Genomic DNA, 43,307 nt, shown 5'->3' with positions numbered 1-43,307 from the left:
TCAGCTCGTGTCGTGAGATGTTGGGTTAAGTCCCGCAACGAGCGCAACCCTTGTCATTAGTTGCTACATTCAGTTGGGCACTCTAATGAGACTGCCGGTGACAAACCGGAGGAAGGTGGGGATGACGTCAAGTCCTCATGGCCCTTATAGGTGGGGCTACACACGTCATACAATGGCCGGTACAAAGGGTAGCCAACCCGCGAGGGGGAGCCAATCCCATAAAGCCGGTCGTAGTCCGGATCGCAGTCTGCAACTCGACTGCGTGAAGTCGGAATCGCTAGTAATCGTGGATCAGCATGTCACGGTGAATACGTTCCCGGGTCTTGTACACACCGCCCGTCACACCATGGGAGCGGGTCTCGCCAGAAGTAGGTAGCCTAACCGCAAGGAGGGCGCTTACCACGGCGGGGTTCGTGACTGGGGTGAAGTCGTAACAAGGTAGCCGTATCGGAAGGTGCGGCTGGATCACCTCCTTTCTGGAAAAGAGCAATCAAGCTCAAACGCTCACACTTATCGGTTGTTGGAAGGAAGTCGCCGAAGATCTGGTTAGCCAGGGCTTCAGTGACCGGCTTGGGTCTGTAGCTCAGTTGGTTAGAGCACCGTCTTGATAAGGCGGGGGTCGTTGGTTCGAGACCAACCAGACCCACCAAGTGCTCGTCGTTCCGCAGCGAAACCCGGGGGATTAGCTCAGCTGGGAGAGCACCTGCTTTGCAAGCAGGGGGTCGTCGGTTCGATCCCGTCATCCTCCACCATCCAAAACTTGAGGTCATACTCAACTTCAAAATACTTTGTGCATTCAGAGTGTTTTGAAGTTGTTCGGTATCTATCGTTCAATAGATTGCTGCAAGGCAATCACGGCTGTTCTTTAAAAATTCATAGAGTCGAATCAGCGTTGCTGATGGAAAGCGTACATTCGTAAAGGTTTCGTGCGCACCGTGCCATCAGCAACATTTTTTGATTGCGTCAACGAATATTCAATTTAGTCGAAAGATATGAATTGAAACGGCATAACGCGTCAGGTGAAAGACCTGACAGACATTTGCTTGAGATGTGATGATGAAGTTTTGCCGGGCTGGAAAGCTTGCGCAAGACGTCAAAGTTATAGGGTCAAGTGAATAAGAGCATGTGGTGGATGCCTTGGCGATGATAGGCGACGAAGGACGTGATAGCCTGCGATAAGCTTCGGGGAGCTGGCAAATTAGCTTTGATCCGGAGATTTCCGAATGGGGAAACCCACCTAGCAGTAGGTATCGCATGATGAATACATAGTCATGCGAGGCGAACCGGGTGAACTGAAACATCTCAGTAGCTCGAGGAAAAGACATCAACCGAGATTCCGAAAGTAGTGGCGAGCGAAATCGGAGAAGCCTGTTAGTGATAGCACGACTCTTAACGAAACGATCTGGAAAGGTCGGCCAAAGAAGGTGATAGCCCTGTACGTGAAAAGAGACGTGTGGTACTGAGCTAACGACAAGTAGGGCGGGACACGAGAAATCCTGTCTGAATATGGGGGGACCATCCTCCAAGGCTAAATACTCATCATCGACCGATAGTGAACAAGTACCGTGAGGGAAAGGCGAAAAGAACCCCGGGAGGGGAGTGAAATAGATCCTGAAACCGCATGCTTACAAAAAGTAGGAGCCTCGTAAGGGGTGACTGCGTACCTTTTGTATAATGGGTCAGCGACTTACATTCAGTGGCAAGGTTAACCGAATAGGGAAGCCGTAGAGAAATCGAGTCCGAATAGGGCGATTCAGTCGCTGGGTGTAGACCCGAAACCAAGTGATCTATCCATGGCCAGGATGAAGGTGCCGTAACAGGTACTGGAGGTCCGAACCGACTAATGTTGCAAAATTAGCGGATGAGCTGTGGATAGGGGTGAAAGGCTAAACAAACTTGGAAATAGCTGGTTCTCTCCGAAAACTATTTAGGTAGTGCCTCAAGTATTACCGTCGGGGGTAGAGCACTGTTTTGGCTAGGGGGTCATGGCGACTTACCAAACCAAGGCAAACTCCGAATACCGACGAGTACAGCTTGGGAGACAGAGCACCGGGTGCTAACGTCCGGACTCAAGAGGGAAACAACCCAGACCGCCAGCTAAGGTCCCTAAAACGGGCTAAGTGGGAAACGAAGTGGGAAGGCTAAAACAGTCAGGATGTTGGCTTAGAAGCAGCCATCATTTAAAGAAAGCGTAATAGCTCACTGATCGAGTCGTCCTGCGCGGAAGATGTAACGGGGCTAAGCCAGTTACCGAAGCTGCGGATTTGCAATTTATTGCAAGTGGTAGGAGAGCGTTCTGTAAGCCTGTGAAGGTGTCTTGTAAAGGATGCTGGAGGTATCAGAAGTGCGAATGCTGACATGAGTAGCGTTAAAGGGGGTGAAAAGCCCCCTCGCCGTAAGCGCAAGGTTTCCTACGCAACGTTCATCGGCGTAGGGTGAGTCGGCCCCTAAGGCGAGGCAGAGATGCGTAGCTGATGGGAAACAGGTCAATATTCCTGTACCGATTACAAGTGCGATGTGGGGACGGATCTTAATAGGTTATCCGGCGGTTGGAAGTGCCGGTTTAGATGGATGTAGGCGATACGTAGGCAAATCCGCGTGTCATATACCGAGGCCATTGATCGAGCGAGCTTGCTCGCGAAGTAACTGAACGAGGTCCCAGGAAAAGCCACTAAGCTTCAGCTTGTAATTGACCGTACCGCAAACCGACACTGGTGCGCGAGATGAGTATTCTAAGGCGCTTGAGAGAACTCTGGAGAAGGAACTCGGCAAATTGACACCGTAACTTCGGAAGAAGGTGTGCCCTTGTAGTGTGATGAGAACATCTGAGCACGAACGGGTTGCAAAAAATTGGTGGCTGCGACTGTTTATTAAAAACACAGCACTCTGCAAACACGAAAGTGGACGTATAGGGTGTGACGCCTGCCCGGTGCTGGAAGATTAATTGATGGGGTGCAAGCTCTTGATCGAAGTCCCAGTAAACGGCGGCCGTAACTATAACGGTCCTAAGGTAGCGAAATTCCTTGTCGGGTAAGTTCCGACCTGCACGAATGGCGTAACGATGGCCACACTGTCTCCTCCAGAGACTCAGCGAAGTTGAAATGTTTGTGATGATGCAATCTCCCCGCGGAAAGACGGAAAGACCCCATGAACCTTTACTGTAGCTTTGTATTGAATTTTGAACAGATCTGTGTAGGATAGGTGGGAGGCTTTGAAGCAGGGTCGCTAGATCTTGTGGAGCCAACGTTGAAATACCACCCTGGTGTGTTTGAGGTTCTAACCTAGGTCCATTATCTGGATCGGGGACAGTGCATGGTAGGCAGTTTGACTGGGGCGGTCTCCTCCCAAAGTGTAACGGAGGAGTTCGAAGGTACGCTAGGTACGGTCGGACATCGTGCTAATAGTGCAATGGCATAAGCGTGCTTAACTGCGAGACTGACAAGTCGAGCAGATGCGAAAGCAGGACATAGTGATCCGGTGGTTCTGTATGGAAGGGCCATCGCTCAACGGATAAAAGGTACTCTGGGGATAACAGGCTGATACCGCCCAAGAGTTCATATCGACGGCGGTGTTTGGCACCTCGATGTCGGCTCATCTCATCCTGGGGCTGTAGCCGGTCCCAAGGGTATGGCTGTTCGCCATTTAAAGAGGTACGTGAGCTGGGTTTAAAACGTCGTGAGACAGTTTGGTCCCTATCTTCCGTGGGCGCTGCAGATTTGAGGAAGCCTGCTCCTAGTACGAGAGGACCGGAGTGGACGCACCTCTGGTGTACCGGTTGTCACGCCAGTGGCATTGCCGGGTAGCTAAGTGCGGAAGAGATAACCGCTGAAAGCATCTAAGCGGGAAACTCGTTCCAAGATGAGATCTGCCGGGGCCTTGAGCCCCCTAAAGAGTCGTTCAAGACCAGGACGTTGATAGGTCAGGTGTGGAAGCGCAGTAATGCGTTAAGCTAACTGATACTAATTGCTCGTGCGGCTTGACCCTATAACTTTGATGAGCAATCATCAGGTTCAAATGTCAGTTATGCCCGATGACAGTCAAATATGAACTGTCCGATCGTTGGCGGCAATCAAAGAAGCTGATTCGAAACTCTATGAATTCGTTTGAACAGAGCAGTCTGTTCGAACAACCCTTTATGTCTGACGACCATAGCAAGGTGGTACCACTCCTTCCCATCCCGAACAGGACCGTGAAACGCTTTTGCGCCGATGATAGTGCGGGTTCCCGTGTGAAAGTAGGTCATTGTCAGACTCTTACAGCCTCCAAAGCCCCGTTTGCTTCACGCATTCGGGGCTTTGGTCTTTTCTGCGCCTGCATCTCAGTGGTTGAAAAGGGCGTATCTGCCGGCGGACACACACCAGCGGCTAGATGTGCTGCTCAGGCGTTCAGGACGCGATCACCCTCGAGCTTCAGTGCTTTGCTCGTCTCCAGCTGAGAGAGCACCTCATCCAGCCAGAGCGACTGATTGTTCTGTCCCTCGGGCATGTGCCTGACAAGATAGGGCGTTTGTTGTGCCCACGCCAGCAGTGCGGTGCGACCAATATGCTGCCATTCCATCAAGCGGAACTTGATCAGCACCTTCAAAGCGTGGCGAAGGTGCTTTTCGGGTGAGTTGGCGAACATCTCCAGTCGACTTCGAGCACGAGCGAGGGCTGGAGCCACGTCTTCAAACACTGACCCATGGCCCGGAACCACGACCAAAGGTTTCAGAGACTCAATTGCATCCAGCGTCTCACCCACCTCGCCAAAGGCCTCCATACCGTCCAGCTCCGGAAATACCACCCCAAATCCGTTCTGCCACATGGCATCTGCGGAGACCAATACGCGGCTCGCAGGCTCAAAGAACACAACAGAGTGGGGGTCATGCCCTTTTGCTCCATGAATCTCCCATTGGTGGTCGCCGAGCCGAATCGATTCACCAGGATGCAAAACACCATCAAACGAAAAACGGGGACACACCTGCCCGGTTGGTCGGTAGGTCAGCGCATCCTCATCCCACACCGCAACGGCGTCAGCCATGCCTGGTGGAATCAGCGTTTGGCAGGTCGTAAAGTGGCTTTGCAGAAGAGCGTTCCCTCCGCAGTGGTCGCTGTGCAGGTGGGTATTGAGCAGGAAATCCAGCGATCGACCGCTCAAGGCCTGTTCCACCAACGTCACCGTCTGAGGGGCGTGAATGTAGTACCCGCTGTCTATCAATGCGGTGGGGCCACTGCCTCGAACCACGATGTTGTTCGCGGACAGCCAGCCCCTTTCGAGCACAGTGACGCCCGCGCGGGCAAGTGCCTCGTTCGCCGCGAACATCACGAATCGCGAAGCGCGCGCCGCAAGATCTTGCCAACATTGGTCTTAGGCAGTTCGTCGCGAAACTCGATGTACTTCGGGCGCTTGTAGCCGGTGAGGTTGTCATGGCAAAAACGGGCTACGTCTTCCTCAGTGAGCGAAGCGTCACTGCGCACGACGAATGCCTTGATCGCTTCACCCTGTTTGTCGTCCTGCACACCCACGACCGCACATTCGACCACTCCTGGACAAAGTGAGATCACATTCTCCAATTCATTCGGGAAGACGTTGAAGCCAGAAACCAGAATCATGTCCTTCTTCCGATCGACGATTCGCGTGTAACCGCGCTCATCCATCACGCCGATGTCTCCCGTCCTCATGACCCCGTCGTCGGTGAAGGCGGCCCGCGTCTCCTCAGGCTGTTTGTAATAGCCGATCATGACGTTTGGGCCAGCGATGCAGATCTCACCTGGGGTACCCGTTGCGACATCCTTCCCTTCGTCGTCCTTGATCGCGATTCGGATACCTGGCAACGGCAAGCCGATGGTGCCGCTGAACTCACGACTGATCACTGGGTTGTTGGTACCGATCGCGCAGGTCTCGCTCATGCCCCAACCTTCAATCATGGGACAACCGGTCACAGCCAGCCACTGGCGCGCCGTGCCTTCGGAGGCCGCCATGCCCCCCGCCTGCGAAAGCGCAAGCGAGGAAAAATCGAGGTCGCGGAAGGCAGAGTTCTGGAGCAGGGCGTTGAACAAGGTGTTCACCGCAGGCAGGAGGTGGAAGGGTCGGCGTTTCAGTGTCTCGACCAGCTTGGGCACATCGCGCGGGTTGGGAATGAGCGTCATGTGTGCGCCCCAGCGGATCGAAAGCAGGCTGAGCGTGAGCGCGAAAATGTGATACAGAGGCAACGCAGCCACTGAGTTGGTCTCGCGCGGGTCCCCCACCTTGGCCAGGGCGGGCTGAAACCATGCCTCAGCCTGCAATATGGCGGAGATGATGTTTCTGTGCGTGAGGACTGCGCCTTTGGAAAGCCCGGTGGTGCCGCCCGTGTACTGCAGAAACGCAATGCTGTCCAGGTTGGTGGCACTGGGCTTCAGTGGCAGACGGCTTCCCTCGTCCAGTACCTGACGAAAACTTGCGACGGTCCGCTCGCCGCGGGGGCCGTCCACTGGCAGCTTGTAGGCCGGCACCATCTTGGCCAGATGCCGCACCGCGAACGATATCCAGCGCCCGTACCAGAAGCCAAGCAGGTCGCCCAAGCTCGCCACCACCACGTGTTGCACTGCGGTGTGGTCGATCACTTCTTGCAGGGTGGTCACGAAGTTCTCGAGAATGATGATCGCCTCGGCACCCGAGTCCTTGAGCTGGTGTTCCAGTTCGCGCTCAGTGTACAAAGGGTTGACGTTGACCACCGTGTAGCCGGCCCGCACCACCGACGCCATGGCCACCAGAAACTGCGGTACGTTGGGCAGCATGATGGCCACACGAGCGCCTGGCTCCAGGCCGCGCCCCTGAAGCCACGCCCCCAAGCTGCTGCTGTGTTCGTCGAGCTCACCGTAGCTCATCCATTGCTCCATGCAGACCGAAACCGGCCGCCGGGCGTTCTTGCGCAACGATTCCTCGAGCAGTTCGGCCAGTGACCGGTACTGCTCTGGATTGACGCTGTGCGGAACCCCTGCTGGATAGTGATCGAGCCAGGAATGATTCATGGGCGCGGAGGTCGTGGTCGTCTGCATGCTCCGATTCTCGCGTCTCAGCGAGGACGTCGGCTCAGGGCCTGCCCTAGGCCGATGTCACCCAAAGCACAGGTCTCAGGCCTTGCTGAGTTCCTGAGTCAGCGCAGCCTCGCAATGTGCGGGTTCATCGTCGAACATTGAGGCGAGCCAGCGCGATTCCCTGCCCTGGATTGCAGCGAGGAAGTCGCTGGCGTCGCCCAGGCCAGCAAAGGCAGAAAAACCGCGCTCGAGAAACTGTTGCAGGGACGACAAACCAGCCACCTGCGCAGGCTGCCGCATCATCTTCAGAGCGAGCAGCAACGAGCGGCTGCGGGTCAGGCGCTGAAGCTCGCGGCCCATGTGCTGCACCACCGCCAGCTGCCGCAAGCGTTGCTCAGGTTGCCCGGTCAGCCGCCAGCAGCGCACATAGCGTTCCGCGTAGCCACAGTCGCTGCCCAAGTCCATCCAGTGTCCGGCCATTTCGTGGTCCAGGGTCTCAGTGAGCGCATGGGTTTCGGCCAGGTCGACAGCAAGCTGGCCGACGGCCTCGGGAAACAGACGTTCGATCGCCCCCGCTATCCGGCCAAACTGAGCATCTCGCTCGGTGAAGTTGTGCTCGCCGTACAACTCCTCCAGAAAGAAGCGTGTCGCCGCAGCATGGCGCGGGGACTGCAAAAAGTCGCTGTAGGTGGCTCGAAAGCGTCGGGCCTGAAGCTGTTTGACCTCGTGAACTGCGCTCGCCATGCCCGCGCTTTGGGCTTGATCGCGCAGGTGACTGACCCGCTGCAGTTGCAGGCGAATCTGGTCGGCGGCACGGCTCTCGGTCGTCATGCATTATCAGTCTAGACCTGTCCGCAACGGATTGCCTAGGCGGGTGACCCTAGTCGGACACAGGCGAGGGTGGAGCACCCATGAGATAGTCATTCAATGAATGCCAAACCTGCCCCGTCTGATGCGCACTTGCACGCGCCGCATGCGTGCTCCTCCCTGGCCCGTCTGCAGCAGCTGCTCGCATTCAGTGCTTTTGGTCTGGCGCTGGCCTGGGGCATGGCTGTCTGGGCTGCCTCGCCGCTGCTGGCCCTGGGTGGTGCGGCCCTGCTGCTGCTCGGCTACGCGCTGGTGCTGGCGCTCGAGTTTGTGACGGTGGCGCGGGTGAATCGGGGCGACTCGGTCCCGGCGGCGAATGCAGCAACCCTGCTGCGTGCGTGGTGGCAAGAGGTCCGGGTCGCGCCCGTCGTGTTTGCCTGGCGCCAGCCGTTTCGCTGGCAAACATGGCCCGACGCAAGTGAGCGCAACGCCGATCCAGCCAAGCCGCCCGCGGTGGTCTTCGTGCACGGCTTTGTGTGCAACCGGGGATTCTGGCTGCCCTGGATGCGAACCCTTCGCGCGCTCGGCGTTCCCTACACCTCGGTCAATCTGGAGCCTGTGTTTGGATCGATCCCGGCCTATGTTCCGTTGATCGAGGAGGCGGTGCGCCGCGCCGAAGCGTTGTCTGGCCAGCCGCCGGTGCTGATCTGCCACAGCATGGGCGGATTGGCCGCGCGGGCCTGGTGGTCGTCCACGCCAGATGCTGCGCAGCGAGTGCAGCGGGTCATCACCATTGGCACCCCGCATCACGGGACTTGGCTGGGCCAGTTCAGCCACGTGCCGAACGGCCAGCAAATGCGTCGTAACCACGCTTGGCTGGCGAATTTGGCCGAGCGCGAGAAGGCGGGGAGTGATGCACCTTATGAGCGGTTCACCTGCTGGTATTCGAATGCCGACAACATCGTCTTTCCGGCCTCCACAGCCCTCCTGGAAGGCGCGGACAACCGCCACGTGCCCGGAGTGGCACACGTGGCGCTGGGTTTTCACCCCAGGGTGATGCGCGAGTCGCTGGCGATGGTGGCGTCAGCCGCCAGGTCGCCGGCGGAGCGCACGGCCGCGTAGTGCGCGGTGAAGTCTGGCGCGGTCATGTCAAACAGCTGCTGAAAGCTGTCGATCACGAAGTAGGTGGCCTGGTAGTCGTCGATCTTGTAGCGGGTGCGCATGCAGCGCTGGAGATCGAGCGCAATGCGCTGCGGCGCAGTGCTGGTGACGCTGTGGCAAAGTTCGCCACTGGAACTCAGGATGCCGGCGCCGTAGGCCCGAAGGCCGTCAGCTTGCTGGATCAGCCCGAACTCGATGGTGTACCAGTATAGGCGTGACAAAAGTTCGCCAGCTCCCAGGTCGTCGGCCTTCAGCCCACCTGCGCCGTAGCGCTGTACATAGTCGGCGAACACTGGGTTGAACAGCAGCGGCACGTGGCCAAACAGGTCGTGGAATACATCGGGTTCGACGATGTACTCGAACTCGTCGGGCTTGCGGATCCAGTCGGTGACCGGAAAGCGCCGGCTGGCCAGCAGTTCAAAAAACGGCCGCTCGGGAATGAGTCCAGGGACCGCCACGATCTCCCAGCCCGTCACCGGCGTCAGTCGCTCGTTGATTTCCTCGAACTGGGGAATGCGGTCTTTCACCCCCAGCGATGGCAAGGCGTCGACGAACGCGTCGCAGGCCAGGCCGGGCAGCAGGGCCGACTGCCGCTCGTAAAGACGTCGGTAGGTGTCGTGGTCGGCCTCGGTGTAAGCCGACCAGTTTTGCGGGCAGGTGTAGTCGTCGCGCGCGCGGGCGTAGTCGCCGCGCGGAGGGCGCTCGCTGGCGCCATACACAACAGGTTCAACGGCCATCAGACTCTCCAATGAGGTTCAGCCCAGGTGCCACACAGAATTCCCGAAAAAGGTGCAGAGCGAGGCGTGAGGGCGCAGACAGTGGCATCGCCACGGCAAGCCCGAGCAACGACGCTATGCGCCTTTTGTCGGGGATTCCAATGTGCCGCGGCGGATCTGGTCCAGCTCCATCGTCTCAAATAAGGCTTTGAAATTGCCTTCGCCAAAGCCCTCGTTGCCTTTGCGCTGAATGAATTCGAAAAAGATCGGCCCGAGCTGGTTCTCGCTGAAGATCTGCAGCAGCAACTCGCCCGGCTTGCCGTCCACCAGGATGTTGCGCGATTTCAGCGCATCCACGTTTTCACCGTGCCCGGGGATGCGCTTGTCGAGCAGCTCGTAGTAGGTGTCGCTGGTATTGAGCAGCTTCACCCCGGCGAGCTCCAGGGCGTCGACCGTCTCGTACAGATTGGTCGAGCCCATGGCGATGTGCTGGATGCCTTCTCCCTGGTAGCGGTCCAGGTACTCCTGGATCTGCCCGGCCTTTTCGTTGCCTTCTTCGTTGATCGGGATGCGGATGCGGCCGCAGGGGCTGGTCATGGCCTTGCTCTTGACGCCGGTGGCCTGACCCTCAATGTCGAAATAGCGCACCTCGCGAAAATTGAACAGTCGTTCGTAGAAGCCAGCCCACTCATCCATGCGGCCACGGTGCACGTTGTGCGTGAGGTGGTCGATGTAGGTCAGGCCGTGACCCACCGGGTTGAGGCAGGCGCCAGAGTTGGGAGCCAGGGGTTCGAAGTCCACATCGAAAAAGCCGATGTTGCCAATGTCACCGGTCTGGGCGCCGTTCTTGCCGCGCCATTGGTCGATGAGGTAGATGATGGAGTCGCCAATGCCCTTGATGGCCGGTATGTTGAGCTCACCCGGGCCGGCGGCCTGCGCGTAGCCCCAGGCGCCGAGTGAAATCGCGCGCTCGTAGGCGGCTTTGGCGTCGGCCACGCGAAAGGCGATGGCGCAGACGCTGGGGCCGTGCAGGCGGGCAAAGCGCTGCGCGAAACTGTCGGGCTCGGCGTTGATGATGAAGTTGATCTCTCCCTGGCGATAGAGCGTCACGGCTTTGTGCCGGTGTCGCGCAATGGCGGTGAAACCCATGCGCTCGAACAGCGCACCCATGGCCACCGGATCGGGGGCTGCGTACTCAATGAATTCGAAGCCGGCCGTGCCCATGGGGTTGGGCCAGTCGGAGCCTGGCGCGGTGGCGTTCTGAGGCAAAGGGGCGTTCATGGGCGGTCTCCTGATGAAAACAGCGCCGAACGGCGCGCGATCAGGTACTTTAAAACCACAGGGAGGCAAAAATCCGGCGTTTCGGGGCGCCATGAGGTTCCCAAACGAATGAAACATGCAAAATGTCGATGATGCAAGCACTTGACAAGCTCGATCGGCATATTTTGCGCAGCCTGCAGGCGGATGGCCGCGCCACCTTCGACCAGATCGCAGAGGCCGTTGGCCTGTCGGCCAGCGCGGTCTTGCGGCGCGTGCGCCGGCTGGAAGACGCCGGGGTGATCGCCCGTTACGTGGCCCTGGTTCGGCCTGAAGCCGTGGGCCTGGGGCTCACCGCTTATGTGAACGTTCGGCTGGAGAAGCACGCCGAACACGCGAAGCGCCACCCCATGGACGAGTTTCGTGCCAGTGTCATGGGCTGGGCCGAGGTGGTCGAATGCGTGGCACTCACCGGGGAGATGGACTTTCAGCTGCGGCTGATGGTGGCCGACATGGCCGCCTACTCGCGTTTCATGATGGACACCTTGCTGAAACACCCCAGCGTGCAGGACTGCCGCAGCAGCTTCGTGATGGACCGGGTCAAAAGCACCACGGTGCTTCCCGTGTAAGTGGTGACAAACTTCACGCACCGCCGTGGTGCCATGTCCCGCCTGTCGGACCAGACTGGGGATTAGGGGCGTCAGTCGTTGTGGATCTAGGGAAAACCCTTATATTGATCCGCATGGTGCATCCTCTCTCCTGGTTGAAGTCCGCGCTCGGTCGCCGCGATGTGGCCGCCGGCGCGCCGCCGAGCGAAGGTCTCTCGCCGTCCTCGGTCATGGTTCCGATCCGCTCGATGGGGCCAGCGCACCGCGAGCGCATTGCCGCCCACCTGGTGGCGCTGGAACCGCACGACCGCTACCTGCGATTTGGCTACGCTGCCAATGACGAGCAGATTCAGCGCTACGTGGCCCAGTTGAACTTCGAGCGCGACGAGCTGTTCGGCATCTTCAACCGCAAGCTTGAACTTATCGCCATGGCCCACCTGGCCTTTTCGGTTGACCCGGCATGCACCAGCTGCGCCGAGTTCGGTGTGTCCGTGGCCCACCACGCTCGCGGACGACGCTACGGCAGTCGTTTGTTCGAGCGCGCGGTCATGCATGCCCGCAATGAAGGGGTGCAGATGCTGTTCATCCACGCCCTGTCTGAAAACACCGCCATGCTGCGCATCGCGCGCAACGCCGGTGCGCTCATCGAGCGCGATGGCTCCGAGAGCGAGGCTCACTTGCGTCTGCCTCCAGCCGACTTCGACTCGCGCGTGACCGAGATGATGGACCAGCAGATGGCGCTCACCGATTACCACCTCAAGTCCCAGGTGCGGCAGTTCTGGCGCGTGCTGGATCAGCTGCAGGCGATCCGCCAGGGAGCCCGCGAGCGTTTGCTGGGCTGAGTCAGGCCATCGACGGTAGCCTTTGCGCCCGGCGTGGGGCATGCGGTATCCTCAACACCTGTTGTAACAACGCATTCCTTCAGTGGCCGACACCCCTCCCAGTCCCGGGCCGCAGCGCAGCCTGCGGCAAGAAGACAAACGTGGTTTCCTGCAGCGACTCGCAGAATTCATCCACCCCGGACCCGACTCCAAAGACGAGCTGATTGAGACCCTCGCGGACGCCGAGGACAACGACATCATCAACGCCGAGTCGCGCATCATGCTCGAGGGCGTGATCCGCATCGCTGACATGACGGCCGGCGACGTGATGGTGGCAGCCCCCCGCATGGACGTGCTCAACATCGAGGCGCCTTACGAAGAGTTGCTGCACCTGGTGATCGATACCGCACACTCGCGCTTCCCCGTCTATGAGGGCGAAACCGAGAACATTATTGGCATCCTGCTGGCCAAAGACCTGCTCAAGCTGCAGCGCGCGCCCGAGCTCAACATCCGCGCCCTGCTGCGCCCGGCCACCTTCGTGCCCGAGAGCAAGGGCCTCAACGATCTGCTGCGCGAGTTCCGTGGCAACCGCAACCACCTGGCGATCGTGATCGACGAGTTCGGCCGTGTGGCTGGCCTGATCACGATCGAGGACGTGCTGGAAGAAATCGTCGGCGAGATCGAGGACGAGTTCGACGAAGCGGAAGACGAAGGTGACATTTTTTCTCTGGCCGACAGCACTTGGCGCGTAGGTGGAGACACGGCTATTGAACGCATCAACGAGTCCTTTGGCGTCAAGTTGCCCGCAGACGGGTTCGAAACCATCGGGGGCCTGATCGCGCACACCATGGGCCACGTGCCCAAGCGCGGCGAAATTCATGAAATCGAGGGGCTACGGTTCATCGTGCTGCACACCAAGGGTGGTGCGGTGAAGTGGTTCAAGGTCATGCCCGTGCCGTCCAGCACCTGAGGCACCAACAGCGCGCGGGTCGATCCGTACCACACCCATGCGCAGCCTGTTTGGCAATCTCCACACGCCGTCTACCTTCGCCCCGCTGAGCGGTTTGCCGCCGCGGCGCGGCAGCGTATTGGCAAGCCTGTTCTGGCTGATCGTCTGCCTGATGGGAGGGGCGCTGCAGGCCGCCGCGCTGGCCTGGCCGCTGCGGTCGTGGAGCCCCGGGGGTTTGGTGCCCGGAGAGCCCAGCGGTTCGTTGCAGCTCTTGGCCATGGTGCTGCTCGTGCTGGCGCTGCAGCAGTCTTCCCGCATGGGCGTGGCAGCATGGCGCGGCTGGGTGTTCACCACCGCCTGGCTGACCGGCACCTTCTGGTGGCTTTTCGTGTCCATGCACACCTACGGCGGGTTGGCCGCCTGGCTGGCGGCATTCGCGGTGCTGGCGCTGGCCGGCGCACTCGCGCTGTACTACGCGGCAGCGATGGGTGCGCTGGCTTTGCTGGCGCCACGACCTCGCTGGGCGCAGGCGGTGCTGTTTGCGGCGCTGTGGACCCTGGCCGAACTGATGCGGGCCCAGTGGTTCACCGGCTTCCCCTGGGGCTCAGTGGGATACGCCCATGTGGACAGTCTCGCGGCCTGGGCTCCCTGGGTGGGCGTGTACGGCATGGGTGCCGTGGCGGCGTTGGTGGCGTTTGGGCTTGGCTCGGCCGTCACCGCGCTGCTGCGCGCTGCGCACGGCTGGCTCACGCGCCCGGTGCGCTTGTCCCAGCCCGTGCGGCGCGGCCCATCGGCCCCGCGCGACGTGCGACAGGCGGGGTGGGGTGGTGCGCAGCAACCGTTGCGGGTCGCGCTGTTTGCGCTGGCTTTGCTGGCCCTGTGGATGGGCGGCCGCTGGCTGCCCGACGGCCAGCGCCACACCACCAGCGCTGGGCCGTTGCGAGTCTGGCTGTTGCAGGGCAACATCGCCCAGGATCAGAAGTTTGTAGCCGGCACCGGCATGGCGCAGGCACTGGCCTGGTACCCTGAACAGGTGGTGCAGGCGGTGGCTGCAGCGGCGGCTGATCCCGGTCAGGGGCCTCAGCTGGTGGTGGCTCCCGAAACGGCGGTGCCTCTGTTGCCATCCCAGCTCGGCCCAGATTTCTGGCCGCCACTGCTCAACGCGCTGGCGCAATCCGACGCGACCGCACCCGTGGCAGCGCTCATCGGCCTGCCGCTGGGCAGCTACACCGAGGGCTACACCAACTCCGCGTGGGGGCTGGACGCACTGGCTGCGGCGAGTGCCAAGGCCCGGCTGGCGCAGGAGGGCGCAGGTGCCGCACCCTTGCCGGATGATGCGTTCTATCGCTACGACAAGCACCACCTGGTGCCGTTTGGCGAGTTCATCCCGCCGCTGTTTCGCTGGTTCACCCAGCTCATGAACATCCCGCTTGGTGACTTCAGCCGTGGCGCCCTGCCGCAGGCGGCCTGGTCCGTCGCTGGACAGCGCGTGGCGCCCAACATCTGCTACGAGGATCTGTTTGGTGAGGAGTTGGCGGCCTACTTCCGGGCGCCCGATGTGGCGCCCACGGTGCTCATCAACCTCAGCAACATCGCCTGGTTTGGCGACACGGTGGCGATCGACCAGCACCTGCAGATCTCCCGCCTGCGCTCGCTCGAGCTCGGTCGCCCCATGCTGCGCGCCACCAACACCGGTGCCACTGCGGTGATCGACCACCGCGGTGTGGTCACCTACGCTTTGCCGCGCCTCACACGCGACCGGCTCGCCGCCAGCGTGGAAGGTCGAAGCGGCACCACCCCGTTTGCCCGCTGGGCCGGCCGCTGGGGGCTCACCCCGGTCTGGGTCGCCTGCATCACGCTGGTGCTGTTGATGGGCTCGATGCGCCGGCGCGTCAAGCGGCGGCGCTGAGCGACGAAGTCCGGCCCGTAAAATCGAGGGTTACCCGACCGCATGCCGCCAGCGTGCGTCCGGGCAGACAGACCGATCATCCCCACCCGTCCCTGGCCCCCGCCGGCCCTCTCCGCGCATGTTGACCTTCCAGCAAATCATTCTGAAACTGCAGTCCTACTGGGACGCGCAGGGTTGCGCGCTGCTGCAGCCCTACGACATGGAGGTCGGCGCGGGAACCAGCCACACCGCCACGTTTCTTCGCGCGCTCGGCCCCGAGCCCTGGAAAGCCGCTTACGTGCAGCCCAGCCGCCGCCCGAAAGACGGCCGCTACGGTGAGAACCCCAACCGGCTGCAGCACTACTACCAGTACCAGGTGGTGCTCAAGCCCGCACCGGCCAACATCCTGGAGCTCTACCTCGGCTCGCTGGAATCCCTGGGTTTTGATCTCAAGAAGAACGACATCCGCTTTGTGGAAGACGACTGGGAGAACCCCACGCTGGGCGCCTGGGGCCTGGGCTGGGAGGTCTGGCTCAACGGCATGGAAGTGACCCAGTTCACCTACTTCCAGCAGGTCGGCGGCATCGACTGCAAGCCCGCCACCGGTGAGATCACCTACGGACTGGAGCGCCTGGCCATGTACCTTCAAGGCGTGGACAACGTCTACGACCTGGTGTGGACGAAGCGCGCCGACGGCTCGACGCTCAGCTATGGCGACGTCTATCTGCAAAACGAGAAAGAGCAATCCGCCTACAACTTCGAGCACAGCGACGCCGACTTTCTGTTCACCGCCTTCAACGCGCATGAAAAGCAGGCCAAACACCTGATGGAGCAGCAGCTGGCGCTGCCCGCCTACGAGCAGGTCTTGAAATGCGCACACAGCTTCAACCTGCTGGATGCGCGCGGCGCCATCAGCGTGACCGAGCGCGCCGCCTACATCGGCCGCATCCGCAACCTGGCACGCAGCGTGGCACAGAGCTACTTTGAGAGCCGCGAGCGCCTGGGCTTTCCCATGGCGCCGCGCGAGTGGGTTGAGCAGATGAGCAAAAAGGCCGCGTGAGCGCAAAAGCCCCCGTCATGACAACAACAATCAAGAACCTCCTCGTCGAACTGTTTGTGGAAGAGCTGCCGCCCAAGGCGCTCAAGAAGCTGGGTGATGCCTTTGCCGGTGTGTTGGGCGAACAACTCAAGGTCCAGGGACTGGCGTCTGCGGATGCGGTGATTACGCCGTTCGCTTCGCCGCGCCGCCTGGCCGCGCACGTGACGGCCGTGGCCGTGCGAGCTGCCGACAAAGCCGTGTCGCAAAAGCTCATGCCGGTGAGCGTGGGCCTGGACGCCAGCGGTGCGCCCACGCCCGCGCTGCTCAAGCGCCTGGGTGCGCTGGGTGCCGAAGCGTCTGCGGTGGCCGGACTCAAGCGCGCCATCGACGGCAAGGCCGAGGCGCTGTTCTATGACAGCGTGGTGCCCGGCGTCGATCTCGCGGTGGGCTTGCAAAAGGCCCTGGACGAAGCCCTTGGCAAACTCCCCATTCCCAAGGTCATGACCTACCAGCTGGAAACCGATTGCGAGCTGCCCGGCTGGAGCAGCGTGCAGTTTGTGCGCCCGGCGCACGGCTTGGTGGCGCTGCATGGCGCGGATGTGGTACCGGTGAAGGCACTGGGCCTGACGGCGGGCAACACCACGCATGGCCACCGTTTTGAAGCGGCGGTGGACCCGGTGGTGCTGAAGGACGCTGACAGCTACGCCGCCACGCTGGCCCAAGACGGCGCGGTGATCGCGTCGTTTGACGATCGCAAGGCCGACATTGCGCGCCAGCTGGCCGCGGCTGCTGCCCAGGTGGGCGGCGGGTGCCAACCGATCGAGGACGACGCGCTGCTCGACGAAGTGACCGCGCTGGTCGAGCGGCCCAATGTGCTGGTGTGCACATTCGACAAGCAGTTTCTCGATGTGCCGCCCGAGTGCCTGATCCTCACGATGAAGGCCAACCAGAAGTACTTTCCGCTGCTGGACGCGCAGGGCAAGCTGACCAACCAGTTTCTGGTGGTCAGTAACATCAGCCCGGCCGACGCGAGCGCGGTGATCGGTGGCAACGAGCGCGTGGTGCGTCCGCGCCTGGCCGACGCCAAGTTCTTCTTTGACCAGGACCGCAAGAAGACGCTGGAGAGCCGCGTGCCGGCCCTGTCCAAGGTGGTCTATCACAACAAGCTGGGCACACAAGGCGAGCGCATGGAGCGCGTCTGCGCCATCGCCGAGACCATCGGTCTGCAGCTGGGCGGCCCCGAGCTGGCGGCGCGTTCGCTGCTGGCCGCGCGCCTGGCCAAGACCGACCTCGTGACCGACATGGTGGGTGAATTCCCCGAGCTGCAAGGCATCATGGGCGGTTACTACGCTCGCCACGATGGCCTGAGCGAAGAGATCGCCTTCGCCATCGAAGACCACTACAAACCCCGCTTCGCGGGCGACGAATTGCCGCGCAGCATCACCGGTGTGGTGGTGGCGCTGGCGGACAAGCTGGAAACGCTGGTTGGCATGTTCGGCATCGGGAATCTGCCCACCGGGGACAAGGACCCGTTCGCGCTGCGGCGGCATGCGCTTGGCGTTGTGCGCATGCTGATCGAAGGTCGATTGGCTCTGCAATTCCATGAACTCACGCGCCAGGCGCTCGCTGCTTTCCCTGCGGCCAGGCTGCAAGACAAGAGCGTTGAGCTCGACGAGTTCCTCATCGAACGCCTCAAGGGCTACTTGCGCGAGACCGGGTTTTCCGGCGCCGAAGTGGATGCAGCAATCTACGCGCGACAGCTCGGTCTCTGGTCTTCGATTCCGCAGCGCCTCGCTGCCGTCCGCGCCTTCGCCGCTCTGCCCGAAGCGCCCGCACTCGCAGCCGCCAACAAGCGAATCAGCAACATCCTCAAAAAGTCCGAAGGCGAGGGCGCTGTGGTGCAGGACAGGCTGCTGCAGGAGCAGGCTGAGAAAGACCTCCATGCGGCGATGCAGGCCACCGTGCCCGCCGCCAACGCGCAGTTCGAAGCGGGTGACTACACCGCCAGCCTGCAAACCCTGGCTGCACTGCGCGGCCCGGTCGACGCTTTCTTTGACGGCGTGATGGTCAACGCCGACGATCCGGCGCTCAAAGCCAACCGCCTGGGCTTGCTCAAGCAGCTCCACGACTCGATGAACCGCGTGGCCGACCTCTCGCGCCTGGCGAGCTGAGGGCCGGTGTTGGCGCCGATTTGTCACTTCGGAACCACCCGCCGCGCGAGCGACGGGTTACGCTAGACCCATGCCCGAACGCCTGCAGAAACTCCTGATCCTCGATCGCGACGGCACGCTCAACCGCAGCCGCGACGACTACGTGGCCTCGCCGGATGAGTGGGAGGCCTTGCCTGGGGCGCTGGAGGCGGTGGCCCGACTCAACCAGGGCGGCTGGCATGTGGTGCTGGCGACCAACCAGAGCGGCATTGGCCGCGGCCTGTTCGACATGGCCTCGCTCAACGCGATCCACACGAAGATGCACCGCCAGCTGGCGGCGGTGGGTGGCCGGGTGGATGCGGTGTTTTTCTGCCCGCACGCGCCTGAAGACGGCTGCGCCTGCCGAAAGCCGGCACCTGGGCTGTTTCATCAGATCGCGGAGCGTTTCGGCGTGCCGCTGTCCAGTTTGCCTGCGGCGGGCAATGCATTGCGCCATGTGCAGGCCGCGGCGGCGGCTGGCTGCCCGGCCCACCTGCTGCTGACCGGGCAGTCCGAGCACCTGCGGGGCCGCGTCGGCCTGGGCGCCGATGCCGATCTGGCTGTGCTCGCGCCCGATCTGCCCCGTGGCACCCGGGTGCACGACGACCTGGACGCTTTCGCCGACTGGCTGCTGGCCCAGGAAGCGGCCGAGACCCCCACGCTGCCCGCAGCACAAGTCACCACCTCATGAACCTGCTGCGCTCCCTGCTTCACATGCTGTTCATGATGGTGACCGTGATCCCGTGGGGGCTCGCGGTGGTGATCGCAGCGCCCTTTCTGAGCAGCGACCGGGTCTACTGGATGTGCGTGGGCTGGTTGCGCGTGGCGGTGCGCAGTGGCGAGATCCTGCTGGGCATTCGCAACCACATCATCGGTTTCGAAAACCTGCCGGTGGCCACCACAGCGCCGGCCATTCTGCTGCTCAAGCACCAGTCGACCTGGGAAACCTTCTGCATGCCCACGCTGATGCCGCATCCGCTGGCCTATGTGTTCAAGAAGGAGCTGCTCTATGTGCCGTTCTTCGGCTGGGCCATGGGCCGCATGGACATGATCCACATCGACCGCAGCAAGCGCGCCGAGGCCTTCAACAAGGTGGTGGCCCAGGGCCAGCGCCTGCTTGACCAGGGCACCTGGGTCATCATGTTTCCCGAAGGCACGCGCATCCCGCGCGGCCAGCAAGGGGTCTACAAGAGTGGCGGCACCCGCCTGGCGATCGCCACCGGCGCGCCGGTGATTCCGATCGCGGTCACCTCGGCCAAGTGCTGGCCGCGCAAGGCCTTCATCAAGACGCCCGGCACGGTGGAGTTCTCGATTGGCAAGCCCATACCCAGCGCGGGGCGCCAGCCCGATGAGCTGATGCGTGAAGTGGAAGCCTGGATCGAAGCCGAGATGCGCCGGCTCGATCCCACGGCCTATGCCGCGCCAGTGGCCAGCTGATCGCCATGCGGCGCTTCGTGCAACTGGCGCTGGACTTGCTGGGCATGGAGCCCGCGCCGGCACCGGTGCCTCGCCCCCAGCGCTCGCGCCGTGTGCGCCGCTCGCCGGTCGCCGACACGCCCAGCGCCGGGCGGGTTGATTCCCTGCTGTTCGACGTGCCTGTGGCGCCGCCCGCCCAGCAGCCGTCCGCCAGCGCGCTGCCGTCGGTGCCGACCCTGCCCTTGAGCCAGGTCTTTGCGCCCGGTACCTGGCATCATCCGCGTGCCAACCGCCTGTTGCGCCTGCCATCGTGCGAGGTGGCCTACGAGTTCAAGCGCGGCAAGCGCCGCACCATTGGCCTGTCGGTCGGCCCCGAAGGCCTGAGCGTGCGTGCGCCGCGCTGGACGCCGCTGGGCGAAGTGGAGGCCATGCTGCACGAGAGGGCGCAGTGGGTGCTGGACAAGCTGCAGCAGGCCCGAACTCGGGCCGACGATCTGGCGCAGGCGCGCACCGTCTGGACCGATGGAGCGCTCTTCGATTTTCTGGGTCAGCGCGTGCAACTGGTGCTGGACCCGGCGCATGGCTTTGCCCAGGTGGGGGCGGTGCTGGAACCCGGTACGGGCGATGAGACCGCACGCCTGCGGCTGGGGCTGGCGCACAACGCCGTCGAGGCCCAGATCCGCGACGCCGCACAAGCCTGGCTCATGCGCCAGGCCAAGCGCGTGTTTGCTGAGCGGCTCGACCACTTCGCACCCCAGCTGGGTGTGCGCTACCAGAAGCTGCGCCTGTCCAGCGCCGGCACCCGCTGGGGCAGCGCCAGTGCCGACGGGTGCATCCGCCTGAACTGGCGGTTGATTCACCTGAAGATGGAGATGGTGGACTACGTGGTGGTGCACGAGCTCAGCCACCTGCGCCACATGGACCACAGCCCGCAGTTCTGGGAGGTGGTCGCCAGCGTCATGCCGGATCACCAGCAGCGGCGTCGCGCGTTGCGGCAGGCGGCGGTGCCGCTGGGCGAGTAGGAGGACCCCCACGCTCCACCGCTGCGCGGGTCGCTGCCCCCCGAGGGGGCTGGGCCTGCCTTGGAGCGGCCCCGCGGCTGGCCCTGTGACTCCCACGCTCCGTCGCTGCGCCCCGAGAAGGCTGGACCTGCCTTGGGGCGGCCCGTCGGCTGGCCCTGTGACCCTGGTCCTCTTCCGCTGCGCGTGTCGCAGCAAAGCTCGGTGGATCAGGTGGCGCTGAATCGGTAGATGCCGTCGCCACAGCGTTCGCGTTTCAATTGACCGTCGAACCAGAGCCGGTGCAAATGTGCGACCGCTTCGCCCATGGCGAAGGTGGTTTGGTGCAGATCGAGTGCGCGGGTGAACAGCACGGGGATCATGTCCATCGCGCTGCAAGGCGCCTGCTGGCAGGCTTCGTGCACTTCGGCCAGGCGGTCGCGGTGGTGGTCCTTGAGTTGCTGGATGCGCTCGTGCAGCCCGGTGAACGGCTTGCCGTGCGAAGGCAGCACCAGCGTATCGGCGGGCAAGGGCAGGTAGCGGTCCAGCGATTCCAGGAACAGGGCCAGCGGGTCTCCTTCGGGCTCCACGTCATACACACTCACGTTGGTGGAAATGCGCGGCAGCACCATGTCGCCGCTGATCAGCGTCTGGATGTCTGCGCAGTACAGCGCGATGTGCTCTGGCGCGTGGCCGTAGCCGCTGATGCAGCGCCAGTTTCGACCACCGATGCGAACCAGTTGCCCGTCCATGATCCGGCGGTATTGGCGCGGCACGCTGGGCACCAGGTTGCGGTAGTAGCCGGCACGCTGGCGAATCTTTTCCAGATCGTCCGGATCGGTCATGCCATGCGTGCCGAAGAAGACCATCGCACTTTCACCACCGAAGCCGGTGGTGCTCTGCGAGGCGATGCGCGCGGCGTTGTAGTCGGTGGCACTGGACCACAGCATCACCTGCCATTTTTCGCACAGCCAGTCGGCCAGGCCGATGTGGTCCGGGTGCATGTGGGTGACCAGCACACGCAGCACCGGCAGGCCGTCGAGCTCGTTGGCGAATACCTGTTCCCATTGCACTTTGGCTTCATCGCGCGCAATGCAGCAGTCCACCACCGTCCAGCCTTGGACGCCGTCAATCTGATCGCGCAGCAGCCAGAGATTGATGTGGTCGAGCGCAAATGGCAGCGTCATGCGGATCCATTTCACGCCTGGCGCGACCACCAGCGCGCGACCTGGCTCGGGCAGCGCGGCGCCTTGCGGGTAGTGCAGGCGGCTCTCAAGCGCGTCTTTGGTGGGTGCGGTCATGTCGGCTGGATTCCGTTAAGATGAATGACGTTGACGTAAACGTCAATCTGCGGTGCATTCTACGGAGCGCTGTGCCTGTGCGCTGTCCGATGCCAGACAGGCCTTTTTCCTGGTACCCATCCCCCAGCCATGGCGACACCTGCAACCCACACCATCAGCGACCTGGCCCGTGAATTCGATCTGACCACGCGCGCCATCCGTTTCTATGAAGATATGGGCTTGCTGCAGCCGCAGCGCGAAGGGCCGGGCGGTCGCAACCGGGTCTACAGCGCGCGCGATCGCACCCGACTCAAGCTCACGCTGCGCGCCAAGCGGCTCGGTCTGTCTTTGTCCGAGGCCAAGGAAATCATCGACATGTACGACAGCCCGCGCGACACCGGGCCGCAGCTGCGCAAGTTCCTCACCGTGCTGGCTGACCACAAGCGCCAGCTCGAAGAACAGCTGGCCGACCTGATGGCCAACCTCGACGAGGTCAAGGTACACGAGAAAGAAGCTCGCGCCTTGCTGGCCAAATCTGAGAAGGCCAACAAAGACCGTTCGGCAGCTTAGGGCTTTTGCCGGTCGGCCTTTGCGTGTTCTGAAAATGAAGTCGGTGAGCCCGTCGAAGCGGCTGGGGCTCCACCCGTCCTCGGTAGGTTTGCCCCTGAATTCGGCCTGGTTCCTTGGTCGGACCAGTCCACTTGGGCCATAATTGACGTTTACGTAAACGTCAATTCCCGCAACCTGCGGAGACGTGATCCCGCGACCCGCCCAGGACACACCTTGCACCTGCCTGTTTTTGAACCCCGAGATCCCGACTACGTCCAGCGTGTGCGCGCCAGCTTCGAGCGCCAGGCCGCCATGCGCACCTTGGGCGCCTCGCTCGCCGCCGTGCGACCAGGGCAGGTCGAGATCACGCTGCCCTGGTCCGAGCCGCTGACCCAGCAGCATGGCTTTCTGCATGCTGGCATGGTGTCCACCGCTCTGGACTCGGCCTGCGGCTACGCCGGGTTTTCGCTGATGCCGGCCCATGCGGCCGTGCTCACCATCGAGTTCAAGATCAACCTGCTGGCGCCGGCCAAGGGTGAGACCTTTCGCATGGTGGGCAACGTGATCAAGCCAGGCCGTACCGTGACCGTGTGCGAGGGTCAGGCCTACGCCATCGAAGCGGGTCAAGAGAGGCTGATCGCCACCATGGGCTGTACGCTCATGGCGGTGATCGGCCGGGACAACATCCAGGGCTGAGGCCTTTTCATTTCAGGAGACAACACCGATGAACAACCTGCCCGGCATCAATTTTCAACTGGGTGAAGACATCGACGCGCTGCGCGACGCGGTGCGCGACTTCGCGCAGGCCGAGATCGCGCCGCGCGCTGAGGAGATCGACCGCAGCGACCAGTTCCCCATGGACCTCTGGCGCAAGATGGGCGATCTGGGCGTGCTGGGCATCACGGTGCCCGAGGCCGACGGCGGCGCCGGCATGGGCTACCTGGCGCACATGGTGGCCATGGAGGAAATCAGCCGCGCCAGCGCCTCGGTGGGCCTGTCCTACGGCGCGCACAGCAACCTGTGCGTGAACCAGATCAACCGCAACGGCAACGCCGCTCAGAAGGCGAAGTACCTGCCCAGGCTGATCAGCGGTGAACACGTGGGGGCGCTGGCCATGAGCGAGCCCGGCGCCGGCTCGGACGTCATCAGCATGAAGCTCAAGGCCGAGGACAAGGGCGGCTACTACCTGCTCAACGGCAGCAAGATGTGGATCACCAACGGCCCGGACGCCGACACCCTGGTGGTCTACGCCAAGAGCGAGCCCGAGCTGGGCGCGCGTGGCGTGACCGCATTCCTGATCGAAAAGGGCATGAAGGGCTTCTCCATCGCGCAAAAGCTCGACAAGCTCGGCATGCGCGGCAGCCACACCGGCGAGCTGGTGTTTGAAAACGTCGAAGTGCCGGCCGAGAACATCCTGGGGGGCCTCAACCTGGGTGCCAAGGTGCTCATGAGCGGGCTGGACTACGAGCGCGCCGTGCTCTCTGGCGGCCCGCTGGGCATCATGCAATCGGTGATGGACAACATCGTGCCCTACATCCACGACCGCAAACAGTTTGGCCAGAGCATCGGCGAGTTCCAGCTCATCCAGGGCAAGGTGGCCGACATGTACACGGTTCAGCAGGCCGCGCGTGCCTTTGCCTACACGGTGGCGAAAAACCTCGATCTGCTGGGCTCCGAACACGTGCGCCAGGTGCGCAAGGATTGCGCCTCCGTCATTCTCTGGACAGCCGAGAAGGCCACCTGGATGGCCGGCGAGGGCATCCAGATCTTTGGTGGCAACGGCTACATCAACGAGTACCCGCTGGGTCGCCTCTGGCGCGACGCCAAGCTCTACGAGATCGGCGCAGGCACCAGCGAGATCCGCCGCATGCTGATCGGCCGTGAGCTGTTCTCGGAAACCATGTAATGCCGCTGCGCAGCCTGCTGGCCCACAACCGCACCTGGGCGGCCCAGATGGAGGCCGAGCGGCCAGGGTTTTTCACGCGCCTGTCCGAACAACAGACGCCGCGCTACATGTGGATCGGTTGCTCCGACAGCCGCGTGCCAGCCAACCAGATCACGGGCCTGGAGCCGGGTGAGGTCTTCGTGCACCGCAACATCGCCAATGTGGTGGTGCCCACCGATCTGAACTGCCTGTCCACCATCCAGTTCGCGGTCGACATGCTCAAGGTCGAACACCTGATGGTGGTCGGCCACTTCGGTTGCGGTGGCGTGAAGGCGGCGCTCAACAACACCCGGGTGGGCCTGGCCGACAACTGGCTGCGCCATATCAAGGACGTGCGCGACCGCCATGCCGGCCTGCTCGCCGAGCTGGCCGAGCGGCACCGGCTCGACGCGCTGTGTGAGCTCAACGTGATCGAGCAGGTGATGAACGTGGCACACACCACCGTCGTGCAAGACGCCTGGGCTCGTGGCCAGCCGCTCACCCTGCACGGCTGGGTCTACGGTCTGAGCGATGGCCTGCTGCAGGACCTGCACATGGTGATCCGCGGCGAAGACGTGCTGGCAGAAACCCACGCCCGCGCGGTAGCTGCAGTGGCGCAGCGCACCCGAAGCTGACCTGGCTTAGGCGACTCCAGCAGACTGTCCACCATGGCCCCGCAACGACTCGACTCTTCCGTGGCTTTTGACATCGCCAAGGCGATGCTGGACGGCTTCAACCGCCACTACAAGCTGTTCCGGACCGAATCGGCGCGCGCCAAACACCGGTTTGAGACCCGCGACTGGCGCGGTCAGCAGCGCGCGCAACGCGAACGCATCGAGTTCTACGATCTGAGGGTGAACGAGTGCGTCAAACGCCTGATCAAGGAGTTCGGTGCCGGTGAGCGACCGATGGAGGTGTGGGAGCAGGTGAAGCTGCACTACATCGGCCTGCTGGTGAACCACCACCAGCCCGAAACCGCCGAGACTTTTTTCAACTCGGTCACCACCAAGATCCTGCGCCGCGCCTATTTCCAGAACGATTTCATCTTCGTGCGCCCGGCCGTCTCCACCGAATACATCGAAAACGAAGAGCCCGACGCCAGGCCGACTTACCGCTGCTATTACCCCAAGGCCGACACCATGCAGACCGAGGTGCTGCGCATGATCCAGGACTTCGAATTGCGCGTGCCGTTCGAAGACCTGGAGCGCGATACCGCGCTGGTGCTGGCGGCGATGAAGCAGCAGTTTGACCACGTCAAGCTGCGCGCCAACTTCCAGTTCCAGGTCCTCTCCAGCCTGTTCTTCCGCAACAAGGGCGCCTATGTGGTGGGCAAGATCATCAACGGTTTTCAGGACGTGCCGTTTGCCCTGCCCATCCTGCACAACCCCGAAGGCAAGCTGGAGATCGACGCGGCGCTGTTTGGCGAGGACGACCTGCTGCTGGTGTTTTCGTTTGCGCGCGCCTACTTCATGGTCGACATGGAGATCCCCAGCGCCTATGTGCAGTTCTTGCGCAGCATGATGCCGCGCAAGCCGCGCGCCGAGTTCTACAACGCACTCGGTCTGGCCAAGCAGGGCAAGACGCTGTTCTACCGAGACTTCCTGTTCCACATGCGGCACAGCACCGACAAGTTCCGCATCGCGCCCGGCATCAAGGGCATGGTGATGCTGGTGTTTGACCTGCCCAGCTACCCGTTCGTGTTCAAAGTCATCAAGGACTTTTACCCGCCGCAGAAAGACACCTCCAGAGAACAGATTCGTGGCAAGTACCAGCTGGTCAAGCACCACGACCGGGTGGGACGCATGGCCGACACACTGGAGTTTTCCGAAGTGGGCTTCCCACATGATCGTTTCACCGACGAGCTGATCGCCGAGATCCAGAAGTTTGCGCCCAGCCAGCTCGAGATCAGCGACCGTGACGGCGATGGCACCATCGAAGTCATCATCAAGCACGTGTACATCGAGCGGCGCATGATCCCGCTCAACATCTACCTGCAGGAAGCCTTTGACACGCTGCAGTCGGCAGGGGCAGACGACCTGTCGCTGCAACGCGCTCGCGAGCAGCTGACGCGCGCAGTGGTCGAGTACGGTAACGCCATCAAAGACCTGGTGGCGGCCAACATTTTTCCTGGCGACATGCTGTGGAAAAACTTCGGCATCACCCGCCACGGAAAGGTCGTGTTCTACGACTACGACGAAATCGAGTACATCACCGATTGCAACTTCCGCCGCGTGCCCGAGCCGCGCAACGAGGAAGACGAGATGTCGGGCGAGGTCTGGTACAGCGTGGCCAAGAACGATGTGTTCCCCGAAACCTTCGGCCCCTTCCTGCTGGGCAATCCGCTGGTGCGCCAGGAATTCATGAAGTACCACGCTGATTTGCTCGATGTCGAGTTCTGGCAGTTGCACAAAGACCGCATTGCGGCTGGCCATGTGCACGACGTTTTCCCTTACGAGCGTGAGCGCCGCCTGCATGTTGATGGCCAGCACGACCTGCCCGCCTGACTTGAATCCCTGTCTCAACCCCTCGAATCTCCAAGGAGACCTTTCATGAGCCCTAATTCATCTGATCCTGTGGTCATCGTGGGCGCTGCCCGCACCCCCATGGGCTCGTTCCAGAGCGATTTCGCGTCCCAGTCGGCGCACGACCTGGGCGGCGTCGCCATCCGGGCGGCGGTCGAGCGTGCGGGTGTCAAGCCTGAACTCGTTGACGAGGTGTTGTTCGGCAACTGCCTGATGGCAGGCCAGGGCCAGGCGCCAGCGCGCCAGGCTGCGATCAAGGGCGGCTTGCCGCTGTCGGCCGGCGCGGTGACGCTGTCCAAGATGTGCGGCTCGGGCATGAAGGCCACCATGCTGGCGCACGACATGCTGCTGGCCGGCAGCGCCACCGTGATGGTGGCCGGCGGCATGGAGAGCATGACCAACGCGCCCTACCTCATGCTCAAGGGGCGCAGCGGCTACCGGATGGGCCACGACCGCATCTTCGATCACATGATGCTCGACGGCCTGGAAGACGCCTACGAGCCCGGTCGCTCCATGGGCACCTTTGGCGAAGACTGCGCCGCCAAATACAGCTTCACGCGCGATCAGCAGGACGCGTTCGCCATCGCCTCGGTGACGCGCGCCAAAGCCGCTACGGAGTCCGGCGCCTTTGCTGCCGAGATCGCAGCGGTCACGGTCAAGGACCGCAGCGGTGAGCGCGTGATCGGCATCGACGAGGGACCGGGCAAGGTCAAGCTGGACAAGATCCCCAGCCTCAAGCCGGCGTTCAAGAAAGATGGCGGCACGATCACTGCCGCGTCCAGCTCCAGCATCAACGACGGCGCGGCCGCGCTGGTGCTCATGCGCGAATCCACCGCCCAGGCCCAGGGCCTCAAGCCGCTGGCGCGCATCGTGGCGCACAGCACGCATGCCCAGGAGCCCAACTGGTTCGCCACCGCTCCAGTGGGGGCCACGCAGAAGCTGCTGGCCAAGACCGGCTGGGCTGTGGCCGATGTCGACCTGTGGGAAATCAACGAGGCTTTTGCCGTTGTGCCCATGGCGCTGATGACCGAGCTGAGCATCCCGCACGACAAGGTGAACGTGAACGGCGGCGCCTGCGCGCTGGGTCACCCCATCGGCGCTTCCGGCGCGCGCATTCTCGTCACGCTGCTGCACGCGCTGAAGGCCAGCGGCGGCAAAAAGGGCATCGCCACGCTGTGCATCGGCGGTGGTGAGGCCACGGCGATGGCGGTGGAGATGCTGTAACACCCCCGCCGCGCTTCGCGCGACCCCCTCAAGGGGGCGCCACTGGCGGCCCGGCGGAGCCGGTTCCGCGGTGGCCTTGACCTAACTGCCTTTCACTTCATGAGCACCATCCTCATCCTCGGCGCATCGCGCGGCATCGGCCTGGAACTGGTCAACCAGTACCGGGCGGCGGGTGATCGCGTGATCGCCACCGCACGCAGCGACGCCGACTTGGCCCGCTTGCAGACACTGGGTGCCGAGGCGCTGCGCCTGGACGTGGCCGACAGCGCCAGCGTGAGCGGCCTGGCCTGGCAACTCGATGGCGAAAAGCTGGACGTGGCGCTTTACGTGGCAGGTGTGATGGATCGCGCGTCGGCCACCATGCCGCCAACCCAGGCCGCATTCGACCGGGTGATGCACGCCAATGTGCTCGGTGCCATGCAGGCCATGCCCCAGGTGTTGCCCGGCGTGCAGGCTGCGGGCGGCTTGTTCGGCGTGCTCTCCAGCAGCATGAGCCAGATTGGCCTGGTGCCAGCCAGCAACGCCTGGCTGTACCGGGTGAGCAAGGCCGCGCTCAACATGGCGCTGGCCAGCGCACGCTTCGATTACCCGGGCGCCCGCCTGGTGGCGCTGGACCCAGGTTGGGTGCAGACCGACATGGGCGGCAGCGGCGCTGCGCTCACGGTGCAAGACAGCGTGCGAGGCCTGCGCCAGGTGATCGCCACCCTGACCCCCGAAGACAACGGTCGGCTGATCCACCACGACGGCCGCCGCGCCGCGACGTGGTGAGTCGCCACTTTCCCCGAATTTGCTGAGGACACCCATGCTGCTGAACCAAGACCAACTCATGATCCGCGACGCGGTGCGCGCCTTTGCCCAGGAACAGCTGTGGCCGCATGCCGCGACCTGGGACAAGGAACACCACTTTCCAAAGGCGGTGCACCAGGGCCTGGCCGAGCTGGGCGCCTACGGCATCTGCGTGCCCGAGGCCCTCGGCGGCGCCGGGCTGGATTACCTCACGCTGGCCGTGGTGCTGGAAGAGATCGCGGCGGGTGATGGCGGCACCAGCACCGCCATCAGCGTGACCAACTGCCCGGTCAACGCCATCTTGCTGCGATACGGAAATGCCCAGCAGCAGGAGGCCTGGCTGCGTCCGCTGGCGGCGGGCCGCATGCTGGGTGCCTTCTGCCTGACCGAGCCGCAGGCCGGGTCGGATGCGTCGTCGCTTCGCACCACCGCCGTTCGGCAGGGCGGTGACTACGTGATCAATGGCGTGAAGCAGTTCATCACCAGTGGGAAAAACGGGCACCTGGCCATCGTGATCGCGGTGACCGACAAAGGCGCCGGGAAAAAAGGCATGAGCGCTTTCGTGGTGCCCACCGACACCCCGGGCTACATCGTCGACCGCCTGGAAGACAAGCTCGGCCAGCACAGCAGCGACACCGCCCAAATCCGCTTCGAGGACTGCCGCATCCCCGCCGAGAACCTGATCGGCCAAGAGGGAGAGGGCTACAAGATCGCTCTGTCGGCGCTGGAAGGCGGGCGCATCGGCATCGCGTCGCAGGCCATCGGCATGGCGCGCGCCGCCTTCGACTGTGCCGTGACCTACGCCAAACAGCGCGAGAGCTTTGGCCAGCCCATCTTCCAGCACCAGGCCGTGGGTTTCAAGCTGGCCGAGATGGCCACGCAAATCGAGGCCGCCCGCGCGCTCACCCACCACGCCGCCGCCCTGCGCGACGCCGGGCAGCCCTGCCTGAAAGAGGCCGCCATGGCCAAGCTGCTGGCCAGCGAAATGGCCGAAACCGTCTGCTCCCAGGCGATCCAGATCCATGGCGGCTACGGCTACGTGAGCGACTTCCCGGTCGAGCGCATCTACCGAGATGTGCGCGTGTGCCAGATCTACGAAGGCACGAGCGACGTGCAGAAGATCATCATTCAGAGGGCGCTGTAGAAGGCTCCCCCTGCGCCGCCTGCGGCGTCACCCCCCAGGGGGCGGCACTGGCGGCCCGGCGAAGCCGGTTCCGCGGTGCCCTTGGGTTGAGCGGCCTGCGGACCGCTCAACACGGGCGCCTCGCGCGCCAGCGGCGCGCTTCAAGCGGTCCGCAGGCCGCTTGATCTCAGGATGCCGCCGATCCGGCTCTGCCGGTCGGCCAGCATCGCCCCCTGGGGGGTGACGCCGCAGGCGGCGCGGGGGGGGAGATAATTCCAGCATGAACATCATCATCCTGGGCGCTGGTCGTGTTGGTGAAAGTGTGGCCGAAAGCCTGGCCTCGGAGCAGAACGACATCACCGTTATCGACACCAATGCGTCGCGCCTGCGCAAGCTGGAGGAGCGTTTCGACCTGCGCGGTGTGGTCGGCAACGGCATCCAGCCCTCTGTGCTGAGAGAGGCAGGGGCGAAGGACGCCGACATGGTGATCGCCTGTGCCGCCAGCGACGAGTCGAACCTGGTCGTCTGCAAGGTGGCGCACGACGTGTTCAACGTGCCCAACACCATCGCCCGCTTGCGTTCGTCCGAATTCGTTGAGGGCGAGGAGCTGCTGGGCAAGACCGGCTTCGCGGTAGACCACGTGATCTGCCCTGAAGAATCGGTCACCCGCTACATCCGCCAGCTCATCAGCTACCCCGAAGCCTTGCAGGTGGTGGAGTTTTCGCAGCAGCGCGCCTGCCTCACGGTGGTGCGGGCGGCCTCAGGCGGGGCGGGTGTGGGCCACACGATTGCGGAGCTGCGCGAGCGCATTCCCCACGCCGAGATGCGCGTGGTGGCACTGTATCGGCTCGACACCGAGATGGATCCCAAGCCGAGCACCCGCATCCTGCCAGGCGACGAGGTGTTTCTGCTGGCCGACTCGCGCAAGATCCGCCAGGTGCTCGGTGCCATCCACAACATCGACAAACCGGTGCAGCGTCTCATGATCGCCGGCGGCGGTCGGGTCGGCCTGCGGCTGGCGCGCAGCCTGGTCGACCATTGCGAGGTCAAGATCATCGAGCGCGATCCCAAGCGCTGCGAATACCTGGCCAGCCAGCTGCCGTCATCTGTCCTGGTGCTGCAGGGCGATGGCGCCGACGAAGACCTGCTGCAAGACGAAAACGTCGGCATGATGGACATGTTTCTCGCGCTCACCAGCGACGACGAAGACAACATCATGTCGGCCATGCTGGCCAAGCGGCTCGGTGCGGGGCGGGTGCTCTCGCTCATCAACCGCCGCGCCTACGCCGACATGATGCAGGGCAGCACCATCGACATCGCGATCTCGCCGGCGCAGACCGTCATCGGCGAGCTGCTGGCGCACCTGCGGCGGGGTGACGTGGCGGCGGTGCACAGCCTGCGCCGCGGCACCGCCGAGGCGCTGGAGGGCGTGGCGCGCGGCGATGTGAAAACCTCCAAACTGGTGGGCCGCCGCGTCGAGGAAATCAAGCTGCCCAAGGGCGCCGCCATCGGCGCCATCGTGCGCGGCGAAGGCCGCGACGGGCAGGTGCTGATGCCGCACCACGACACGCTGATCGAGGCTGACGACCACATCATCATCTTCATCCCCAACAAGCGCCAGGTGCGTGAGGTGGAGAAGCTGTTTCAGGTCGGCGCGACCTTCTTCGGCTGAGCCAGCCCCAGCGCATGTACAGCCTGTTGCCTGTCCTCGCGGTCTTTGCCCGCATTCTGGTGGCGTTTTCGCCAGCGTTTTTTGTTCCGCTGGGCTGGGCGCTGGCGCTCGACGCCAGTGAACACGCGCTCTTGTGGGAGGTCTGCTTCGGCCTCACGCTGGGCAGCGGGCTTCTGCTCTGGGTGCTGACCCGCAAACATCGCCGCGAGCTGCAGCCGCGCGATGGTTTCTTGCTGGTCAACATGGTGTGGCTGGTGCTGCCTGCCTACGCCGCGCTGCCGCTGATGTACACCGTGCCCGACATCACCTGGATCAAGGCCTATTTCGAAGCCATGAGCGCGCTCACTGCCACCGGCGCCACCGCGCTCAGCGGGCTGGATGCGCTCCCGGTGTCGATCAATATCTGGCGCTGCTTCCTGCAGTACCTGGGTGGTCTGGGCATCATGCTGCTGGTGGTGGCGGTGCTGCCCATGCTCGGGCTGGGTGGCTTCCAGGTCTACAAGGCCGAGACCCCCGGGCCCATGAAGGACTCCAAGTTCACCCCGCGGATTGCGGAAACCGCGCGCGGTCTGTGGGCTGTGTACTTCGCTTTTTCGCTGGCCTGCTTCCTGGCCTACCGTTGGGCTGGCATGAGCTGGGCCGATGCCTTCATGCACATGTGCTCCACCATGGGCCTGGGCGGCTTTTCGTCGCACGACGCCAGCATCGGCTATTTCAACTCGCCCGCTGTCGAGTGGGTCGCCATCGTGTTCATGGCGCTGGCCGGCATCAACTTCCTGCGCTATTTCATCGTCTTGCGCAGCCGCTCGCTTCGACCGCTCCTGCACGATCGCGAGATCAGCAACTATGTGGGCGTGCTGGTCGGCTCGGTGGTGCTGGTGGTGGTCTTGCTCCTGGTTCACGAGGTTCATCCCGACCTCGGTGAAGCCATTCGCATCAGCGCCTTCCATGTGGTCTCGCTGGCCACCACCACCGGCTACGCCTCCACCGACTACGCCACCTGGCCGGTGTTTGTGCCCATCCTGCTGCTCTTCCTGGGCAGCTTTGTGTCCTGCGCTGGTTCTACGGGTGGCGGCATCAAGATGATCCGCATGATCCTGCTCATCAAGCAGGCTCGACGCGAGCTGGTGCGCATCGTGCACCCGCGCGTGGTCAACCCGGTCACGCTGGGCGGTTCGGTGGTGCCAATCTCCGTCATGACCGCCACCTTCGGTTTCATGCTCATCTATGGCGCGGCCACCATGGGGCTGACCTTCATCATGCTGCTGACAGGCCTGGACTTGGTGACCGCGTTTTCGGCCGTGGTGGCCACCGTGAACAACATCGGTCCGGGCCTGGGTCTGGTTGGCCCGTCCAGCAACTACGGCGTGCTCACCGAATTCCAGCTCTGGGTGCTCACCTTTGCCATGCTGCTGGGGCGGCTGGAGCTGTTGTCGGTGCTGGTGCTGCTGACATCGCAGTTCTGGAGGAAGTGATGACCCCAACGCTCCGCCGCTGCGCGGGTCGCTGCCTCCCGAGGGGGCTGTTTCGCCTTGGGGCGGCCCGGCGGCGAAACGACACCCCCGCGCCGTCTGCGCGCCACAAGCGCGCTTCAAGCGGTATGCAGGCCGCTTGATCCCAGGACGCCGTCGGGCCGGCTTTGCCGGACGACCAGCGTCGCCCCTTGGGGGGTGACGGCGAAGCCGGCGCGCGGGGTACCATCTCTACATGCCCATCACCAAATCCTCCCGCCAGCTGGTGGACGAAGCCACTGCCAACATCACCACCTACACGGTGGACCAGGTGCGCGAGCGCCTGGGCAAGGACCCGCGTTTGCAGCTGGTGGACATTCGCGATGTGCGCGAGCTGGAGCGCGAGGGCACGGTACCCGGGGCGGTGCTGGCGCCGCGCGGCATGCTGGAGTTCTGGGTGGATCCCGCCTCGCCTTATTTCAAGCCGGTGTTTGGCGACGAGAGCAAAGAGTTCGTGCTGTTCTGCGGCGCCGGCTGGCGCAGCGCGCTGGCCGCGCAGGCGCTGCAAGACATGGGCATGAGCAACGTCGCTCATGTGGACGGTGGCTTTGGTGCCTGGCTCAAGGCCGGCGCTCCGACCGAAACACTCGAAGCCCACAAAGCCGCCCACGCCGCGCGCAAAGGCTGACGCCTTGATGCGTGTGCCGGTGCCGGTCGAGTGCCCTTGTGGCCAGCGTGATCCGCGCGGCCGCGCGCTGGCGCTCGCCGACTGTTGCGGCCGTTACCTCGGCGGCGAGTCGCTGGCGCCCGACGCAGAGCGGCTCATGCGCTCGCGCTACACCGCCTACACCCTGGGCCTGGCGCCCTACCTGCTGTCCACCTGGCACCCGAGAACGCGACCTGCCGAGCTGTTGCTGGATGCCGGCGTCAAGTGGCTGGGGCTGGAGGTGCGGGCTCATCAGGCGCTGGATGCCGAGCGCGCCGAAGTCGAGTTTGTCGCCCGCTCGCGCCTCGCCGGGCGGGCGCAGCGGCTGCATGAGCGCAGCCGGTTTGTGCGCGAAGCCGGGCAGTGGCTGTATGTGGATGGAGACCTGTTGTGAGCCTGGTGTTTGATGCGGTGCTGTTCGACTGCGATGGCGTGCTGGTGGACAGCGAGCCCATCACCAACGGCGTGCTGCGCGATGTGCTGAACGAATCGGGCTGGGCCATCAGCCAGTCCGAGTGCATGCAGATCTTCATCGGCAAGGCGGTGCGCGACGAACGTGCGCGCATCGAAGCCGAGACCGGCCAGCCGCTCACTGAGGCGTGGATGCGCGCCTTTTATGCTCGCCGCGACCAACGCCTGCGCGCCGAACTGCGCGCCATGGACGGCGCATTGCAAGCCGTGATCGCCGCCCACCGCCACACGGCAGGCCGCATCGCCTGCGCCTCCGGCGCCGACCGGCCCAAGGTCGTGATGCAGATTCACATGGCCGGCATGGCGCCGTACTTCGAAGACCGCATCTTCAGCGGCCACGACCTGCCGCGCTCCAAGCCACACCCCGACGTCTACCTGGCCGCTGCCACGCACCTGGGCGCTGACCCGGCGCGCTGCCTGGTGATCGAAGACACCGCCACCGGCGCACAGGCCGGCCTCGCCGCCGGCGCCACAGTGTGGGGCTACTGCCCGGCCGGGCATGGACGAGCGTTTGACGGCATGCGCCTGACGCGGGTGTTTCGCCACATGGACGAGCTGGCGGCGGCTTTGGGCTGAAGGCAGCGCCTCGCGAGTCCCTCCAATTGCAGCCCCACGCCCGGCGCCTCGACCGACGCAACCGTCTGGCCTATCCTCAAGGCATTGGTTCATCAACAGAACCTGCCACCAACACGAAAGGATGGGATGAAGACGGAGCTCGCGGATCACGGCCATGACAGTGCCCTGTCGTCACCGGAAAAAGACTATTTCATCACCCGCAACGGCAAACGCTACGCAGGTGTTCACCTGCTGATCGACCTGCATGGCGCGTCGCACCTCAGCGACCTGGCTCACATCGAAAACACCCTGCGCCGCTGCGTGCAGGCAGCCAAAGCCACGCTGCTGCACATCCACCTGCATCGCTTCGAGCCCGATGGTGTCAGTGGTGTCGCGGTGCTTGCTGAGAGCCATATCTCGGTGCACACCTGGCCCGAAAGTCGCTTTGCTGCTTTCGATGTCTTCATGTGCGGCAACACCCAGCCAGAGGTTTGCATCGACATCATGCGTGAGGCCTTCGAGGCCGAGCGTACCGACGTTCAGGAAATTTTGAGAGGCGAAGTCCATGAGTGAATTCAAATGGTGGCACGAGCGGTCGGATGGACACGGCATCACCACATCGGTCGAGGTGAAGCTGTTGCACTCGGAGCAAAGCCCGTATCAGCGCATTGAAATCTACGACCACCAGTCCTTTGGCCGCTTGCTGGTGCTCGATGGCTACATCCAGGCCAGCCAGGCCGATGAATTCATCTACCACGAGATGGCGGTGCATGTGCCGCTGCTGGGCCGCGAACGCAAGGAGGCTTCGGTGCTCATCATCGGAGGTGGTGACGGCGGCATCCTGCGCGAAAGCCTGAAACACGACTTTGTGACCCGCGTCACCATGGTCGAGATCGATCAGCGCGTGATCGCGCTGGCCAAGGAATACCTGGCCGTCAACGGCGACTACGACGATCCCCGCGTGACGCTGGTCATCGACAACGCGGCCAACTATGTCAGCCAGGCGCTGCAAAGCGGCCAGCGCTACGACCTGATCGTGCTCGACCTCACCGAGCCGGTGGGGCCTTCGTCTTGCCTCTTCACCGAAAAATTTCTCACCGAAGTGGTGTCCCTGGTGTCAGAGACCGGCGTCATCCTCGACTCCGACAGCATCTACCTGTCCCAAAGCGGTGGGGATTTCCTGCAAGAGGTGAGTGGTGATGGCGACAACCTGGTGACTGTGATGCAGCGCACCAGGCTGCTGCCGCACATCGAGGTCTATCACACCAACATTCCGCTGTACCCTGGCGCCGATTTCGGATTTTTCCTGTACAGCCGGGATTGCGTGTCCTTGCGCAAGCCGGTCAAAGCATTTGAGGGCCGGCACTACAACGCAGATGTGCACCAGGCGGCCTTCGCGTTGCCCAACTGGCAAAAGAAGTGGTCCTCGGTTCAGGACTGAGGCGCATGCCGATCGCCTGAGCCCGGCGCGAATCCGGGCGCCGCCAACGAAGTCGGCGAGATCCGCGATCAGGCCCTAGTCCGACAGCGCCTTCAGCACCCGGTACAAATCCGCTTTGCCCTCAAAGCCAATGCCCGGCAGGTGGTCGGGCAGGGTGACATAACTGTTTTCCACCTTCACGCCGTCGGGAAAACCGCCGAAGGGCTGGAACAGGTCGGGGTAGGACTCGTTGCCGCCCAGGCCCAGGCCGGCGGCGATGTTGAGCGACATCTGGTGCCCGCCGTGCGGGACGCAGCGGCTGGCCGACCAGCCGTGTTCCCGGAGCATGTCGAGCGTGCGCAGGTACTCCACCAGGCCGTAACTCAGCGCGCAGTCAAACTGCAGCCAGTCGCGGTCGGGCCGCATGCCGCCGTGGCGGATGAGGTTGCGCGCGTCCTGCATGGAAAACAGGTTTTCGCCCGTGGCCATGGGGTTCTTGTAGTAGTTGCGCAGCGTGGCCTGCAGCTCGAAGTCGAGCGGATCGCCCGCTTCTTCGTACCAGAAGAGGTCGTATTGCGAGAGCGCCTTGGCGTACTGGATGGCGGTGTCCAGATCGAAGCGGCCGTTGGCATCGACGCACAGCTTCTGCCCGTCCTGCAGCACGCTCAGGACTGAATCGATGCGGCGCAGGTCTTCGTCGAGCGAGGCGCCACCGATCTTCTTTTTCACCACGGTGTAGCCGCGGTCGATGTAGCTGCGCATTTCGTCTTTGAGCTTGCCGTGGTCCTGGCCTGGGTAGTAGTAGCCGCCGGCGGCGTAGACGAAGACCTTGCGGTTGGGCTGGCCGTTGCCATAGCGGTCGGCCAGCAGCTGAAACAGCGGCTTGCCTTCGATCTTGGCCACCGCGTCCCACACGGCCATGTCGATCGTGCCGATGGCCACCGAGCGCTCGCCGTGGCCGCCAGGCTTCTCATTGGTGAACATCGCCTGCCAGACTTTGTGCGGGTCGAGGTTGCTGCCGCTGGCGTCCAGCAGCGAGTCGGGTGCGGCCTCGGTCACACGCGGAATGAAGCGTTCGCGCATCAGCGTGCCCTGGCCGTAGCGCCCGTTGGAGTTGAAGCCATAGCCCACCACCGGTTTGCCGTCGCGGATCACGTCGGTGATCACCGCTACCAGGCTCAGCGTCATCTTGCTGAAGTCGATGTAGGCGTTGCGGATGGGGCTGCTGATGGGAAGGGTCTTCTCACGAATCTCGACGATCTTCACGCGGGTCTCCTGCAGGGATAGGGGGTTGGCAAGTCTCGCATGAAGGCAGGCGCCTGCCAGAAGCGCGCATGGCCCAGCTCGAGCGCGAGCTCGCCGCTCTTGCCCGTCTAAGCCCGACGTGTACCACGCTGCTCTCCATTCCGGGCATAGGCCTGCTCACCGCCACCGCGCTGGTGGCCGCTGCGTCGGGCGACGTGACGCACTTCAAGGATGCGCGCCACTTCTTCAGCTGGTTCGGTCTCTGGAGTCGGAGGTGCGCAAACGGGTTCTCTGGTTGCAGCCTACCGATCGAGCAGGTTTGCGTCTACTGGGCGGGCGTTTGTGTTGGAGGGCGGCACAAGGCCGCGGAATCCAGCGCCCATGAGCCGGAAGACCGCATTGCGGATCATGCTTGTTGGTCCGCTCCATGCCGACACCAGCAGCCCCGCACCTCACCCTTGTTCGCGCCAAGCCCCAGGGCTCATCCCGGTCCAGCCTTTGAAGGCGCGGATGAAGCTTTTTTCGTTTCGGAAGCCGGCCGCCAGCGCCACCTGCTTCACCGGCCGGTTCGTGCGCTGCAGCAACTCGGTGGCGCGGTCGCGGCGCACCGTGTCTTTGAGTGTTTGCAGTGAAGCGCCTTCTTCTTTCAGTTGCCGGTGCAGCGTGCGGGCCGACAGGTTGAGCTGCGCGGCCAGTTCGTCGGCGTTGTGGCTGTTCAGTGGCTGGCTGACCAGGGCCTGGCGCACGCGCTGGACCAGCAGGCGGTCGCGCCGGTAGGGCAGCACCGTTAGGGGCAGGGCGCGCTGCAGCATCTGGCTCATGGCGGCTTCGTCGCGCCGGATCGGCAGCGCGAGGTAGCGGGCATCCAGATGCAGGGCGGCATGGGGCTGGTCGAACTCGGCCGGGCCGTCGAACAGCAGGCGGTAGGCGTCGCCGTGTGCCGGTTCGGGGTAGGGGAAGCGGGCCCCCTGCAGCGGAATGCGCGAGTCCACCAGCCAGCAGGCCAGGCCCAGCACATTGCGCAGCACCGAGACGACGCAGAACTCGGTGAGCGCGCCGGGCTGGCGGTCGGCCGTGAGCGCCAGCCGGGCGGCGTCGCCCTCGGTGTGCAGCGCCAGCGCCACGTCGTCGGTCAGCAGGGCGTGGTGGCGACACCAGCGTTTGAGCGCCACGCCCAGGCTGGGGGCCGAGAGCGAGGCGCGCGCCAGCATGCCGTAGCTGCCCCAGGGCAGGGCGCGGCGAAAGCAGCCCAGTGCCTCGTCGTCCAGCTCGCGCATCGCGGCTTCAGACATGGCTTCCATCTGCGCGGCGGTGATTCGCGCACCGGAATGGGCCACGGAATCTGGCGTGATTTGTGCCAGATGCAATGCGGCGGTGGCATCCAGGCCCCGCGCCGCGTAGGCCGCCACCATCGCCTGCACAAAGGCCATGGGTGTCGCCGCGCGTGGCGCTTTCCCAGGCGCAGCTCGGGCAGCAGCTGAGGGGAGGATGCCGAGAGCATTGGACATGCAGGCAGTCTGCCAATACCTGGCGCAATTTGCAACCTTGGTGGCGACCCGGATGGCGCCGGGCGGCCTATCCTCCACAATGGCTCAACCCCCTTACCGGATGCCCCCATGCAGACACTGGAGACCCAACTCAACGCCCGCTCCGCCGAGTTTCAGGCCAACGCCGCCGCCATGCGTGCGGCGGTGGACGACCTGAAGGCGCAGATCGAAAAGGCCACGCTGGGCGGCGGCGAGGCGGCGCGCGCCAAGCATGTGAAACGAGGCAAGCTGTTGCCGCGCGACCGGGTGCAGATGCTGCTCGACCCCGGTACGCCGTTTCTGGAAGTGAGCCCGCTGGCGGCCCTGAACATGTACCCAGACCGCGACGGCAGCGACAGCGCGCCGTGTGCCGGCGTCATCGTGGGCATTGGCCGCGTGAGCGGTGTGGACTGCATGATCGTCTGCAACGACGCCACGGTGAAGGGCGGTACCTACTACCCCATGACGGTGAAAAAACACCTGCGGGCGCAGGAGGTGGCGGCGCAAAACCACCTGCCCTGCATCTACCTGGTGGACTCGGGCGGCGCCAACCTGCCCAACCAGGACGAGGTGTTCCCCGATCGCGACCACTTCGGCCGCATCTTCTTCAACCAGGCCAACATGAGCGCGCAGGGCATCGCGCAGATTGCGGTGGTCATGGGCTCGTGCACGGCCGGCGGTGCGTATGTGCCGGCCATGAGCGACGAGACCATCATCGTCAAGAACCAGGGCACCATCTTTCTGGGTGGCCCGCCGCTGGTGAAGGCCGCCATTGGCGAAATCGTGAGCGCCGAAGACCTGGGCGGTGGCGACGTGCACACGCGCCTATCCGGCGTGGCCGACCACCTGGCGCAGAACGACGCGCACGCGATTGCGCTGGCGCGCCAGGCCGTCGCCACGCTGAACAACCGCAAGGAAGTGGCGCAGGCGCTGCGCGAGCCGGTGCCCCCCAAGTACGACCCGCAGGAGCTGTACGGCGTGATCCCCGCGGACACGCGCAAGCCCTACGACGTGCGCGAAATCATCGCCCGCATCGTCGACGCCTCCGAGTTCCACGAATTCAAGGCACGCTATGGCGCCACCCTGGTCTGCGGCTTCGCCCACATCGAAGGCATGCCGGTGGGCATCGTGGCCAACAACGGCATCCTGTTTTCCGAGAGCGCGCAAAAAGGCGCGCACTTCATCGAGCTGTGCTGCCAGCGCAAGGTGCCGCTGATCTTTCTGCAGAACATCACCGGCTTCATGGTCGGCAAGAAGTACGAGAGCGAAGGCATTGCGCGCCACGGTGCCAAGATGGTCACGGCGGTGGCCACGGCCCAGGTGCCCAAGTTCACCGTGATCATCGGCGGCAGCTACGGCGCCGGCAACTACGGCATGTGTGGCCGCGCCTATTCACCGCGCTTTCTGTGGATGTGGCCGAACGCGCGCATCTGCGTCATGGGCGGCGAGCAGGCCGCTGGGGTGCTGGCCACCGTCAAGCGCGATGCCATCGAAGCCAAGGGCGGCAGCTGGAGCGCCGAGGAAGAAGCGGCCTTCAAACAACCCGTGCTTGACCAGTTCGGCCACCAGTCCCACCCCTACTACGCCAGCGCCCGGCTGTGGGACGATGGCGTGATCGACCCGGCCGACACGCGCCGCGTGCTGGGGCTGGCGCTGTCGGCGGCGTTGAACGCACCGATCGGCGAGCCGAAGTTCGGCGTGTTCCGCATGTGATGTGTATGATGTTTGTATTTCATACACATTTCGGAGTGTAGCGTGCGCACCAACATCGTGATCGACGACAAGCTCATGGCCGATGTGATGGCCAGCGGCGACTTTAAGACCAAGAAAGAAGCGGTTGAGGAAGGCTTGCGCCTGCTCAAGCGCAAGAAGGTCTATGCGGCCTTGTTGGCCATGCGCGGAAAGTTGCATTGGGACGACTCCGACGAAGCGTGGGCGCGGGTGCGCGCTGAAACGGCAGTGCCGCAAGCGGTGCAAGAACCTATGCCGACCTATGGCAAACCCAAAGCGGCCAAAAAGGCCAGCTCGACAACTGCAGGCAAGCCTGCCGCCCGCGTGCGGAGAAGGTCTGCATGATTCTGGTCGACTCCAGCGTCTGGATCGATTTTTTCCGTGACGGTCGCGGTGCAGCGAGCGTTGCGCTAGGCCAATGCCTGGGGGACGCCAGCGTGGAAGTCGGCATGGCCGACCTGGTGCTGTTTGAAGTGATGCGCGGGTTCAGAGAAGACGCCCTGATGCGACAAGCGCAGGCCCTGATGCGCGAGCTGCCTCAGGTCGAGATCGGCGGCACAGACCATGCGCTGAAAGCCGCCGAGCGCTACCGACGGCTGCGAGCCCAAGGCCGCACCGTGAGCAGCCCCATCGACGTGCTGCTGGCTAGCTACTGCATCACCCATGGCCACACCTTGCTGCACCGCGACGCCGATTTCGAGTCGCTCAAAACCCTGGGAGACCTCGACACATGGCCGCACTGAGTGCCTGGCACACCCACTTTGTCCAGCTCGCCCGCTACAACGTCTGGGCCACCGAGCGCCTGCTGGCCGCCGTCGAGCCACTGAGCGAGCTCGACTACCGGCGCGATGTGGGGCTGTTCTTCAAGAGCATCCACGGCACGCTGAACCACCTGCTGGTGGGTGAGCATCTGCTCTGGTACCCGCGCTTTGCCAAAGGGGTTTCACCGCTGCTGGGGCTGGACACCGAAATCGAGCCCGACCGCGATCGCCTCGGGCAGGCGCTCAAAGGCGGTGCGGCCAACTGGGAGCCGTTGATCCGCACCTGGCCGGCGGAGCGCTTTGACGAGCGTCTGGACTACAAGACCATGAAGGGGGTGCCGCAGTCGCTGCCGTTTGCTGCCACGCTGACCCATGTGTTCAACCACGGCACCCACCACCGCGGCCAGATCAGCGCGGCGCTCACCGCCCTCGGTCAGCCCGCGCCCGTGCTCGACCTGGTGTTTTTCCTCCAACAGACTGAGGCCACCGCATGACCGCCACGATTTACGACACGCCCGAGCACGAACTGCTGCGCGACCAGGTCGCGCGCTTTCTGGCGCAGGAGGTGGAGCCGTTTGCTGCCGCCTGGGAGGAAACCGGCATGGTGCCGCGCGACGTGCTGCGGCGCATGGGCCAGGCGGGCTTGCTGGGGATTGCTTTCGAGAGCGACTACGGTGGCGCGGACGCCGACGCCATGACCAACCTGGTGTTCGCCGAAGCGCTGTCGCAATCCACGTTTGCCGGGTTCATCATCACCGTGCTGGTGCACACCGACATGGCGGGCCCCCACCTGCACCATGCCGGCAGCCCGGCCCAGAAGGCGAAGTACCTGCCCAAGGTGACGGCGGGCGAGATGATCACCGCGGTGGGCATCAGCGAGCCAGGCGCGGGGTCGGACGTGGCCGGCATCCGCACCAGCGCACGCCGTGATGGCGATGAATGGGTGCTCAACGGCACCAAGATGTTCATCACCAACGGCGTGCACGCCGACCTGTATTTCGTCGCTGCCAAAACCGGCACGGCGCGGCACGACATGAGCATGTTCATCGTCGAAAAAGGCACGCCCGGTTTCACCGTGGGCCGCGCGCTCAAGAAAACCGGCTGGCTATCCAGCGACACCGCCGAGCTGGTGTTCGACAACGTGCGCATTCCGGCCGAGAACCTGCTGGGCGAGGAGGGCAAGGGTTTTTATTCGGTGATGAAGAACTTCCAGACTGAGCGCATTGCGCTGGGTGCCATGGCCATCGGTCACTGCACCCAGGCGCTCAAGATGACGCTGGATTACGTGCGCCAGCGTCAGGCCTTCGGCGGCACGCTGTGGGACCAGCAGACCATCCGCCAGCGCCTGTCCATGCTGGACGCCAAGACCCGCGCGGCCCGCCAGTTCATGTACCACTGCGCGTGGAGCGTGACGCAGGGCAAGGACATCGTGCAGGAGGTGTCGATGCTGAAGGCACTCACGGGCGAGCTGGTCAACGAGGTGGTGCAGACCTGCCAGCAGTTTCATGGCGGCA

General features: G+C 63.5%; 38 protein-coding genes, 2 tRNA genes, 3 rRNA genes and 1 pseudogene (1 of these 44 cut by a window edge). 36 read left to right on the top strand and 8 right to left on the bottom strand.

Features of this window, described 5'->3' with window-relative positions:
* From QUV25_RS15465 to rrf, 5 genes are all read left to right on the top strand, one after another.
* Positions 1-476: ribosomal RNA gene (locus tag QUV25_RS15465) — 16S ribosomal RNA — on the top strand; the annotation flags it as partial.
* Between the two features lie 96 nt (positions 477-572).
* Positions 573-649 (top strand) — tRNA-Ile (locus QUV25_RS15460).
* A gap of 27 nt (positions 650-676) precedes the next feature.
* Positions 677-752: transfer RNA gene (locus QUV25_RS15455), tRNA-Ala, on the top strand.
* Positions 753-1,105: 353 nt separating this feature from the next.
* Positions 1,106-3,984, top strand: a 23S ribosomal RNA gene (locus QUV25_RS15450).
* Between the two features lie 154 nt (positions 3,985-4,138).
* A 5S ribosomal RNA gene (gene rrf, locus QUV25_RS15445) occupies positions 4,139-4,251 on the top strand.
* 126 nt (positions 4,252-4,377) lie between these two features.
* Here rrf and QUV25_RS15440 read toward each other — a convergent pair.
* The 3 genes from QUV25_RS15440 to QUV25_RS15430 all read right to left on the bottom strand — a co-directional run bounded on the left by QUV25_RS15440 (position 4,378) and on the right by QUV25_RS15430 (position 7,829).
* Entirely contained in the window at positions 4,378-5,301 is a 924-nt protein-coding gene (locus tag QUV25_RS15440; RefSeq protein WP_300865230.1) for an MBL fold metallo-hydrolase, read from the bottom strand.
* The gene (locus QUV25_RS15435; protein ID WP_300865257.1) at positions 5,301-6,992 is read right to left on the bottom strand and encodes an AMP-binding protein; all 1,692 of its coding nucleotides are present in this window, start codon (positions 6,990-6,992) and stop codon (positions 5,301-5,303) included. The genes QUV25_RS15440 and QUV25_RS15435 overlap by 1 nt, the downstream gene beginning before the upstream one ends.
* 102 nt (positions 6,993-7,094) lie before the next feature.
* A complete protein-coding gene (locus QUV25_RS15430) occupies positions 7,095-7,829 on the bottom strand; it encodes a hypothetical protein (protein ID WP_300865228.1) in 735 nt (244 codons plus the stop codon).
* 96 nt (positions 7,830-7,925) lie between these two features.
* Between QUV25_RS15430 and QUV25_RS15425 the strand changes: the two genes are divergently transcribed.
* A complete protein-coding gene (locus tag QUV25_RS15425) occupies positions 7,926-8,927 on the top strand; it encodes an alpha/beta fold hydrolase (protein WP_300865226.1) in 1,002 nt (333 codons plus the stop codon).
* Here the strand turns inward: QUV25_RS15425 and phhA are convergent.
* Both phhA and hppD read right to left on the bottom strand, forming a co-directional pair.
* Positions 8,849-9,703, bottom strand: coding sequence for a phenylalanine 4-monooxygenase (phhA, locus tag QUV25_RS15420; protein WP_300865225.1), 855 nt, complete (start codon positions 9,701-9,703; stop codon positions 8,849-8,851). The genes QUV25_RS15425 and phhA overlap by 79 nt on opposite strands.
* A 114-nt stretch (positions 9,704-9,817) precedes the next feature.
* Entirely contained in the window at positions 9,818-10,963 is a 1,146-nt protein-coding gene (gene hppD / locus QUV25_RS15415) for a 4-hydroxyphenylpyruvate dioxygenase (RefSeq protein WP_300865224.1), read from the bottom strand.
* A gap of 131 nt (positions 10,964-11,094) precedes the next feature.
* On the opposite strand from hppD, the gene QUV25_RS15410 reads away from it, so the two are divergent.
* The 9 genes from QUV25_RS15410 (at position 11,095) to QUV25_RS15370 (ending at position 20,871) form a co-directional block, all read left to right on the top strand.
* Positions 11,095-11,568 carry an Lrp/AsnC family transcriptional regulator gene (locus QUV25_RS15410; RefSeq protein ID WP_300865256.1) on the top strand — a complete coding sequence of 158 codons (474 nt, stop codon included), beginning with the start codon at positions 11,095-11,097 and terminating at the stop codon, positions 11,566-11,568.
* 113 nt (positions 11,569-11,681) lie between these two features.
* On the top strand, positions 11,682-12,389 hold the full coding sequence (locus QUV25_RS15405; protein WP_300865223.1) for a GNAT family N-acetyltransferase: 708 nt from the start codon (positions 11,682-11,684) through the stop codon (positions 12,387-12,389).
* An 82-nt stretch (positions 12,390-12,471) separates the two neighbouring features.
* Positions 12,472-13,338 (top strand): transporter associated domain-containing protein, encoded by an 867-nt coding sequence (locus QUV25_RS15400; protein ID WP_300865222.1) that lies wholly within the window; start codon positions 12,472-12,474, stop codon positions 13,336-13,338.
* 37 nt (positions 13,339-13,375) lie between these two features.
* Complete coding sequence (gene lnt / locus QUV25_RS15395; protein ID WP_300865221.1) at positions 13,376-15,226, top strand: apolipoprotein N-acyltransferase; 1,851 nt, start codon at positions 13,376-13,378, stop codon at positions 15,224-15,226.
* 118 nt (positions 15,227-15,344) lie between these two features.
* The gene (glyQ, locus tag QUV25_RS15390; protein WP_300865219.1) at positions 15,345-16,265 is read left to right on the top strand and encodes a glycine--tRNA ligase subunit alpha; all 921 of its coding nucleotides are present in this window, start codon (positions 15,345-15,347) and stop codon (positions 16,263-16,265) included.
* A gap of 17 nt (positions 16,266-16,282) precedes the next feature.
* Positions 16,283-18,415 carry a glycine--tRNA ligase subunit beta gene (gene glyS / locus QUV25_RS15385; protein ID WP_300865218.1) on the top strand — a complete coding sequence of 711 codons (2,133 nt, stop codon included), beginning with the start codon at positions 16,283-16,285 and terminating at the stop codon, positions 18,413-18,415.
* 70 nt (positions 18,416-18,485) lie between these two features.
* The gene (gene gmhB / locus QUV25_RS15380; RefSeq protein ID WP_300865217.1) at positions 18,486-19,124 is read left to right on the top strand and encodes a D-glycero-beta-D-manno-heptose 1,7-bisphosphate 7-phosphatase; all 639 of its coding nucleotides are present in this window, start codon (positions 18,486-18,488) and stop codon (positions 19,122-19,124) included.
* Entirely contained in the window at positions 19,121-19,870 is a 750-nt protein-coding gene (locus QUV25_RS15375) for a 1-acyl-sn-glycerol-3-phosphate acyltransferase (RefSeq protein ID WP_300865215.1), read from the top strand. Before gmhB ends, QUV25_RS15375 begins: the two co-directional genes overlap by 4 nt.
* 5 nt (positions 19,871-19,875) lie before the next feature.
* Positions 19,876-20,871, top strand: coding sequence for a SprT family zinc-dependent metalloprotease (locus tag QUV25_RS15370; protein WP_300865214.1), 996 nt, complete (start codon positions 19,876-19,878; stop codon positions 20,869-20,871).
* 206 nt (positions 20,872-21,077) lie between these two features.
* On the opposite strand, the gene QUV25_RS15365 is transcribed toward QUV25_RS15370, so the two are convergent.
* Complete coding sequence (locus tag QUV25_RS15365; protein WP_300865211.1) at positions 21,078-22,148, bottom strand: MBL fold metallo-hydrolase; 1,071 nt, start codon at positions 22,146-22,148, stop codon at positions 21,078-21,080.
* 129 nt (positions 22,149-22,277) lie between these two features.
* On the opposite strand from QUV25_RS15365, the gene QUV25_RS15360 reads away from it, so the two are divergent.
* The 15 genes from QUV25_RS15360 (at position 22,278) to QUV25_RS15290 (ending at position 36,551) form a co-directional block, all read left to right on the top strand.
* A complete protein-coding gene (locus QUV25_RS15360; RefSeq protein WP_300865210.1) occupies positions 22,278-22,697 on the top strand; it encodes a MerR family DNA-binding transcriptional regulator in 420 nt (139 codons plus the stop codon).
* 213 nt (positions 22,698-22,910) lie between these two features.
* Positions 22,911-23,372 (top strand): PaaI family thioesterase, encoded by a 462-nt coding sequence (locus QUV25_RS15355; protein ID WP_300865208.1) that lies wholly within the window; start codon positions 22,911-22,913, stop codon positions 23,370-23,372.
* Positions 23,373-23,400: 28 nt separating this feature from the next.
* Complete coding sequence (locus tag QUV25_RS15350) at positions 23,401-24,582, top strand: isovaleryl-CoA dehydrogenase (RefSeq protein WP_300865206.1); 1,182 nt, start codon at positions 23,401-23,403, stop codon at positions 24,580-24,582.
* A complete protein-coding gene (gene can, locus QUV25_RS15345) occupies positions 24,582-25,235 on the top strand; it encodes a carbonate dehydratase (protein ID WP_300865205.1) in 654 nt (217 codons plus the stop codon). The genes QUV25_RS15350 and can overlap by 1 nt, the downstream gene beginning before the upstream one ends.
* A 33-nt stretch (positions 25,236-25,268) precedes the next feature.
* Positions 25,269-27,104, top strand: a complete 1,836-nt coding sequence (aceK, locus tag QUV25_RS15340; RefSeq protein WP_300865204.1) for a bifunctional isocitrate dehydrogenase kinase/phosphatase — start codon at positions 25,269-25,271, stop codon at positions 27,102-27,104.
* A gap of 45 nt (positions 27,105-27,149) precedes the next feature.
* Entirely contained in the window at positions 27,150-28,346 is a 1,197-nt protein-coding gene (locus QUV25_RS15335; RefSeq protein WP_300865203.1) for an acetyl-CoA C-acyltransferase, read from the top strand.
* A 99-nt stretch (positions 28,347-28,445) separates the two neighbouring features.
* Complete coding sequence (locus QUV25_RS15330; RefSeq protein WP_300865201.1) at positions 28,446-29,114, top strand: SDR family oxidoreductase; 669 nt, start codon at positions 28,446-28,448, stop codon at positions 29,112-29,114.
* Positions 29,115-29,148: 34 nt separating this feature from the next.
* Entirely contained in the window at positions 29,149-30,276 is a 1,128-nt protein-coding gene (locus tag QUV25_RS15325) for an acyl-CoA dehydrogenase family protein (protein WP_300865200.1), read from the top strand.
* 259 nt (positions 30,277-30,535) lie between these two features.
* Entirely contained in the window at positions 30,536-31,927 is a 1,392-nt protein-coding gene (gene trkA / locus QUV25_RS15320; RefSeq protein ID WP_300865199.1) for a Trk system potassium transporter TrkA, read from the top strand.
* 14 nt (positions 31,928-31,941) lie between these two features.
* Complete coding sequence (locus QUV25_RS15315; protein WP_300865197.1) at positions 31,942-33,402, top strand: potassium transporter TrkG; 1,461 nt, start codon at positions 31,942-31,944, stop codon at positions 33,400-33,402.
* Between the two features lie 232 nt (positions 33,403-33,634).
* Positions 33,635-34,066 carry a rhodanese-like domain-containing protein gene (locus QUV25_RS15310; RefSeq protein WP_300865195.1) on the top strand — a complete coding sequence of 144 codons (432 nt, stop codon included), beginning with the start codon at positions 33,635-33,637 and terminating at the stop codon, positions 34,064-34,066.
* A gap of 7 nt (positions 34,067-34,073) precedes the next feature.
* Positions 34,074-34,478: a YchJ family metal-binding protein gene (locus tag QUV25_RS15305; protein ID WP_300865255.1), complete on the top strand. Its 405-nt coding sequence runs from the start codon at positions 34,074-34,076 to the stop codon at positions 34,476-34,478.
* Between the two features lie 2 nt (positions 34,479-34,480).
* Entirely contained in the window at positions 34,481-35,131 is a 651-nt protein-coding gene (locus QUV25_RS15300) for an HAD family phosphatase (RefSeq protein ID WP_300865253.1), read from the top strand.
* A gap of 84 nt (positions 35,132-35,215) precedes the next feature.
* Entirely contained in the window at positions 35,216-35,683 is a 468-nt protein-coding gene (speD, locus tag QUV25_RS15295) for an adenosylmethionine decarboxylase (RefSeq protein WP_300865194.1), read from the top strand.
* Entirely contained in the window at positions 35,676-36,551 is an 876-nt protein-coding gene (locus tag QUV25_RS15290; RefSeq protein WP_300865193.1) for a hypothetical protein, read from the top strand. The genes speD and QUV25_RS15290 overlap by 8 nt, the downstream gene beginning before the upstream one ends.
* Positions 36,552-36,626: 75 nt before the next feature.
* Here QUV25_RS15290 and QUV25_RS15285 read toward each other — a convergent pair whose 3' ends face one another.
* Positions 36,627-37,796 (bottom strand): mandelate racemase/muconate lactonizing enzyme family protein, encoded by a 1,170-nt coding sequence (locus QUV25_RS15285; protein WP_300865192.1) that lies wholly within the window; start codon positions 37,794-37,796, stop codon positions 36,627-36,629.
* A 50-nt stretch (positions 37,797-37,846) separates the two neighbouring features.
* Here QUV25_RS15285 and QUV25_RS15280 point away from each other — a divergent pair.
* Positions 37,847-38,050: pseudogene (locus tag QUV25_RS15280) on the top strand (transposase); the annotation flags it as partial.
* Between the two features lie 177 nt (positions 38,051-38,227).
* Here QUV25_RS15280 and QUV25_RS15275 read toward each other — a convergent pair.
* Positions 38,228-39,283 (bottom strand): AraC family transcriptional regulator, encoded by a 1,056-nt coding sequence (locus tag QUV25_RS15275; protein WP_300865191.1) that lies wholly within the window; start codon positions 39,281-39,283, stop codon positions 38,228-38,230.
* A gap of 108 nt (positions 39,284-39,391) precedes the next feature.
* Between QUV25_RS15275 and QUV25_RS15270 the strand changes: the two genes are divergently transcribed.
* The 5 genes in view from QUV25_RS15270 to QUV25_RS15250 are tightly spaced (at most 42 nt apart) and all read left to right on the top strand, a layout consistent with a single transcriptional unit that may run on beyond the window.
* Positions 39,392-41,014, top strand: coding sequence for a carboxyl transferase domain-containing protein (locus QUV25_RS15270; protein ID WP_300865189.1), 1,623 nt, complete (start codon positions 39,392-39,394; stop codon positions 41,012-41,014).
* A 42-nt stretch (positions 41,015-41,056) separates the two neighbouring features.
* The gene (locus tag QUV25_RS15265) at positions 41,057-41,377 is read left to right on the top strand and encodes a type II toxin-antitoxin system VapB family antitoxin (protein WP_300865187.1); all 321 of its coding nucleotides are present in this window, start codon (positions 41,057-41,059) and stop codon (positions 41,375-41,377) included.
* Complete coding sequence (locus QUV25_RS15260; protein WP_300865186.1) at positions 41,374-41,775, top strand: PIN domain-containing protein; 402 nt, start codon at positions 41,374-41,376, stop codon at positions 41,773-41,775. The genes QUV25_RS15265 and QUV25_RS15260 overlap by 4 nt, the downstream gene beginning before the upstream one ends.
* Positions 41,763-42,287, top strand: a complete 525-nt coding sequence (locus tag QUV25_RS15255) for a DinB family protein (protein ID WP_300865184.1) — start codon at positions 41,763-41,765, stop codon at positions 42,285-42,287. Before QUV25_RS15260 ends, QUV25_RS15255 begins: the two co-directional genes overlap by 13 nt.
* A protein-coding gene (locus QUV25_RS15250) for an acyl-CoA dehydrogenase family protein (RefSeq protein WP_300865182.1) crosses the window boundary here: on the top strand, positions 42,284-43,307 show its 5' portion. Its footprint extends 113 nt past the window's final position; the window shows 1,024 of its 1,137 coding nt (coding positions 1-1,024); the start codon lies at positions 42,284-42,286; the stop codon falls past the right edge of the window. The genes QUV25_RS15255 and QUV25_RS15250 overlap by 4 nt, the downstream gene beginning before the upstream one ends.

Source organism: Hydrogenophaga sp. (assembly GCF_030373245.1).
In the GTDB taxonomy this organism is placed as follows: Bacteria; Pseudomonadota; Gammaproteobacteria; order Burkholderiales; family Burkholderiaceae_C; genus Hydrogenophaga.
Note: the sequence above shows the minus strand (reverse complement) of the source record. Positions and strands in the feature narration are given on the sequence as shown.

Coding starts and splice junctions, on each gene's coding strand:
- QUV25_RS15260 (WP_300865186.1), top strand. CDS start 41,374: ATGATTCTGGTCGACTCCAGCGTCTGGATCGATTTTTTCCGTGACGGT.
- QUV25_RS15435 (WP_300865257.1), bottom strand. CDS start 6,992: ATGAATCATTCCTGGCTCGATCACTATCCAGCAGGGGTTCCGCACAGC.
- QUV25_RS15275 (WP_300865191.1), bottom strand. CDS start 39,283: ATGTCCAATGCTCTCGGCATCCTCCCCTCAGCTGCTGCCCGAGCTGCG.
- glyS (WP_300865218.1), top strand. CDS start 16,283: ATGACAACAACAATCAAGAACCTCCTCGTCGAACTGTTTGTGGAAGAG.
- QUV25_RS15430 (WP_300865228.1), bottom strand. CDS start 7,829: ATGACGACCGAGAGCCGTGCCGCCGACCAGATTCGCCTGCAACTGCAG.
- phhA (WP_300865225.1), bottom strand. CDS start 9,703: ATGGCCGTTGAACCTGTTGTGTATGGCGCCAGCGAGCGCCCTCCGCGC.
- QUV25_RS15325 (WP_300865200.1), top strand. CDS start 29,149: ATGCTGCTGAACCAAGACCAACTCATGATCCGCGACGCGGTGCGCGCC.
- QUV25_RS15375 (WP_300865215.1), top strand. CDS start 19,121: ATGAACCTGCTGCGCTCCCTGCTTCACATGCTGTTCATGATGGTGACC.
- QUV25_RS15440 (WP_300865230.1), bottom strand. CDS start 5,301: ATGTTCGCGGCGAACGAGGCACTTGCCCGCGCGGGCGTCACTGTGCTC.
- QUV25_RS15370 (WP_300865214.1), top strand. CDS start 19,876: ATGCGGCGCTTCGTGCAACTGGCGCTGGACTTGCTGGGCATGGAGCCC.
- QUV25_RS15270 (WP_300865189.1), top strand. CDS start 39,392: ATGCAGACACTGGAGACCCAACTCAACGCCCGCTCCGCCGAGTTTCAG.
- QUV25_RS15350 (WP_300865206.1), top strand. CDS start 23,401: ATGAACAACCTGCCCGGCATCAATTTTCAACTGGGTGAAGACATCGAC.
- gmhB (WP_300865217.1), top strand. CDS start 18,486: ATGCCCGAACGCCTGCAGAAACTCCTGATCCTCGATCGCGACGGCACG.
- QUV25_RS15365 (WP_300865211.1), bottom strand. CDS start 22,148: ATGACCGCACCCACCAAAGACGCGCTTGAGAGCCGCCTGCACTACCCG.
- QUV25_RS15360 (WP_300865210.1), top strand. CDS start 22,278: ATGGCGACACCTGCAACCCACACCATCAGCGACCTGGCCCGTGAATTC.
- QUV25_RS15315 (WP_300865197.1), top strand. CDS start 31,942: ATGTACAGCCTGTTGCCTGTCCTCGCGGTCTTTGCCCGCATTCTGGTG.
- glyQ (WP_300865219.1), top strand. CDS start 15,345: ATGTTGACCTTCCAGCAAATCATTCTGAAACTGCAGTCCTACTGGGAC.
- QUV25_RS15410 (WP_300865256.1), top strand. CDS start 11,095: ATGCAAGCACTTGACAAGCTCGATCGGCATATTTTGCGCAGCCTGCAG.
- lnt (WP_300865221.1), top strand. CDS start 13,376: ATGCGCAGCCTGTTTGGCAATCTCCACACGCCGTCTACCTTCGCCCCG.
- QUV25_RS15255 (WP_300865184.1), top strand. CDS start 41,763: ATGGCCGCACTGAGTGCCTGGCACACCCACTTTGTCCAGCTCGCCCGC.
- QUV25_RS15330 (WP_300865201.1), top strand. CDS start 28,446: ATGAGCACCATCCTCATCCTCGGCGCATCGCGCGGCATCGGCCTGGAA.
- can (WP_300865205.1), top strand. CDS start 24,582: ATGCCGCTGCGCAGCCTGCTGGCCCACAACCGCACCTGGGCGGCCCAG.
- QUV25_RS15310 (WP_300865195.1), top strand. CDS start 33,635: ATGCCCATCACCAAATCCTCCCGCCAGCTGGTGGACGAAGCCACTGCC.
- QUV25_RS15335 (WP_300865203.1), top strand. CDS start 27,150: ATGAGCCCTAATTCATCTGATCCTGTGGTCATCGTGGGCGCTGCCCGC.
- QUV25_RS15405 (WP_300865223.1), top strand. CDS start 11,682: ATGGTGCATCCTCTCTCCTGGTTGAAGTCCGCGCTCGGTCGCCGCGAT.
- QUV25_RS15305 (WP_300865255.1), top strand. CDS start 34,074: ATGCGTGTGCCGGTGCCGGTCGAGTGCCCTTGTGGCCAGCGTGATCCG.
- QUV25_RS15290 (WP_300865193.1), top strand. CDS start 35,676: ATGAGTGAATTCAAATGGTGGCACGAGCGGTCGGATGGACACGGCATC.
- aceK (WP_300865204.1), top strand. CDS start 25,269: ATGGCCCCGCAACGACTCGACTCTTCCGTGGCTTTTGACATCGCCAAG.
- hppD (WP_300865224.1), bottom strand. CDS start 10,963: ATGAACGCCCCTTTGCCTCAGAACGCCACCGCGCCAGGCTCCGACTGG.
- QUV25_RS15425 (WP_300865226.1), top strand. CDS start 7,926: ATGAATGCCAAACCTGCCCCGTCTGATGCGCACTTGCACGCGCCGCAT.
- trkA (WP_300865199.1), top strand. CDS start 30,536: ATGAACATCATCATCCTGGGCGCTGGTCGTGTTGGTGAAAGTGTGGCC.